The following is a 55,502-nucleotide window of genomic DNA, read 5'->3' on the forward strand; positions in this document are numbered from 1 at the left end:
AACCGCGGGTCATCGTGCGCTTCTGGATCATCACCGTGATCCTGGTGCTGTTCGGTCTCGCCACCCTGAAACTGAGGTAATCGCAGTGCTCATCGCTTCCGACCAGTTCCGTATCGTCGTCGGCCTCGGCAAGAGTGGCATGTCGCTGGTGCGCTTTCTCGCGCGCCGGGGTGTGCCCTTTGCCGTGGCCGACACGCGGGAACAGCCGCCGGAACTGGAAACGCTGCGCACCCAATATCCCGGGATCGAGGTGCGTTGCGGTGAGCTGGATGCCGACTTCCTCTGCCGCGCGGCCGAACTCTATGTGAGCCCCGGTCTGGCCCTGGAAACGCCGGCGCTGCGAGAGGCCGCTGCCCGTGGCGTGCGGCTGTCCGGCGACATCGATCTGTTCGTGCGTCACGCCAAGGCACCCCTCGTCGCCATCACCGGCTCCAACGCCAAGAGCACCGTCACCACACTGGTCGGCGACATGGCCCGGCGCGCCGGCAAGCGCGTCGCCGTGGGCGGCAACCTGGGCACTCCGGCGCTGGATCTGCTGGCCGACGACGTCGAACTCTATGTGCTGGAGCTTTCGAGCTTCCAACTGGAGACCTGCGAGCGGCTCGACGCCGAGGTGGCCACGGTGCTCAACCTCAGCGAAGACCATATGGATCGCTACAGCGGCATGCCGGCCTATCACCAGGCCAAGCACCGCATCTTCCGCGGCGCCCGCCAGGTGGTGGTCAATCGCGACGATGCGCTGTCGCGGCCGCTGATCGGCGAGGGCGTGCCCTGCCTGACCTTTGGCCTGGGACGTCCGGATTTCCGTGCCTTCGGCATTCGCGAGGAGGAGGGCCATCGCTATCTGGCGCTGGCCTTCGACAACCTGCTGGATGTCGAGGAACTCAAGATCCGGGGCACCCACAACCACAGCAATGCCCTGGCCGCACTGGCGCTGGGTCAGGCTGCCGGCTTGCCGCTGGCGCCCATGCTGGAGGCGCTACGCGCCTTCCCGGGGCTGGAGCATCGCTGCCAGTGGGTGGGCGAGGTCGCGGGGGTCAACTACTACAACGATTCCAAGGCCACCAACGTCGGCGCTGCCCTGGCGGCGGTCGAAGGCCTGGGTGACGACATCGCCGGGCAACTGGTGCTGATCGCCGGTGGCGACGGCAAGGGGGCCGATTTCAGCGCCCTGCGCGAGCCCATCGCGCGCCACTGCCGCGCCGTGGTGCTGCTGGGCCGCGATGCGGCGCGGATCGCCGAGATCCTGCCGGCCACCGTGCAACAGGTGCGCGTCGCTACCCTGGACGAGGCGGTGAATGAAAGCCGCCAGCTGGCCCAGCCGGGCGATGCCGTGCTGCTGTCGCCGGCCTGCGCCAGCCTCGACATGTTCCGCAATTTCGAAGAGCGCGGACGGTTGTTCGCCCAGGCCGTAGGAGCATTGTCATGATCCTCAGCCTGCTGCGTCCCTATCCCTCGCCGCTGGCCAGCCGCCATGGCATCGACCTGGATTTCCCGCTGCTGGCCGGCTGCCTGTTGCTGCTCGGCCTCGGCCTGGTGATGGTGACCTCGGCCTCCTCGGAAGTGGCCGCGGCCCAGTCCGGCAATCCGCTGTACTTCATGTATCGCCACCTGGTCTACCTGGCCATCGGCTTCGTCGCCTGCGGCGTGGTGATGCTGATTCCCATGGCCACCTGGCAGCGCTTCGGCTTTCCGCTGCTGATCATCGCTTTCCTCTTGCTGATAGCGGTGCTGGTGCCTGGCATCGGTCGCGAGGTGAACGGTTCCCTGCGCTGGATCGGCTTCGGCATCTTCAACGTGCAGCCCTCGGAGATCGCCAAGGTCTTCGTGGTGCTCTATTTGGCTGGTTACCTGGTCCGTCGTCAGCATGAGGTGCGCCACACCTGGGCCGGCTTCTTCAAGCCCTTCATCGTTCTGCTGCCGATGGCCATGCTGCTGCTGCGCGAGCCCGACTTCGGCGCCACCGTGGTGATGATGGGCGCCGCCGGTGCCATGCTGTTCCTCGGCGGTGTCGGCCTGTTCCGCTTCATGCTGATGGTCGCCCTGGCCGTGTTCGCGGTGTTCGTCCTGGTCCAGACCCAGTCCTACCGGATGCAGCGACTGATCACCTTCACCGATCCCTGGGCCGACCAGTTCGGTTCCGGCTACCAGCTGACCCAGGCGCTGATCGCCTTCGGCCGTGGCGGCTGGACCGGTCTCGGTCTGGGCAACAGCATCCAGAAGCAGTTCTACCTGCCCGAGGCCCATACCGACTTCCTCTTCGCCGTGCTGGCCGAGGAATTGGGGCTGATCGGTGCCATGGCCACGGTCGGCCTGTTCCTCTTCGTCTGCGTGCGCGGTCTGTTCATCGGTCACTGGGCCGAGCAGTCCAAGCAGTTCTTTTCGGCCTATGTGGCCTATGGCCTGTCCATGCTGTGGATCGGCCAGTTCCTGATCAACATCGGCGTGAACGTCGGCCTACTGCCGACCAAGGGGCTGACGCTGCCCTTCCTCAGCTACGGCGGCAGCTCCCTGGTGATCTGCTGCGTGAGCATGGGTCTGCTGCTGCGCATCGAGTGGGAGAGACGAACGCTGGTCGATACCGAGGATGTGGAATTCACCGAAGAGGATTTCGCCGATGTCCGCTAACGTCCTCATCATGGCCGGCGGCACCGGCGGGCACGTCTTCCCGGCCCTGGCCTGCGCCCGTGAATTCGAAGCCCGCGGCTATACCGTGCATTGGCTGGGTACGCCGCGCGGCATCGAGAACGACGTGGTGCCCAAGGCCGGCATCAGCCTGCACCACATTCCGGTCACCGGACTGCGCGGCAAGGGCTTGCGTTCTCTGGTGAAGGCACCGCTGCAACTCAGTGGCGCCCTCATGCAGGCCATGGGTCTCATGCGCCGGCTCAAGCCGGTCTGCGTGCTGGGCCTGGGTGGCTTCGTCACCGGTCCCGGTGGCCTGGCCGCCAAGCTGTGCAACATCCCACTGGTGATTCACGAACAGAACGCCCATGCCGGCACCGCCAACCGCCTGCTGGTGCCCATGGCCGCCCGCGTCTGCGAAGGCTTTGCCGACACCTTCCCGGCGTCCGCCAAACGCCTGTCCACCGGTAATCCGGTGCGCGCTGAACTCTTCGCTCCGGTGACCCGTGCGCCGCTGGAAGAGCGCGCCGCCAACCTGCTGGTATTGGGCGGCAGCCTGGGCGCCGAGCCGCTCAACAAGCTGTTGCCCGACGCCCTGGCGCAAATGCCCGCTGGCCTGCGACCCAATGTGCGCCACCAGGCCGGCCGCCAGCATGCTGAGGTGACCGCCGAGCGCTACGCCAACGTCGCCGTGGAGGCCGATGTCCAGCCCTTCATCGCCGACATGGCCGCCGCCTATGCCTGGGCCGATCTGGTGATCTGCCGGGCCGGCGCCCTGACCGTTGCCGAGCTGACCGCCACCGGTCTGCCGGCGCTGCTGATCCCCCTGCCGCACGCCATCGACGACCACCAGACCAGCAATGCGCGCTTCCTGGAGCGCGCCGGTGCCGGTGTGGTGCTGCCGCAACATTCCACCCGCCCGGCGGATCTCGCCGCGCAGCTTACCGAGGTCCTGATGCATCCCGAACGTCTTGCCGGCATGGCCGCTCGCAGCCGTGCCCTGGCCAAACCCGATGCCACCCGTGCAGTCGTCGACGCCTGTCTGGAGGTTGCCCGTGGTTAAGTCGCAAAGTGCCATTCAGGCCGAGGTTCGGCGCATGCGCAGCATCCGCCGCATCCACTTCGTCGGTATCGGCGGCGTCGGCATGTGCGGCATCGCCGAGGTGCTGCTGAACCTGGGCTATGAAGTCTCGGGTTCGGACCTCAAGGAATCCGCGGTGACCGCGCGCCTGCAGCAATTCGGCGCGCGCATCTACATTGGCCACCGCGCCGAGAACCTGGATCAGGTCGACGTGCTGGTGGTGTCCAGCGCCATCAACAGATCCAATCCCGAGGTCTCCGCCGCCCTCGAGCAGCGCATTCCCGTTGTGCCCCGCGCCGAGATGCTCTCCGAGCTGATGCGCTATCGCCACGGCATCGCCGTCGCCGGTACCCATGGCAAGACCACCACCACCAGTCTGATCGCCTCGGTGTTCGCAGCCGAGGGCCTGGACCCGACCTTCGTCATCGGCGGCCGCCTCAATGCCGCCGGTACCAATGCCCAGCTCGGCACCAGCCGCTACCTGATCGCCGAGGCCGACGAGAGCGACGCCAGCTTCCTGCACCTGCAGCCCATGGTTGCCGTGGTCACCAATATCGACGCCGACCACATGAGCACCTACGAGGGTGACTTCAATCGGCTCAAGCGCACCTTCGTCGATTTCCTGCACAACCTGCCGTTCTATGGCCTGGCGGTGCTCTGCGTCGATGATCCGGTGGTGCGCGAGATCATTCCCCAGGTCGCCCGGCCCACCGTCACCTACGGCACCGCCGAGGACGCCGACGTGCGCGCCGTGGACATCCGCCAGGACGGCATGCGCACCTATTTCACCGTGCTGCGCGAGGGCCGTGCGCCCCTGGCGGTCTCGGTCAACATGCCGGGCGTGCACAACGTGCTCAACGCCCTGGCCACCATCGCCATCGCCACCGACGAAGGCGTCAGTGACGAGGCCATCCTCAATGGCCTGTCCGGCTTCCAGGGGGTAGGGCGGCGCTTCCAGGTCTACGGCGAACTGCCGGTCGCCGGTGGCAGCGTCATGCTGGTGGACGACTACGGTCACCACCCGCGCGAAGTCGCCGCGGTGATCAAGGCCGTGCGCGGTGGCTGGCCCGAGCGCCGGCTGGTGATGGTCTATCAGCCGCACCGCTTCAGTCGCACTCGCGATCTCTACGAAGACTTCGTCCAGGTGCTAGCCGATGCCAACGTCCTCCTGCTGATGGAAGTCTATCCGGCCGGCGAAGAACCCATTCCTGGAGCCGACAGCCGCCAGCTCTGCCACAGCATCCGCCAGCGCGGTCAGCTCGATCCCATCTATGTGGAGCGCGGCAGCAACATCGCCCCGCTGGTCAAGCCGCTGCTGCGCCCGGGCGACATCCTGCTCTGCCAGGGCGCGGGCGACATCGGCGCACTGGCACCGCAACTGCTCAACCACCCGCTGTTCGCCACCGCCGCGACCGCCGGGAGTTCGGCATGAGCCGTCATCCGTACAACCCCTTGCCGGCAGCCGCTGTTGCCGGCGCGCACGTGGAGGGCTGAACCTTGGTCGCCACCCTACGTCACAACCAGCCCGGCTTCGGTCGGTCGCGCAACGTCGAGCAACGCGGAGCCAGTCGTCTGGTCGCCGAAGAGCCGCTGTCGACGCGCCTGCCGCGTCCCAGCCTGGGTCTGCTCAAGCGCATCCTCTGGCCGTTCCTGCTGCTGGGGCTGGGCTTCGGCACCTATGAAGGCGCCCAGCGGCTGCTGCCCTATGCCGACCGGCCGATCGCCAAGGTCAGCGTCAAGGGCGATCTCTCCTACATCAGCCAGGCGGCGGTGCAGCAACGGATCGCGCCCTTCGTCGGCACCACCTTCTTCCAGGTCGACCTGGCCGACATGCGCCATGAACTGGAAACCATGCCGTGGATCGCCCATGCCGAGGTGCGCCGCGTCTGGCCGGACGAGATCAGCATCCGCCTGGAAGAGCAGATGCCCATCGCCCGGTGGGGCGACGAGGCGCTGCTGAACAACCAGGGTGAGGCTTTTGCCCCGCAGGATCTGGCCAACTATGACAATCTACCGCGGCTGTACGGCCCCAAGCGGGCCCAGCAGCAAGTGATGCAGCAGTACCAGATGTTCAGCCAGATGCTCCGGCCGCTCGGTTACACCGTGGCGCGTCTGGAAATGCACGAGCGTGGCAGCTGGTACCTCACCACCGGTCAGGGCCTGGAACTGGTGTTCGGCCGCGACCAGCTGGTGGAAAAGATGCGGCGCTTCATGCGCCTGTACGATCAGGTGCTCAAGGCACAGATGGACAATATCGCGCGGATCGATCTGCGTTATCCGAACGGTCTGGCCGTGGCCTGGCGTGATCCCGCTGTCGCCGCCACCCCCGTGACCGAACCGGCCAAGCATTGAGGAGAAGTTTTTTACTATGGCAAGCGTGCAAAGCGGCAAGATGATCGTCGGCCTCGACATCGGCACTTCCAAGGTCGTGGCTCTGGTCGGCGAGGTGTCTTCCGATGGTCAGATCGAGATCGTCGGGATCGGCACCCATCCGTCGCGCGGGCTCAAGAAGGGCGTGGTGGTCAACATCGAGTCCACCGTCGCCTCGATCCAGCGGGCCATCGAAGAAGCCCAGCTGATGGCCGGTTGCCGGATCCACTCGGCCTTCGTCGGTATTGCCGGCAATCACATCCGCAGCCTGAATTCCCACGGCATCGTGGCGATCCGCGACCGTGAAGTGAGTCCTGCGGACATCGAGCGGGTGCTCGATGCCGCCCAGGCGGTGGCCATTCCCGCCGACCAGCGCGTACTGCACACCCTGGCCCAAGACTATGTGATCGACAACCAGGAAGGGGTACGCGAGCCCCTGGGCATGTCCGGCGTGCGCCTGGAAGCCAAGGTCCATGTGGTGACCTGCGCCGTCAACGCCGCGCAGAACATCGAGAAATGTGTTCGCCGTTGCGGCCTGGAAGTCGACGACATCATTCTGGAACAGTTGGCCTCGGCCTATTCGGTACTGACCGACGACGAAAAGGAACTGGGCGTCTGCCTGGTGGATGTCGGTGGCGGCACTACCGACATAGCCATCTTTACCGAAGGCGCCATCCGCCATACGGCGGTAATACCCATTGCTGGCGACCAAGTCACAAATGACATTGCCATGGCCTTGAGAACCCCGACGCAATATGCCGAAGAAATCAAGATTCGGTATGCTTGTGCCTTGGCGAAACTGGCTGGACCGGGCGAAACCATCAAGGTGCCCAGTGTAGGTGATCGTCCGCCGCGAGAATTGTCGCGTCAGGCCCTCGCGGAAGTGGTCGAGCCCCGTTACGATGAGCTATTCACACTGGTGCAAGCGGAACTGCGCCGCAGTGGTTACGAGGATCTGATCCCCGCTGGGATCGTACTCACCGGTGGTACTGCGAAGATGGAAGGCGCGGTCGAACTGGCGGAAGAGATTTTCCATATGCCGGTACGCCTGGGGGTGCCCCAGACGGTCAAGGGTCTGACTGACGTAATCAGCAACCCGATCTATTCCACAGGCGTCGGCCTGTTGCTCTATGGTCTGCAAAAGCAGACCGATCCTTTGCCGGTTGTTTCTGGCGGATATAGCAGCGAAACCAAATCCACAGTCCTGGAACGCATGAAGCGTTGGGTCCAGGGCAACTTGTAATTCACAATTAAACCGCGGCAGTAGGCGAAGATCCGAAAGGAAGAGAGGGGACCATGTTCGAACTCGTAGACAACATTCCACAAAGCGCCGTGATCAAAGTCATCGGCGTGGGCGGTGGCGGTGGCAACGCCGTCAACCACATGGTCAAAAGCGGTGTTGAAGGCGTCGAATTCATCTGTGCAAATACCGACGCCCAGGCCCTGAAGAACGTCACATCCCGTACCGTGCTGCAACTCGGCCCAGGCGTCACCAAGGGTCTGGGTGCCGGCACCAACCCGGAAATCGGCCGCCAGGCGGCCATGGAAGATCGTGAGCGCATCGCCGAAGTCCTCGAAGGTGCCGACATGGTCTTCATCACCACCGGCATGGGCGGTGGCACCGGTACCGGTGCCGCGCCGATCATCGCTGAAGTGGCCAAGGAAATGGGTATCCTGACCGTTGCCGTGGTCACCCGTCCGTTCCCCTTCGAAGGCCGCAAGCGCATGCAGGTCGCCGACGAAGGCATTCGCTCCCTGTCCGAATGTGTCGACTCGCTGATCACCATCCCCAACGAGAAGCTGCTGACCATTCTGGGCAAGGACGCCAGCCTGCTGGCCGCCTTCGCCAAGGCTGACGACGTCCTCGCCGGCGCCGTTCGCGGTATCTCCGACATCATGCAGCGTCCCGGCCTGATGAACGTCGACTTCGCCGACGTCAAGACCGTGATGGGCGAGATGGGCATGGCCATGATGGGTACCGGCCACGCCAGCGGTCCGAACCGTGCGCGCGAAGCCACCGAAGCCGCCATCCGCAACCCGCTGCTGGAAGACGTCAACCTGCACGGCGCCCGCGGCATCCTGGTCAACATCACCGCTGGCCTGGATCTGTCCCTGGGTGAATACGCCGCCGTCGGCGAGATCATCGAGGACTTCGCCTCCGAACATGCCACCGTCAAGGTTGGCGCGGTGATCGATCCGGAAATGCGCGACGAGCTGCACGTCACCGTGGTCGCCACCGGCCTGGGCGCGCGCATCGAGAAGCCGGTCAAGGTGGTGGACAACACCGCTCAGACCCTGGCCGCTGCCCGTCAGGAAACCGCTCCCGTCAACTACGACGACCTCAAGTACCCGACCTCGATGCGCTCCGGTCGTGGCAGCCAGCAGCATGGCGGCTCGGCAGCGGCGACCAAGGTCAATCCCAACGACGACCTGGACTACCTGGACATCCCGGCCTTCCTGCGTCGTCAGGCTGATTGATCGGGTATATCACAAGCCAGGGTGTGATTAGTGGGCATCGATTTTCGCTTCTGCTATCATCGCGACTTCGTTGAACACCATTCGCACCCTGCGACCGAGCGGCCCTGGCATGATTAGACAACGCACCCTCAAGAACACCATTCGCGCCACCGGCGTCGGCCTGCATTCCGGGGAGAAGGTGTACCTGACCCTGAAGCCGGCTCCCGTCGATACGGGGATCGTGTTCCGTCGCACCGATCTCGATCCGGTCGTGGAAATCCCGGCCTGGGCCGAGAACGTGGGTGAAACCACCATGTCGACCAATCTGTTCAGTGACAGTGGCGTCAAGGTCGGTACCGTTGAACACCTGCTGTCGGCCATGGCCGGTCTGGGTATCGACAACGCCTACGTCGAGCTGTCCGCGGTCGAAGTCCCGATCATGGACGGCAGCGCCGGTCCCTTCGTGTTCCTGATCCAGTCCGCGGGGCTGCAGGAGCAGGAAGCGGCCAAGCAGTTCATCCGCATCAAGCGTGAAGTGAGCGTCGTCGACGGTGACAAGCGCGCCACCTTCGTGCCCTTCGACGGCTTCAAGGTGACCTTCGAGATCGACTTCGATCACCCGGTGGTCAACAACCGTACCCAGAAGGCCTCGGTGGATTTCTCGAGCACCTCCTTCCTCAAGGAAGTCAGCCGTGCCCGTACCTTCGGTTTCATGCGTGACCTGGAATTCCTGCGTTCGCACAACCTGGCCCTGGGTGGCAGCGTCGACAACGCCATCGTGGTGGACGAGAAGGGTGTGATCAACGAAGACGGCCTTCGTTACGAAGACGAATTCGTCAAGCACAAGATCCTCGACGCCATCGGCGACCTCTACCTGCTCGGCAAGAGCCTCATCGGCGAATTCCGCGGCTACAAGTCCGGCCATGCCATGAACAATCGCCTGCTGCGTGCGCTGCTGGCCGATCGTGATGCCTGGGAAGTGGTGACCTTCGAAGACTCCGGTCTGGCACCCATTTCCTATATGAGACCTGCGGCTGCCGTCTGAGCCCGGTCCCAAGCAAAAGCCCTGCATTCGCAGGGCTTTTTTTATGATCGCCGAAAGGTCTAGCGACGCGTCAGGGGCTCGCCCTGAAAGCTCACGCCGGCCAGGCCCTGGGCGACGAGGGCGCGGATGTTGGCGTGATCGCTGCCCTCCGGCGTCTGCAGCACGCTGCGGTAGTGCTCGCCAAAGGCCAGCAGGGCTTCCTCATCGCTCAGGCCTTCGAGCCTGGCCAGACCCAGGGTCTTGCAGGAGCCTTCGTTCTGGCCGGCGGCATTGTCCACCCCGCCGTTGCGAAAGGCGGTGGGCTGGTAGTGATAGTGCTCGGCGACGAAGGCCAGGGTGTCGGCGAAGGCGTGATCGCCCTGGGCCAGGCTGGCGCGAAAGCGGGAGAGGTCGCTCATTTGCGCTGCTGCTCCTGGAAGGCCGCGGCCTGGGTCGGGGAGGCCTCGGTCTGATGCTGGGCTTTCCAGTCCGCATAGGGCATGCCGTAGACGACCTCGCGGGCGTCATCGAGACTCAGCTCCAGACCCTTGTCGTCGGCGGCGGCCTTGTACCACTTGGACAGGCAGTTGCGGCAGAAGCCGGACAGATTCATCAGGTCGATGTTCTGCAGATCGGTACGCTTGCGCAGGTGCTCGACCAGGGTGCGGAAGGCGGCGGCCTCCAGTTCCAGGCGGTCTTGTTCGGTCATGACTGATTCCTCTTGCTAGCGACGGCCATGGCGCAGGTGGCGCCCGCCGTTGAGGGTGAAGGTGCTGCCGGTCGCGTACTGGGTCGACAGCAGATAGAGCACGGTATCCACGATGGGGTCGGCGCCGGGTTCGAAATCCAGCAGCGCCTTGTCCAGGGTCGCCTGGCGATAGGCCTCGTCGGCGCCTTCCTTGAAGATCAGCAGCCCTGGCGCGATGGTGTTGACCCGCACCGTGGGGGCAAGGGCCTCGGCAAAGGACAGGGTCAGATTGTGCAGGGCGGCCTTGGTGGCGGCGTAGCCGATGTGATTGCGGCTGCCACGGGTCGCGCTGTCGTCGCCGATATGGATGATGTCGGCCCGGGGTGCGGCCAAGAGCAGATCTTGCAGGCCCAGGTTGAGGTGATAGGGCGCTTCCAGATGCAGGCGATAGAGCAGCCGCAGATTGTCCAGGCCATCTTCAGCCCAGACCGAGGCGTTGTGCACGATACCGCGCAGTGCGGGGTGACGTTCATGGAGCTGCTGCAGCAGGGTGTCACGCTGCGCCTCTTCGGTCAGATCGACCTGATAGGCTTCGAGCTCGAGGTCACGCAAGGGGCCGGGATCGTCGCGATAGACGGCAATGACGGGTTGGCCCTCGGCCAGCAGCCGGCGGGTCAAGGCGAGACCGACGCGGCGATTGGCACCGGTGACCAGAAGGGGAAGGGTTGCGGACATGAAGGGTACCCGATCCTGATGAGCGAAGCGGTCATGAGGCTGGCCGCTATTGTACGCATTCGACTCGTCAGGATGCAGGCTGATCCGCTATCGACCTAGCGAGCGCTGCCTCGCCAGCCATTGGCCCGCGATGAGGCGTTGTGCAGCCAGCCCTTCAACGCCCGGGTGATGAGGGGAATGAAGACGCAGACCATCACTGGGGTAAGGATCAGGGTGCTCAGCAGGATGCGTGGCAGCAACGGCAGATGCGCCAGATAATCGCCAAAGGCGGCATTGAACAGCAGGGAGATGGGAAAGAACGCCAGCCAGACGGCGATGCTCTGCTTCCAGCGCGGCGGCGGCTGGAGGCCGGCACCGAACCAGTCGTCCATGCCCTGAGCCCGTCGTGCCTGGGGCGCTTCGAACAGGCCCTGGCCACGCTCCAGCCAGAGGCGCCGGGTGTCCGAGTGTTCCCACTCGTCGAGGGTCTGGGGGCAGGCGAAGCGAAAGATGATCTGCACCAGGTTGTCGCCCGGTGGCGGGGTAAGGACACCCGAGCCGAGATAGCCGGGATACCCGGTGGCCAGGGCTTCGCCTTCGCGCAGCCAGACCAGAAAGGCGTCGTATTGGCCGGCCGCGACGCGCCGCGCGACCATGAGGGTAACAGGCTGATTCATGCTCCAACTCCGGGCGATCGGGCCGGATAGGCCGGATGCCGTCATGCCGCCGGGTAGGCGGACAGGTGGCGAAAACGCCTGGGGTAGCAGGCGGCGCTAGCATAACAAGCCTTGAGACCCTTGGCTGCAGCGGGGGTTGCCAGCGGAGGCGTCTTGCTGACGGAGCGCCAAGCCCTGCCGGGCCAGGCATACTGGGCGGGATTCCACGCAAGAGGTCTGTATGAAAGTCGCACTGTTGAATGGCTCGGTCTATGGCGCCGCGGAAGATATCGCCCGTCAGGTGAAGGCGCGGCTGAGCGCGGCAGGCCATGAGGTCTGGCACCAGCCCAATGCCGATCTCGCCAGCCTAGAGGCCTTCGCACCCGAAGCCTTGCTGGCCATTACCTCCACCACCGGCATGGGCGAACTGCCCGCCAATCTCGAGTCGTTGTATTTCCAGCTGCGCGATCGGCTGCCGCCCTGGGCCGGACGGCCCGGCGCCGTGCTGGCCCTGGGTGATTCCAGCTATGGCGACACCTATTGCGGTGGCGGCGAGCTGATGCAGGAGTTGTTCGCCGAGCTGGGGCTGCGCGAACTGCTGCCCATGCTGCGCATTGACGCCAGCGAAACGGTGACGCCGGACGAAGATGCCGAGCGCTGGGTCGCCGAGGTCATCGCCGCACTGGGCTGATCTTGCCCAGGCGGCAAAGCTGCTTTACCCGTCCTGATCCCGCCGCCTGGCCCGGTTGGCTGTCCTCGTCCCCTCAGCCTCGGTATCCTTGAGCGCCTGATGACTGTTTGAGATGGAGCCCTGGGTGAATAGATATCTACGCCTGGCTCTGGAGCTGTGCGGATTGGGCGCGCTGTGGGGCGTGGGTACCTGGCTGGCGACCTCCTTCGTCTTGCCGGTACCGGGCGGTGTGGTAGGGCTGGCCATGCTGCTGTTGCTGCTGGCCGCGCGCATCGTCGAGCCCGAGTGGTTACAGGGCGGCGTGCGCCTGCTGTTGGGCGAAATGCTGCTGTTCTTCATTCCCGCGCTGTTGAGTCTGCTCGACTATGGCCCGCTGCTGCGGCAGGAGGGCGTGCGCATCCTGCTGGCGATCCTGCTCAGCACCGTGCTGACAATGGTCGCCACCGCCTATACCGTGGACTGGATGTTCCGCCGCCGGGGGCGTCGCGATGCTTGATCTGCCTGGACTCTTCTGGCTGCTGCTGACGGTGGCGGGTTATGTGGTGAGTCGACTGCTCTATGCCCGGTTGCGCTGGTATGTGGTCAGTCCGATCATCTTCGTCACGGTGCTGCTCTATGCCGCCACCCTCTGGCAGCAGGTGAGCTATGCCGAATACGCCCACTACAGCCACTGGCTGATCACCCTGCTGGGACCGGCGACGGTGGCCTTTGCCGTGCCGATCTGGCAGCAACGCCGCTTGCTGGCGCGCTACTGGCAGGCGCTGCTGGCCGGACTCTGCGTCGGCAGCGGTGTGGCCATCGGCAGTTCCTGGCTGCTGGCCCGGCTGCTGCTGCTCGACGACCGGGTGCTGCTGTCCATGTTGCCGCGCTCCATCAGCACCCCCTTCGCCATGCCGATGTCCGCGACCGTCGGCGGCGTCCCCGAATTGACCGCGGCCTTCGTGATGATCACCGGACTGGGTGGGGCCATCCTCGGCAGCCTGCTGATCAAGCTGCTGCCGCTCAAGTCGGCGCTGGCCCGTGGCGCCCTGTTCGGCATGGGCGCCCATGGCGTGGGCACCAGCAAGGCCTACGAGGTCGGCCTGGAAGAGGGCACTGTGGCCGGCCTGGTCATGGTACTGGCCGGCCTGAGCAATCTGCTCGGTGCGCAGCTGGTGCTCTGGCTGCTGCGCGGCTAGTGCAGGGTGGCGGAAGGGGCGCTCAATTGCTCCAGTCGCCGCCGTACCTGCTCGCGTTCGGCATCGTCTTCGCTGATCAGCAGGGCGTGCTGCAGGTCGTAGCGCTCGGCCTGGGGGCAGTCGAGTTGGCGGTACAGATCGGCGCGCGCCAGATGATCGATGACCCCGACCGTTCCCAGTTCGATGACGCGCTGGGCATCCTTGAGCGCGGCCAGCGGCTGGTCGCTCTGGCGATGCAATTCACGCAGATTGCGCGAGAGGCGCTGCATCATCTGCCGCGGCCCCAGGGGCGCCAGGTAGCTGGCCTGCAACTGCGCGGTGGGGCCGAATTGATCCACCAGGAGTTGGCGGCAGTCGTTCATGTACAGGCGTCGCCCGCCGAAGGGTTCGAGCAGGTGATCCGCGCCCGGCACGCGCAGCAGGAAATGGCCGGGAAAACCGATGCCCTGCAGGTCGATCTCCAGGCGTCGGGCCAGTTCCAGGGCCACCAGGGCGATCGACAGGGGTTGGCCGCGCCGTCGCGCCAGAACCTCATCGAGTAGGGCGGCGGTGGGATTCAGGGGCCACTCGGCAGCGCGAAAGCCGGCATCGCACAGTTGCCGTAACAAGGCCTGGGCACGCTCGGCGTGACTGGCATCGCCATCCAGGGTGGCGACCAGACGCAGGGCCAGCTCATCCAGCGAGTGCAGCAGGGCGGAGGGATCGATCTGTTCATAGTGCTCGGCCGCGATCCACAGGGCGGCTTCCAGCAGCCGGGGATCGGGCCGGTCCAGGCAGGCGAGGCAGAATAGACGCGCGTCCACAGCAGACTCCAGGGCCCTTGGGGCCTTTTCCTCAGGTTTTAGCCTGCCAGCGCGTGGTCGTCCAGTCTGCGACAGTTGTGCACTGGTCGGCGGTCCGGCTTCCCGCTATAAGAACGGCTGGTGCCAGAGCAATCTTGAGAGTGGGAATTCCAGCATGGACGAATCTTCGAATGGACGTCTTCACCCTTGTGCAGGGAGCATCTGGCCATGAAGTGGGCAGACAGCGGTCGCAAACGCATGCACGACGGGGCGAACTCCCTTGGCAACCTGATGGTGGAAGGATTCCACTACTTCGGCCTGTTCGCCATCGGCGCGGCCACGGCCTGGGCCTCGGTGATGGCCTTCATGGGCATGGTCGACAAAGGCCAGGCGAGCATCGATGACATTCTCCTGCTCTTCATCTACCTGGAGTTGGGTGCCATGGTCGGCATCTACTTCAAGACAAACCACCTGCCCATCCGCTTTCTGCTCTACATCGCCATCACTGCCCTGACCCGCTATCTGATCGGCGATGTCTCGCACCATCGGCCACCGGATGCCGGGCTGCTGTATCTCTGCGGCGGGATCTTTCTGCTGTCGCTCTCGGTACTGGCGGTCCGCGTCGCCTCGAACAAGTTTCCTTCCAGCAAGGTGCTCGATGCGACGGGGGATGTGGTGGGCGAGGGCGACAAGTAGCTTGCGCAGTCCCTATCCGCTTCGCTCCTGGCGACGCGGCTGGCCGAGCCAGGTGCCGCGCCGTCAGGATGACCAGCCGATCGGGGCCTAGCGATCCAGTGGCGCCAGCAGCTGGGCCAGGTCACTTTCGGTCAGACGCCAGTCGCCGCTGTTCTCGCTGAGGATGCCCGCGCTCAGGCGCGCCTTTTCCTGTTGCAGCTGCTGGATGCGTTCTTCCAGGGTGCCGCGGGCGATCAGCTTGTAGACGAACACCGGCCGGTCCTGGCCGATACGGTAGGCGCGGTCGCTGGCCTGCTGTTCGGCGGCCGGATTCCACCAGGGATCGAAGTGGATCACGGTATCCGCCGCGGTCAGGTTGAGACCGCTGCCGCCGGCCTTGAGGCTGAGCAGGAACACCGGTACCTCGCCATTCTGGAAGCGTTGCACCGGGGTGCGCCGATCCCGCGTCTCGCCGGTCAGGGTGACGTACTCGATGCCGCGCTGATCGAGGTCGGCGGCGATGAGATCGAGCATGCTGGTGAACTGGGAGAACACCAGGACCCGGCTGCCGCCGGGCAGCAGGGCGTCGAGTCGTTCGTTCAGCGCCGCCAGTTTCGCCGAGGGCTTGGCCACGCTGTCGTCTTCGTTTGGCACCAGGCGCAGATCGCAGCAGACCTGGCGCAGCCGTAGCAGGGCATCGAGGATCAGCAGTTGGCTGCGGCCGATGCCCTGGCGGGCGATCTCGGCGCGGACGCGTTCGTCCAGCAGCAGCCGCAGGTCCTCGTAGCGCTCGCGTTGCGCCGTGCTGAGTTCCACCAGCTGGATGATCTCGGTCTTGGGCGGCAACTCGCTGGCGACCCGCTGTTTGGTACGGCGCAGCATGAAGGGCCGCACCCGTGCCTTGAGCGCCGCCAGGCGTTGCACATCGCCTTCGCGCTCTACCGGGATGCGATAGGCCTGCTTGAAGCCCTTCTCGTCGCCCAGCCAGCCAGGCATCAGGAAGTGGAATTGCGACCAGAGTTCGCCCAGGTGGTTTTCCAGCGGCGTGCCGGTCAGGCAGAGGCGATGGCGGGCGCGCAGGTGGCGTGCGGCCTGGGCGGCCTTGGTGGCAGCGTTCTTGATCGACTGGGCTTCGTCCAGTACCTGCAGGTGAAAGTCGTAGCTGGCCAGGCGCTCGGCATCACGGGGCAGCAGCGCATAGGTGGTGAGCACCACGTCGTGCTCGGGAATGCGCTCGAAGCGACTGCTGCGAGCGCTGCCCTGCAGGGTCAGCACGCGCAGACCAGGGGCGAAACGGGCGATCTCGTCCTGCCAGTTGGGGATCAGACTGGTCGGCATGACGATCAGCGCCGGCGCGGTCAGGCGGCCGGCGGCCTGTTCGACGAGAATGTGCGCTAGGGTCTGCAGCGTCTTGCCCAGGCCCATGTCGTCGGCGAGGATGCCGCCGACGTCCAGTTCGCGCAGGGCCTGCAGCCAGGCCACGCCTTCGCGTTGATAGGGACGCAATTCGGCATGCAGGGTGTCCGGCAGGACCACCGGCTCGGCGGCATAGCTGCGCAGGCGCTCGGCGAAGCTTCTCAGGCGTTCGCCGCCTTCCCATTCCAGCGGCAGGCGCTCGTCCAGTTCGGCCAGGCGCGCGGCGTCCAGGCGCGGCAGGCGCAGGGCACGGTCCTGGCTGAGACGGTCGGTGGCATAGAGTTCACCAAGGATCTGCAGGATCGGCTTGAGTCGCCCCAGGGGCACGGCGACCCGTTGCACCCGGCCCTGCTGGCCGGTAACCCGCGGAGGATCGATGCGCAGCAGCACGGGTTCGTCGTCGGCGCGTTTGGCCAGCATCGCCGGTTCGTACTGCGAGGGTTCGCGGCGGATGGCGTCGATCAGCAGCGGAATCAGACTGACGCGGCGCTGGCCCAGGCGGATGCCCAGCTCGACATCGAACTGAGCATCGGCGGCGGTGTGGCCCTGCACCTCTTCGAGGTGGCCGTACCAGCCTGCCACCGGCGTCAGATCGAAGGTGAATTCGGGCTGGGCTTCGATCTGCCAGCCGGCTTCGCGCAGGCCGGGGATGACCTGCTGCACGAATCTGAGCCAAGCGGGGTCGTCCGGCAGTTCGAACATCTCGCCACTGTCCTCGGGCAGCGCAGCGCTGCGGCGGGTCGCCAGGCGCAGCCCGTGATCGAGCAGCGTCTGCCGCCAGCGTTGTTCGGCCTGCAGCTGGCGAGTGGGATAGCTGGCATCGGGGGTGCGGGGCAGGGCGCCGAACAGCCGCCGTGGGCCATAGGCGAAGGCCAGGGCGGCGCGATGGCGCACCGTGGGCCTCATCTTGCCGATATGGCGGTCGTAATCGATCTGGGTATGGCTGCCGAGGGTCAGCACCGGTTGCGGCAGCTCCGGATTGACGACCGGCGTGGCCGGCAATTCGGCCTCACTGCGTTGCAGCCGTTCGAGCTCGATGAGGGCGGCGGCGGCATGCTTGCAGTTGCGGCCGACCGGACAGGTGCAGCGGGCGTCGACCCGCCAGGCGGTCTCGCCCGCGCGCAGGCTGATCGCCTGCCGATAGGCCGGCCCGGCCGGGCTGTGGCACTCGGCATAGAGCTGGCCTTTGGCGGCCGAGCGCAGTTGCACCAGGCCGTCGAGCGCCAGTCGCCGACCACGCTCGTAGTTGCGCTCCGTGAAGGCGCCTTTCCAGTCCTGCCACTTGAGCCGTTCGAAACGTAACGCCATCGTTCACCCAGGCTGTTCGCACCAAACCGGCTATTCTGCCACAGTCGGCCGGACGCTCGTCGGACTCCCTTGATCTATGTGAGAATGAGAATATAGTGCATTTAACGGGGTGAGGAGCGAGATGATGCGTGAACAACCGTTAGCCAGCGTAGCCCTGATCAAGGCCAGCCGCCTGGAGGCCCGACGGGAAGGGCGCCTGCGCTCGTTGCAGCGTGGCATCCTGATCGCTTGCAGCCTGGGCGTGCTCGGCGCGGCCGCCTTGCACCTGGCGTACCTCGCCCTGGGCGGTTTCTAGGCCAGCCAGGTCTTGTCTGGTCCAAGAAAAAGCCCCGAGCAGTCGCCTGTTCGGGGCTTTTTCGTCAGCGCCGGTCAAGGACCGGCGGCAGGGATCAGACCAGCAGGTCGCCCACGCGGTACATCTTCATGGTGTTGGTGCCGTCACGCTTGGTGTAACTGTCGCCCTTGGTCAGGATGACCCAGTCACCGTGCTCGACGATGCCGCGCTTGAGCAGCTCGTCCACCGCCGCCTGGCTCACCTTGTTCGCCGGCATGGTGGTCGGGTCGAAGGGGATGGTGTGCACGTTGCGGAACAGCGCGGTGCGGGCCTGGGTGGCGCGGCTCGAGGCGAAGGAGAAGATCGGCACCGAGGAGCGCAGGCGCGACATGATCAGCGGGGTGTAGCCGGTGTCGGTCAGGCTGATAATGGCCTTCACGCCCGGGAAGTGGTTGGCCACGTAGATGGAGGCCAGGGCGATACTCTCGTCCCACCGGGTGAAGGTATGGCCCAGGCGGTGGCTGGACAGCTTGCTGGTGGGCTGCTTCTCGGCACCGACGCAGACGCGCGCCATGGCTTTGACCGCTTCCACCGGGTACTGGCCGGCGGCGCTCTCGGCGGAGAGCATCACGGCATCGGTGTTGTCCAGCACGGCGTTGGCCACGTCGGAGACTTCCGCGCGGGTCGGCATGGGGCTGCTGATCATCGACTCCATCATCTGGGTCGCGGTGATCACCGCCTTGTTGAGGCGACGGGCGTGGGAAATGATGCGCTTCTGGATGCCCACCAGCTCGGCATCACCGATTTCCACGCCCAGGTCGCCCCGGGCCACCATCACGGCATCGCTGGCGTGGATCAGGCCGTCCAGGGCTTCGTCGTCGGCCACGGCTTCGGCGCGTTCGATCTTGGCCACCAGCCAGGACTTGCCGCCGGCGGCTTCCATCAGGCGTCGGGCTTCGTGCATGTCTTCGGCGTCACGCGGGAAGGACACGGCCAGGTAGTCGACCTCCATGGAGGCGGCCAGCTTGATGTCTTCGCGGTCCTTGTCGGTCAGCGCCGGGGCGGTGAGGCCGCCGCCACGCCGGTTGATGCCCTTGTGATCGGACAGCGGGCCGCCGATCAGGGTGGTGCAATGCAGTTCGGTGGCGGTCATGCCTTCCACGCGCAGGACCACGCGGCCATCGTCCAGCAGCAGTTCGTCACCCACGCGACAGTCGGTGACCAGGCCCGGGTAGTCGATGCCGACCACTTCTTCGGTGCCTTCGGTGCGGGGATGGGCGATGGACAGGCGGAAGGGATCGCCGACCTTGAGTTCGATGCGCTTGTTGACGAACTTGGCGATGCGGATCTTCGGACCCTGGAGGTCGCCGAGCAGGGCGACATGGCGACCGTGCTTGGCGGCGAGATCCCGTACCAGCTGACCACGAGCCCGGTGCTCGTCGGGCGTGCCATGCGAGAAGTTCAGGCGGGCGACGTCGATGCCGGCGATGATGAGCTGCTCGAGGACTTCCGGAGAATTGCTGGCCGGGCCCAGGGTGGCGACGATCTTGGTACGGCGATAAATCATGCAGTCTTTCCTTTAGCGGATTGCAATCATGAGTCGACGCCTCGGAACTTGTTCAGGATCTGCTGCGCGTCGGCCAAACGGCGTTGAAATGCCTTGTTTGTCTCTAGCTCGCGAGAGCGTGAACAGGTGCTCGGCGCCGAGTCGACGTAGAACACGGAGCGCACCTCATTGTAGCGCTGTCGCGTGGCCAGCACATGACGGCTTTTCGCAGCTCTGTCACACCAATGGTCGTTTGCCCTCAAGAAGCGGGCCCCGGCGCCGATCTAGCGAACAGGAGGACTTTTCATGCGCCCTTATCTCTGCCTGTTCCTGCTGTTCGGCCTCAGCGGCTGCACCAGCGTTTCGATGAATTCCTATCTGGATGCCGCCTATAAATCCTACAGCGAAGGCGACTGCACCAATGCTCTGCTGCAGATCTCCCAGGCTGAGCGCAAAGGCCGGGCACGGCCCTGGCTGCAACCGGAGTTTTCCATGCTGCGCGGCCAGTGCCTGGAGCAGCAGCAACTGTACGCCGACGCGGCCCAGACCTATCGTTTCATCCAGGTCCGTTTTCCGGCCAGCGAATACGCCTATCGGGCCCAGGCCCGACTGGACACCCTGCGCCAATTGGGGCTAGATGGCGGAACGGCCGTTGCGACGCCCCAGCCGGTGCGAAAACTACCGCAGCGCTGAGCTTTCCAGGACGTTGTCGGTAACGTGGCTTTACCGTGTGCAGGATGAATCGCACCATGACTCAGAATCGTCGTATCGAGCGCCACCAGCTGCCCTACTATCTGAAGGTGTTCAACCGCTTCACCGACAAGCCCATGGGCTACATCGGCAACATTTCCCGCGAGGGACTGCTGATGATCAGCCAGTTGCCCATGCTGGTGAATGCGCACTTCGAGCTCCGCCTGAAGATTCCAGGCCAGGACGGCCAGCTGCACTTCGTCGACTTCGACGCCCGTTGCCAATGGAGTCATGAAGACGTGACGCCGGGCAACTATGACTCGGGTTTCAGCGTCGCCGAACCGCCAGCCGAATTCGCCGAGTTGATCGGCGTACTGCAGCACTATTTCACCTTCGGCCGCCTTTCTCAGTCGGCGATCTGATTCCGCTCGCCAGCGTTCCACAGCTGCAGCAGGCGAACGGGTAGATCCGCTGTTTCGCTTAGGGGCAGCCAGCGAATTCCTCGTCGCTCCAGACGCGCGGCCATTCGCTCGCCCTCAATGCTGGTCTGCCAGGCTGCGGCATAGCGTCGGGCATCGCGCCAGGTTCGGATGTCGCCAGGCTCTGCCATCTGCCGTAGCGCGGTGTCGACCAGCCAGAGCTGCAGGCCGCGCCGGGCCAGCTCCAGCCGCGCGAGCCAAGCCACCAGGCTGTCATCGAGCGGTGCCATGATCACCAGGACACTGCCGGGCTGCGCCTGGCGACAGAGCCGTGTCAGCGCCGCCTTGAGGTCGGCCGTCGCATCTGCAGTCAGCTCCGGTAGGGCAGCTGGCGTAAAGGGGCGATCAGGCGTGGCGGCCGCCAGCAGGCGCAGTTCGGGATCGAGGCGATAGAGCCGCACCTCATTGCCACTGGCTGCCAGGGCCCGCCAGAAGCTCAGCGCCTGGTGGTGGTCTTCGGGCCGGCCGGCTTTTCCTTGTCCTGGCGTAGCCATGTCGGCGATCAGCAGGTGCAGGGTGGTGTCCGCCCGCAGGCGTGCCCGAGATGCCGGCGCGAGAGGCGACGGATGCCCCCTGGTCCCCAGCCGGCGGGCGTTCAGCCATTCGAGGACGGCCAGCCCCAGGAGCAGCAGGGCGCCGGTCGCGGGCAGCCCTTGCCAGCGCAGGGGCGCCAATCCCACCAGGATCAGGCTCAGCAGCGCCAGGGCGACCAGCGCCAGCGGCAGGCGGCGCCGGATCATGGGCGCGGTGCCGGACACTGTCCCAGCAGCTTGAGGATCTGGCCGTCCAGGCTGTCGCCTTCGAATTCGCGCTCCGGCGTCAGCCGCAGGCGCAGACGCAACACGGCGGGCAGCAGGGAGCGCACATCCTCGGGCGTCACACTGTCGCCACCGCGGAGGAAGGCCTGGGCCTGGGCGAGCCGTAGCAAGGCCTGGGCGGCGCGCGGCCCGGCGCCCTGCTCGAAGGCCGGCCACTCCCGGGTGAGACGGATCAAGCGCACGGCATGATCGAGGATCGGCTCCGCCGCCGGGATCCCTGCCACCAGCCGCTGCAGGGCTGGCAGATCGCGCGCCTGCAGCAGCGGGCGCAGGGCTGCCGCTTCCAGGGGATCGGTGTGACCCTGTTGCACGGCCTGGCGCAGGGCGGCGAGTTCCTGGCCTTCCGCCGGCCACTCGAGCCGCAGTTGCACCAGGAAGCGATCCCGCAGCGCCAGGGGCAGGTCGCTGCCGGGGCTGCGGGTGGCGATCACCATGAAGGGCGCGGGCAACGGTACCTGGCGGCCTTCCAGGCTTAGCTGGCGACCTTGCAGGGCGTCGTCCAGCAGATTGAGGACCGGTGGCGGAGCCCGGTGCAGGTCTTCGAGCAACACCAGGGAATTGAACAACGGACCTCGGCGCAGGCGGGCGCTGTCGCTGCCAGCGTCCATGACGATTTCGCCCACCACCTCGCCAGGCGTCAGCGCCGGATGGCAGCGCAGTCGGGCGAACCCTGCATCCAGGCTGGCGGCCAGGGCGCGGGCCAACAGCGTCTTGCCCGCGCCGGTCGGCCCTTCCAGCAGCAGATGACCGCCGGCCAGCAGGGTGGCGAGCAGGCCTTCCACGGCGGCGTCCTGCTGCGGCAGCACCTTGAGCAGCGCCTGCCGCAGGGCCTGCAGCCGGGTCAGGGCGCGGGCCTTGACGCCGGTTTCGCCAGGGTCCGCTTGAGCGGCGTCAGGAGGGGAGCTGTCGGTCATCGGAAGTCCTCGGGAACGGGGGGCGCAGGGCCAGGCGCAACAGGCGCAGCTGGGCGATGCGACGGGTGAAGTCACGAGCGGAAAGGCGCGTCGGGCTGGGGCGCATCGCCTCGCCCACTGCGCGGGTACTCAGGCCGCTCAGCCGCGCAAGATGCTGCCAGCGCTCGGCCACGCCCTGGTCGGCGAGTTCGGGACGGCGGCGCTGCAGCTCGCGCTGGATGTCGCGCTGCAGAATGGCGATCAATTCGGGCCAGCGCTCGGGGTCGCGACGAGGTGCCGGATCCCGCTGCCGGCGTCTCAGCCAGAGTCCCGTCGCCAGCGTCACCAGCAGAAGCGCCAGGCCATAGCGTTGCAAGGCCGCTAGCCACAGCGGGATCGGCGGCGCGGGAGCGATCAGGGTCACCGGCGCGCCTTGGGTCAGATACCACAGCAGCCAGGCATTGTCGTACTGGCCGAGGTGGGCGTTGCTCCAGAGGTCGGTGTCCGACAGCAGGGTCACGCTGCCATCGCCCCAAGGCAGCATCAGCATATGGGTGGCGCTGGTGCTGCTGGCCCAGGCCAGCGCCTGGTCGCCGACATCGAACAGGTGGCGACTGTCGTCGAAGCCGAGATAGGCGGGGGCATCGTCCTCGGCGAGATAGAGCTGGGTCAGATTGGGCCAGAGTGGCAGCGCCATGATCGGCGGGGCGCCGCCGCCCAGCTCGCGGGTCGGCATGGGACGCACGCCCAGGGTCGCGCTGAGCGCCAGGGTGCTGTCATCGGCGACGGCCACCAGATGGCCGCCCGCTTCGACCCAGTCCAGCAACGCCTGGGCCTGGGAATCCACCAGCGGTGGGTTGCCGGCCAGCCAGAATCTGACGCCTGCGGCGGGTAGTTCGTCGAGTTGCTCGGATTGGCCGCGTTGCACCCGGCTGCCGAAGTGCTGCAGGTAGGCGACCGCCAGGGCCTGGGGATCGGCGTTGCTGCTGCTGGCGAGCTGGGTGGCGAGCTGGCGGGCGGTGTGGCTATCGAGTCCCTGATGGGTCAGGCGCAGGCTGCCCGGGCCGCTGTCGGCCTGCGGCGGCAGGGGGCAGGACAGCGGCTCCTGTTGGGCCAGGCAGGCCAGCGACAGGGTCAGCGCCCAGATGGCGGCACCCAGGCGTGCGGCGATACCTCGGCACCTGGAGCGAGCGGAGAGCCGATCGACTGAACGCATGGGAAGAGAGGATACGCGGGTAGACAGACGCCAGAGCCTAGCGGGTGGGGGCGCTCGGGAGCAAGGCGCACGACGATGCTAGACTGCGCCGATTCTAGGAGAGGGCGGTGTGACGCAAAGTATCTTCTGGTACGACTTCGAGACCACGGGGATCGATCCACGGCGGGATCGACCGCTGCAGGTGGCCGGGGTGCGTACCGATCTGGATCTCAACGAAATCGAGGCACCGCTCAATCTGCATTGCCGGTTGAGCGAGGATGTCCTGCCCCATCCGGCGGCCTGCTTGGTCACTGGGATCCTGCCGGCCACCCTGCAGCGCCTGGGGCTGCGCGAGCGCGACTTCGTCCAGCGCCTGCACGAGGAGCTGCGGCGTCCCAACACCTGCACGGTCGGCTACAACAACCTGAGATTCGACGACGAAATGGTGCGGCACAGCCTGTACCGCAACTTTCATGATCCCTATGCCCGCGAATGGCAGCAGGGCAACAGTCGCTGGGATGTACTCGGTCTGATCCGGGCGCTCTATGCCTTTCGCCCGGAGAGCCTGAGCTGGCCGCAGGAGGAGCAGCGCGTTTCCCTGCGCCTGGACCGCCTGACCGTCGCCAATGGCATCGACCATGCCCAGGCCCATGACGCCCTGGCGGACGTCCGCGCGACCCTGGCCCTGGCGCGCCTGGTCAAGCAGCGGCAGCCCAAGCTCTACGACTATCTCTGGACGCAGCGTCAGAAAAAGGCAGCGCTGACGCGTATTCGTCTGCTCGAACCCCTGTTGCATGTCTCTGGGCGCTTCAGCGCCGAGCGGCACTTTCTCGCCCCCGTCCTGCCGTTGGCCTGGCATCCGGTCAATCGCAATGCGCTGATCGTCTGTGATCTTGGTCTGCCGCCGGAGCCGTTGCTGGAACTGGACGTCGAGGCCCTGCGCGAACGCCTCTATACCCGGCGGGAGGCGCTGGCCGAGGGTGAACTACCGGTACCGCTCAAGCTGGTACAGATCAACAAGTGTCCGATTCTGGCGCCCTTCAGCGTGCTGCGCCCGGTGGATACGGAGCGCCTGCAGTTCGATCTGGCAGCCGTCTGGCGGCGCGTCCGGCAATTGCTCGACCAGCGTGCGCACTGGCAACCCAAGGTGCAGGCACTCTATGCTGAGGCGTCCGGCTTTACAGCGCAAGAACAGGATGCCGAATTGAGACTGTACGACGGCTTCATCTCTGCCCAGGAACGGCAACTCTGCGAGCAAGTTCAGCAGTGTCCGGCGGAGCAACTTGGCAGTCGAACGTGGGCGTTCCAGGATGAGCGGCATCCCGAGCTGTTCTTTCGTTATCGAGCGCGCAACTTTTCCGAGTTGCTGACGGCGGAAGAGGGTGTCCGTTGGCGGCAATTCTGTCGGCAGCGACTGCTGGGTGAAGACGGCCAAGGCCATATGACCTGCAAGCAGTTCCTCACCTTGACCGAACAACTGCGGTTTGAGGTCGCTGCTGATCTGGTGCCGATTCTCGAGGCCTGGTCAGCCCATGTCAGGGGCGTGATGCAACAGTTGGATAACCCCGTTATCGATGTGACATAAAGTCGCGATAACAGGCGTCGATCAGAGACCTTTGTTAACAGAAAAAGAGTCTGGACCACCACGTCGAGGACAGAATCCAGCCGGCTCTCTATTGCGGCAGCGCAGGCCAGGAGAGGGCCGTGCTCAGGATCAAGGTGATTCGAGGGGCTGCCAACGCGAAGGGACGGTGAAGACTGCAGAGACGGCGCCAGGGTTTAAAGCGGCGGAGCCCAAGCTAACCGCGCATCACACAGGCGAAAAAAACGCCGGCTAGCCGGCGTTTCTTCTGATCAATCCAGCAGGGTTGCCCAGGATTCGACGTCGTCCGAACCCCACTTGGCTTTCCACTCTTTCAGAGTCTTGTGATTGCCACCCTTGGTTTCGATCACTTCGCCATTATGCGGATTCTTGTATTGCTTCACTTTACGAGCACGCTTGGGAGTATTGCCGCTGCTGGACTTAGCAGCGCGCGCCTGGCGTGCGGGCTTGGCTTCGGTATCAAGAATGCCGATGATGTCACGCAGGGATTTCTGATATTCACCCATCAGCGCGCGCAGTTTCTTTTCGAATTCCAGTTCGCGCTGCAGTTTGTCGTCCTCTTGCAGCGACTTCAGGCGCTCCTGCAGTTCCTTGATAGCTTCTTCGGTCTGACGATATTCGTTGATGAGCGACATAAACGGCCTTTGTTCTGAGTGATGCAGAGATGAAAGTCTGGATCGATCATAGATTGACTATCGGAATAAGTAAACGGTCCGAGTGGCAAGTCGATAATTAAGGCGGCGGTCGTCACAACAAGGGAGTTACCAGGAGACGTGCAACTTTCGACCAGATGACAGTGGAACTTGTCCGCCATTACTTGTCCTTTGCAAAGTCTTTACCGTCGCCGTACAGCCATGTGCGGCAGTCCCTTGCGCCGCTCGACGCTGCCCGCGAGTGCGCCTAGAATGCAGCCCCCTTTTCGTTCGAGGTTGTGCTATGCAAACGTTTCGTCTGGTGATCGCCTGTCCGGACGGGGTAGGTATCGTGGCCAAGGTCAGCAACTTCCTGGCGACCTATAACGGCTGGATTACCGAAGCGAGTCACCATTCGGATACGGAGAGTGGCTGGTTCTTCATGCGCCATGAGATCCGCGCCGATTCACTGCCCTTCGATCTGGCTGGCTTCAGTCAGGCCTTCGCGCCCATTGCGCGGGAATTCTCCATGCAATGGCGAATCACCGATTCGGCCCAGCGCAAGCGCGTGGTGCTCATGGCCAGTCGCGAATCCCACTGCCTGGCCGACCTGCTGCACCGCTGGCACAGCGGTGAGCTGGATTGCGAGATTCCCTGCGTCATCTCCAACCACGACACCCTGCGCAGCATGGTCGAATGGCACGGCATTCCCTTCTTCCACGTGCCGGTCGATCCCGCCGACAAGCAGCCGGCCTTCGACGAGGTGTCGCGGCTGATCGAGCTGCACCAGGCCGACACCGTGGTCCTGGCGCGCTACATGCAGATCCTGCCGCCGGATCTCTGCGCACGCTATGCCCACCAGGTGATCAACATCCATCACAGCTTCCTGCCGTCCTTCGTCGGTGCCAAGCCCTATCACCAGGCGGCGCAGCGCGGCGTCAAGCTGATCGGCGCCACCTGTCACTACGTGACCGAAGAGTTGGATGCCGGGCCGATCATCGAGCAGGACGTGGAACGCGTCAGCCACCGGGACAACGTCGAGGACATGGTGCGCCTGGGCAAGGACGTCGAGAAGATGGTGCTGTCCCGCGGCCTGAGATACCACCTGCAAGAGCGGGTCATGGTCCATGGCAACAAGACCGTCATCTTCGACTGACAGCGAGCGTCCTGCGGAGCCGGGTACCGCAGCGGCGCCGCCACGACTGGGCGAGGGCTGCCTCGCCCGCTATGACCTGCAGGCCATGGCGGAGGAGGGCGGCGCCGATTTCAGTGCCGCCGCGGCGCTGTGGCGGCAACTGCAGGCACCACAAGACACCGAGGACAGCGCGATAAACGCCCCGGACAGTGGGGATACGGGCGCGACTCAGCTGTCCTGAGCGGCGGCTTCGGCGCTGGTCTTGGCCTTGAGATCGGCGATCTTGCGCACTTCCGAGGCGAACACCTCGTCCTGCACGGTCGGCCGTTTCTTCCAGGGTTTGCGATCGGGCTTGGGTTGCGCGGCGTAGGTGACGATTTCGCCACCGTAGACATCCTGATAGCGCTGGGCCTGGCGTTCCAGTTCAGCGCGAAGTTGATCTTTGGTCACGGGTTCGATCTTGTTCGAGTGTCGCGAGAGGCGAGCGGTCGTCAGGACCGCTCGAAGCCGGTGCGCAGGAAGCGCGGCTGCGGAGTCTAGCCGCCGCGACGCCCTTTGCCTATCCCACTCGATCCAGGATGCGCATGGACAGATCGATGGCCTTGACGTCCTTGGTCAGGGTGCCGATGGAGATGTAGTCGACGCCGGTCTGGGCGATGCCGAGCAGGGTGTCCTGGTTGACGCCGCCCGAGGCTTCCAGCTTGGCTTGGCCAGCGGTCAGGGCGACCGCCGTGCGCATGTCGGCCAGGCTCAGCTCGTCCAGCATGACGATGTCCGCGCCCGCGGTCAGGGCCTGTTCCAGCTCCTGCAGACTTTCCACCTCGACCTCCACCGGGCGTCCTGGCGCCAGGTGCCGGGCGGTGGCCACGGCCTGGGCGATGCCGCCACAGGCGGCGATGTGGTTTTCCTTGATCAGGAAGGCGTCGAACAGGCCGATGCGGTGGTTGTAGCAACCGCCGCAGGTGACCGCGTATTTCTGGGCGCGGCGCAGGCCGGGCAGGGTCTTGCGGGTGTCCAGCAGCCGTACGGCGGTGTCCTGCACCAGGTCGGCATAGTGGCGGCAGCGGGTGGCGGTGCCGGACAGCAGCTGCAGGAAATTGAGCGCGCTGCGCTCGCCGGTGAGCAAGGCACGGGCTGGGCCCTGGAGTTCGAACAGCACCTGGTCGGGCGCGACCCGTTCGCCGTCCGCCACCTGCCAGCGGACCTCGACCGCGGGATCCAGCACCCGGAACACCTCGTCGACCCAGGCCGTACCCGCCACCACTGCGGCTTCACGGGTGATGATCCGCGCGCGCGCCTGTTGGTGAGCGGGAATCAAGCCCGCCGTAAGGTCGCCACTGCCGACGTCTTCGCGCAGCGCGGCGGCGACGTTATCGGTGATGACCTGGGCGAGATCGGCAAGGGTAGCGCTGGACATGAAAAGACTCCGAAAAGGGGCTGCAGGAGGCGAGCGGGCAACTTTAGGTGAGGTTGACGATCTGAGATAGACAACGTTGAATTATTTGATGGGCAGGCGCTGACCGACAGGTGCCTTGTGAACCCTGTCATGTACTGTGCAGATGCCGATTGGTCGATGCCTTAGCAGAGCAAATAATGGCACATCGACAACGTTTCACCTCGCGGCCAGGGCGGCCAACGTTGTTCAATGCTCCTGTAGTGGAACGCGATTCAGCCGAACGCAAGAACGGTTGTGGGAGGCGGTGGTGCAGAACGACGTAAATGTGGTTCATTTCAAGGCGCTCGGGGAATCTTCTTCCCGATTGCCTGCTGTGCTTTTGCCGGTCAGGGATCGCGCCGCTCAGCGACTCAATGCCTCCTTGCAGCAGCTGTTCGACAACGCCGACGATGCGCTGTTTGAAATGGCCGATCGGGCCGGCAGCAACCAGGAACAAAGTCTCTACTTCGAAGCGATGCGCGACCTGCGCCTCAGACGCAAGAGCATCGAGCGCAGTTTTCTCCAACAGTATTTCGAGCGCTTCGCCGCCCTGAACAATCTGGTCGGCAGCAAGCCGGAAATGCGTCTGGACAGCGTCTCCTATGAAGACCTGAGCCTGGTGCAGAACGATGCCCTGGAAGAGAGCGTCGCCGTGGACACCATGGTAGCCAAGGCGCTCAGCAACAACGCCATGGCCATCAGCCACCTGACCATCAGATTCAACACCCAGCTGGCCAGCAAGCTGGATGATTCGACCCATCCCCTGGGGCCACGCCGGCTGTGCGAGGCCTTTGTCGAAGCTTGCCGCGATCTCGACACCGACATCAAGGTCAAGCTGATCATCTACAAGCTGTTCGAGCGCTTCGTGCTCAACGGCCTCGGTCAGCTGTACGCGGAATCCAATCGGCAATTGGTCGATGCAGGGGTATTGCCCCAGCTCAAGGCCATTCCCCAGCAGGTACCGAATCGCTCGGCCAAGGGCTATAGCGGGCGCACCCCGGCCCACGTCAACGGCGAAGACGATGGCCAGGAGCTCTTCGGCACCCTGCAGGGCCTGCTGGCCCAGCTGCGTACCCCGGGCAGCGCCACCCTGGGTGGCGGCATGGCGGCCGATGAGGGGGCTGCGACCGGCGATGGCCAGGTCATCACCAGCTACGACCTCATGCGCCTGCTCTCTCACCTGCAGCAGCAGATTTCCAGCCAGTCCCTGGATGGCTATGACCTCAAGGCGCAACTGGGCGTGGCCCTGGGCCGCATCAGCGAGCGCTCGGGTCGAAAGCGCGTGGTGGGGCAGGTCGACGAAGACGTCATCAATCTGGTGGCGATGCTGTTCGAATTCATTCTCGACGACCTCACCCTGCCGGATTCGCTCAAGGCGCTGATCGCCCGGTTGCAGATTCCCATGCTCAAGGTGGCGGTCCTCGACAAGACCTTTTTCAGTCGCGGCAGCCATCCGGCGCGGCGACTGCTCAACGAGATCGCCGCCGCTTCCCTGGGCTGGGGCGAGCAGAGCGATCTACAGCGCGACGGTCTCTATCAGAAGATCGAGCAGATCGTGCAGCGCCTGCTGTCCGACTTCGTCGACGATCCGGAGATCTTCGCTGAGCTGTTGGCCGACTTCATGGCCTATGTCAGTGACGAGCAGCGTCGCAGCGAATTGCTCGAACAGCGTACCCGCGATGCCGAGGAGGGGCGGGCACGGGCCGAGATCGCACGCCTGCAGGTCGAGCACGTCCTGAGCCAGCGCCTGCAGGAACATCAGCTGCCGGCCGCCGTGCAACGCGTCCTACGCGAAGCCTGGAGTCAGGTGCTGTTGCTGACCTGCCTGAAGCAGGGTTACGACTCCAGCGAATGGCGGGCGGCGCTCAAGACCATGGACGATCTGATCTGGAGCATCCAGCCCCACCACGATGTAGCGTCGCGCCAGCGTTTGCTGGAGATGGTGCCCGGGCTGCTCAAGGCACTGCGGGAAGGCCTGGCCAGCGCGGCCTTCGATCCGTTCTCCACCTCCGAATTCTTCACTGAACTCGAATCCCTGCACGTCCAGACCTTCCAGCAGACCCGTCCCGAGTTGGCAGAAGTGGCGGCGGTGGAGGCCGCGGTCGCGGTGCCCGTGCCGGCGCCTGCCGCTGAGCCCTTCGAGCTGCCTCGCGCGGAGCGGATCACCGGACTGACCAGTGACTCCCTGGATTGGGTGGATAGCCTGTCGGTGGGCGCCTGGCTCGAAATCCTCGATGTCGAGCAGAAGCTGCGCTGCAAGCTGGCCGCGGTCATTCGCCCCATGGGCCGCCTGGTGTTCGTCAATCGCACCGGCATGAAGGTGCTGGACCGCACCCGTGAGGAACTGGCGCTGGATTACCAGGAAGGCCGGGTACGGCTGCTGGACGATGCCCTGTTGTTCGACCGGGCCATGACCTCGGTGATCGGCAGCCTGCGGGGTCAGTCGCCTTCCTGAGGTCGCTGCGACAGTAAAAAGCCGTCCCAAGGGACGGCTTTTTTGTGCGTGAGCCAAGGGGCCTAGTGCAGCTTCAGGCGCGGCTCGGTCTTGCGTCTCAGGTGGTCGCCGGCAAACAGCGCCAGGGCACGCAGCGGGCCATAGAGGGCGACCTGGTGCATGCGGTAGAGCGAGACGTAGAAGGTCCGCGCCAGCCAGCCTTCCAGGGTCAGGCTACCCAGGGCGCCGCCCATGAGATTGCCGACCGCGCTGAAGCGCGACAGCGAGATCAGCGAGCCATAGTCCTTGTAGACGTAGTCGGGCAGCGGCTTGCCTTCCAGGCGGGCCTTGAAGGTCTTGACCAGCAACGAGGCCTGCTGGTGAGCGGACTGCGCCCGGGGCGGTACGGTACGGGTGTCGCCGGGGGTCAGCGGGCAGGCCGCGCAGTCGCCAAGCGCGAAAACATTCGGGTCGCATGTAGTCTGCAGCGTCGAGTTGACCACCAGCTGGTTGATGCGGTTGGTTTCCAGCCCCGCCAAGTCCTTGAGAAAGGCCGGAGCGCGGATACCGGCAGCCCAGACCTTGAGACTGGCCGGGACGAATTCGCCCGCGGTCTGCAGGCCGTCGGCGCGGACTTCCTTCACCGCCGAGCCGGTCAGCACCCGCACGCCGAGTTTTTCCAAGGTGCGGTGCGCCTGGCCGGCGATGCGTTCGGGCAGCGCCGGCAGGATGCGCGGACCAGCCTCGACTAGGGTGATGCGCAGGTCTTCGGGGCGGATGCGATCCATGCCATAGGCCTGTAGCTCTTCGGCGGCGTTGCGCAGCTCGGCCGCCAGTTCCACGCCGGTAGCGCCGGCACCGACGATGGCCACCTCGATGTACTCACCCGGCTGCTCGCTGACGTGAGCACGCAGATAGTGGGTCAGCAGCTTGCGGTGGAAGCGTTCGGCCTGGGCACGGGTATCGAGGAAGATGCAGTTTTCCGCGGCGCCCGGGGTGCCGAAATCGTTGGTGGTGCTGCCGATGGCCAGCACCAGGGAGTCATAGCCGATCTCCCGCTCCGGAACCAGGATGGCGCCATCGTCCTCGATCGCGGCCAGCTGCACCTTGCGGCGCTCGCGATCCAGGCCGGTCATGCGTCCGAGCTGGAAGTCGAAATGGTTCCACTTGGCCTGGGCGACATAGCTCAGCTCGTCCTCGGTGGAGTTGAGGGAGCCGGCAGCCACCTCGTGCAGCAGGGGTTTCCACAGGTGGGTGGCATTGGCGTCGATCAGCACGATCTGCGCCTGGCCGCGCTTGCCCAGGCTACGGCCCAGGCGGGTAGCCAGTTCCAGGCCGCCGGCGCCGCCGCCGACGATAACGATGCGATGGGTCATGGAGAGCACTCTTAGAGAAGGAAAGCCTTGGCCGGACCGGGCGCGTCGCCGCAAGCGGGCGCAGTCCCGGGCCGGTGGAATCTGGGGTCGTCGGAGCGCGCGAGAATCGAGTCATCTAGCAGAGAAGATGGGCGAAAAGTCGTCACTTTCAAGGGAGGCGGCCTGCATCTGCTCTGGCAAGGACGTGCGCGGCGACGAGAGGTCGCGCTAGTTTAACCGGGCTGGCCTGGCCATTCGACCCTAGGGAAACTGTGGTCAATCCAGGACCTCCACCCGATCGCCCAGGCGGATGATGCCGCTTTCCAGGACCCGGGCCGTGAGACCGCCATGGCCACGCATGGCCTGGAAGGTGCCCACGCCCAGACGTTCTTCCAGGCGTGCGCAGGGTTGGCACCAGCCGGTAGTCTCCAGCACCGCCTGGCCGATGCGAAAGCGCCGGTTCTTCAGGCTGAAGAGATTGATTCCGGCGATGGCCAGGTTGCGGCGGAGGTCGGCGGGTGCCACGGCCTTGCCGATCAATGCGGCCACCACCGGCAGATGCTCCCATTGAATGAGGGTGACCTGGCGCTGGTTGCGTGGGGTAGGGCGGGCATGATCGCCGGTGAGGCCCGCATCCCGGCGCGCTTCCACCGCCTCGACCTCGACCATGGGCGCGCGCGAGGCGGGTCGCACGCCGATCCAGCGCACCTCGCCGGACTGGGGAACTTGGGCGAGCAGTTCTTTGAGCGGAATCATGGGGCTCCTCGACGCGATGGTGGTGCCAATCCGAGCGGTAGGGCAGGATAGCGGCCTTTATGGACCGTTCAAGAGAAGATGCCATGCGCGCAAGAGTTTTGGCGTTGTTACTGTCGTGCCTGCTGTTGCCCCTGACCGCCCTGGCGCTCGAACCGGGTGAGCGGGTGGCGCCCTTCACCCTGCTAGATCAGCGTGATCGGCCCTATACCTTCGACGACCAGCTGCAGGTCCTGCTGGTGGCGCGCAGCATGAGTGGCTCGGGGCTGGTCAAGGAAGCCATGCGCGAGCAGCCGGCGAACTATATTGACGGCACCCGGGTGGCCTATGTCGCCGACATCAGCAGCATGCCGGCGGCCATTACCCGGATGTTCGCCGTGCCGGCCATGCGCAAGTACGGCTATCGGGTACTGCTCGATCGCGAATCGCGCATCGTGCCGCGCTTTCCTGGCGATGCCAGCAAAGTGCTCTGGGTGACCCTCGACCATGGCCGCTTTGTCAGCCAGCGCGAATTCAGCGACGCCAATGCCCTGCGCGACGCGCTCAAGGCCAAGGCCCGTTGATGGACGGGGTGTTCGTCGATGGCTGGTATCGCGAGGCGCGGCTTTGTCCTTCGCCCAACCATAACGAACGACCGCCCGGGACGGAGGTGTCCCTGCTGGTGATCCACAACATCAGCCTGCCGCCCGGGCAGTTCGGCACCGGCTGCGTCCAGACCTTCTTCCAGAACTGCCTGGATCACTCGGCCCATCCCTTCTTCGCGGAAATCGCCGAACTGAAGGTGGCGGCGCACTTTCTCATCGAACGCGATGGGGTGGTGACCCAGTTCGTGTCCTGCGAGCAACGCGCCTGGCATGCCGGCGTCTCCTCCTTCGAGGGGCGCGAGAACTGCAACGACTTCTCCCTGGGCATCGAGCTGGAAGGTACGGACGACCTGGCCTACACCGATGCCCAGTACCGCGCCCTGGGACGGCTGACGCGGGCGTTGCAACGCGCCTATCCGGCGATCACCGCGGACCGTATCCAGGGTCACAGTGACATCGCCCCCGGACGCAAGACCGATCCGGGCCCGGCGTTCGACTGGCCGCGTCTGCATGCCGAGCTGCAGGGCCACGAGGCCTAGCGCAGGCGATCCGCTTCCCAGCCGAACACCGCGCAGGCATTGCGCGTGGTGGTCGCTGCCAGCGTCTCAGGCGAGACCTGCCACAGCGACGCCAGAGCCGCGCAGATGGCCGGCAGATGGGTGGGGCTGTTACGCACGTCCGGGTGCATAGCGGGTGGCATGTCCGGGGCGTCGGTCTCCAGCACGATGCCATCCAGTGGCAGCTGCGGCAGCACGCGCTGCAGGCGCCTGGCCTGGGGCCAGGTGGGCGCGCCGCCCAGACCTATCTTGAAGCCCAGACGCAGATACTCGCGGGCTTCCTCGAAGCTGCCGGAAAAGGCGTGGGCGATGCCGGCCCGGGGTGGCTTGAGGCGTTTCAGGATCCTGACCACATCGGCATGGGCGCGGCGCACGTGCAGCAGTACCGGCAACTCCAGCTCCATGGCCAGGCGCACCTGCTGTTCGAAGAACCAGGCCTGGCGCACCTTGTCGGGCGCCTCGATGAAATAGTCCAGCCCGATCTCGCCCAGGGCGCAGAGCCGGGGATCGGTTCGACGTTCCAGGCAGAAGGCCCTGAGCGCCTCGATATCGGCCTCCTGGTGGCGCTGCAGGTATAGCGGATGCAGGCCCGGAGCCGCATAGAGGCCGTCATGGGCTGTTGCAACCCTCCAGAGTTGCGGCCACTGGCTGCGCTCGACACCGATCAGTACCTGGCGTACCACGCCGAGTCGCGCGCAGTCGGCCAGCAGCGCCGCCCGTTCGGCGTCGAAGCCCGGATAGTCCAGGTGATTGTGGGTGTCGATCAGCAGACTCATGACAGGCGGCGTTTGAGGACCCTCGGGATGGCTTGGACACCGGGCAGGTAGTGGTCGTTTTCCAGGGCGTCCAGCATCAGTTCCAGGGCGCGCTCGGTGATGACCTCGTGCTGCTGGGAAATGGCGTTGACCTTGAACGGCAGGTAGTCGAGCAACTGGGTGTCGCCAAAGGTGGCCAGGCGCAAGGTGTCACCCGCGGCCAGCGGATGATCGCGCAGCACGTCCAGCACACCCTGCAGCAGGACGTAGGAGGTGGTCAGCAGGGCCTCGGGCCAGTGGCCGAGTTCTTCGATCATGGCCAGCGCCTGGGTGCGGCCGCCGTCGCGGCTGTAGTGAGGAGCATGACGCTCCCAGTGGCGTGCCGGATGATCGGCGAGGGCGGCAGCGAAGCCGGCGGCGCGCTCGCGGCTGATGACCAGGTCCGGACGCGCCCCGATCAGGGCGATGCTATGGGTATCCGGGGTCAGCAGGGTGGCGGCCAGCTGCCGCCCGGCGGTGTGGTCGTCGCTGACCACCGAGCAGAACTGCGCGGGATCGAGCTGGCGGTCGATGGCGATGATCGGGATGTTGTGTTCCTGCAGTTGCCGGTAGGGAGCGTCGTCCTCGGCCAGGCTGCTGGCGGTGAACAGGCCGTCGCAGCGGCGGGCACGAAACAGCGCGATGAGCTGGCGCTCGCTGTCGGGATTGTCGTCGGTGCAGGCGATCAGCAACTGGTAGCCGCGGGCCCGCGCCCGTCGCTCCAGCTGTTTGGCCAGACGAGCGTAGCTGGGGTTTTCCAGGTCGGGCAGCAGAAAGCCCAGAGTGTGGGTCGCCCCGCGGCGCAGGCCGGCGGCGCGCTGATCAGGCTGATAGCCGTGGGCCTCTACCACGGCCATGACCCGCGCCACGGTCGCGGCGCTGATGCGCCTTTGCGCCGCCTTGCCATTGATGACATAGCTGGCGGTGGTAAGGGATACGCCGGCCAATTGGGCGATGTCGCTGAGTTTCACGCCTGTTCCTCATCGGACCTGAATCGCCTGTGCTGTACGCCATGAACGAGACGGTCTTTATTGTGTGTTGTGCTTCAAGGATCGGCGATTATCGAGTAACGTTCCAGTCCCATTGGGTGAAACGTTTCAGCTTTCTGTTGTCCGAGGGCTGGCACGAATCTGCCAAGGGCCCTGCCACGCCTCTCCGGGCGCGATTGCAGGGCTGAGCGAGCCGGCAAGCATCTATTACAAGAAAGGCACGGCGCCAGGATCAGGCGTGCGGCGCCGGAGGTATCCTTCCATGTTCGAACTCAATGCCCAGCATATCCGCATGGCCCAGCAGGCGCCGGACAAGGCGACCGCCCTGGCCATGCTCGCCGAGTCCCTGGTGACCGATGGCCTGGTCGCCCCGGGTTATCTCGAAGGGCTCAAGGCCCGCGAGGCCCAGGGCTCCACCTACCTCGGCCAGGGTATCGCCATTCCCCATGGTACGCCGCAGACCCGCGACCAGGTGCATGTCACCGGCGTGCGGATGATGCAATTCCCGCACGGGGTGGACTGGGGTGATGGTCAACTGACCTACCTGGCCATCGCCATCGCCGCCAAATCCGACGAACACCTGCGCATCCTGCAGCTGCTCACCCGTGCCCTCGGTGAAAGCGATCTGCAGCAGGCCCTGCGCGAGGCCCGTGAACCCCAGCAGATCCTCGACCTGCTGCAGGGCGCGCCCCAGGCGCTGGCGCTGGACGAAGAACTGGTGCAACTGGCCATCGACGCCGAGGACCTGGAAGACCTGGCTTGGCAGGGTGCGCGCATGCTCAAGCACATGGAATGCGTGGGTGCCGGCTTCGCCGGTGCCCTGCAGGCCAGCCAGCCGCTGCCCCTGGGCGACGGCCTCTGGTGGCTGAACAGCGAGACCGCGGTGAAGCGCCCCGGCCTGGCCTTCGTTACCCCGCTGCAGACCTTGCAGCTGCAGGAGCAGCCGGTGCGTGGCCTGTTCTGCCTGGCCAGCCTGGGCGAGGGCCATCGCGCCCTGCTCGAACGCCTCTGCGATCTGCTCGTCGCCGGTCGTGGCCAGGAGTTGGCCCAGGCCACCTCGCGTCGTGCCGTGCTCCAGGCCCTGGGCGGTGAAGTCGCCCCCGACTGGCCCAGCGCCCAGGTGGTGCTGGCCAATGCCCATGGCCTGCACGCCCGTCCGGCCAAGGAGCTGGCGCGGCTGGCCAAGGCCTATGACGGCGAGATCCGCGTGCGCGTCGATGGCGGCGCCCCGGTCTCGGCCAAGAGCCTGTCGCGGCTGCTGGCGCTGGGTGCCCGGCGTGGCCAGACCCTGGAATTCCTCGTCGAACCCGGTACCCCGGCCGCGGCCGCGCTGAACGATCTGATCGGCGCCGTGCAGGCCGGTCTCGGTGAAGAGGTGGAACCGGTCACCGCCAGTGCCCCGGCCCCCGCCGGTGCCGCCCGGGTCACCGCCATCAGCCTGGTGGACCCGTCCGAACAACTGCCGCTGGCCCCGGGCGATCGCGCTCAGGCCGTGGCCGCCGCCCCCGGCCTGGCCGTGGGCCCGGCCCATGTGGTGGCGCCCCAGCACTTCGACTATCCGGCCACCGGCGCAGGCGCTGCCGCCGAACGCCAGCGGCTGGATGCGGCCCTGGCTGCGGTACGCGCCGACATCGAGGCGCTCATCGCGCGCAGCGAGGCCAGTGCCCTGCGCGAGATCTTCCTGACCCACCTGGAGATGCTGGAAGATCCGGATCTGCAGCAGGGCATCGCCGCCCGGCTCAAGGCCAACGCCAGCGCCGCCGCGGCCTGGGACGCCCAGATCGAGGAGGCGGCCAGCCAGCAGGAAGCCCTGCACGACAAGCTGCTCGCCGAACGCGCCGCCGATTTGCGCGACGTTGGTCGCCGGGTACTGGCCCAGCTGTGCGGCGTCGAATCCGCCCGCGAGCCTGAAGAACCCTATGTGCTGGTGATGGACGAGGTCGGTCCGGGCGATGTGGCCCGACTGGATCGCGAGCGCGTCTGTGGCATCCTCACCGCCCGTGGCGGTGCCAGCTCCCACAGCGCCATCGTCGCCCGCGCCCTGGGCATTCCGGCCATCGTCGGTGCCGGTCGCCGCGTGCTGGATCTGGCGCCACGCAGCGTATTGCTGCTGGATGGCGACAAGGGCACCCTGGAAATCGCTCCGGATGCCAGCCGTATCGACGCCGTGCAGCGTGAGCGGGAGGTCCAGGCCGAACGCCGCCGCGCCGCCGAAGCGCGCCGTTTCGAAAGCGCCACCACCCGTGACGGCCACCACGTCGAGATCGCCGTGAACCTGGGCGACACCGCCCAGGCCGCCGCCGCGGTGGAGCAGGGCGCCGAAGCCGTCGGCCTGCTGCGGACCGAACTGGTGTTCATGAGCCACGACAGCGCGCCCGACGAGGCCGTCCAGGAAGCGGAATACCGCCGCGCCCTCGATGGCCTGGCCGGCAAGCCGCTGGTGGTGCGCACCCTGGACGTCGGTGGCGACAAGCCGCTGCCCTATCTGCCGCTGCCGCCGGAAGAGAATCCCTTCCTCGGCATCCGTGGCATCCGCCTGACCCTGCGCCGTCCCGAACTGCTGGAGACCCAGCTGCGTGCCCTGCTCAAGGCCGCGGACGGCCGGCCGCTGCGGATCATGTTCCCCATGATCGGCCGGGTCGAGGAGTGGCGTCAGGCGCGTGACATCCTCGACCGCCTGCGCCTGGAGATCCCCACCACCGACCTGCAGGTCGGCATCATGATCGAGGTGCCCTCGGCCGCGCTGCTGGCGCCGGTGCTGGCCCCGGAAGTGGACTTCTTCAGCGTCGGCACCAACGACCTGACGCAATACACCCTGGCCATCGACCGCGGCCATCCGCTGCTGTCCGGTGAGGCCGACGGCCTGCACCCCAGCGTGCTGCGCCTGATCGACATGACGGTGCGCGCCGCCCATGCCCACGGCAAGTGGGTCGGCGTCTGCGGCGAGCTGGCCGCCGATCCCCTGGCGGTGCCGGTGCTGGTCGGCCTGGGTGTGGACGAGCTGTCGGTCTCGGCCCGCAGCGTGCCCCTGGTCAAGGCCCGGGTCCGCGAACTGGAGCTGCGTCGGGTGCAGTCCTGCGCCGCGCGCGCCCTGGAGCTGGGTACCGCTGCCGAAGTGCGGCAGAGCGTGGAGGCCCTGCGATGAGCCGTATCCTCACCCTGACCCTCAACCCGGCGCTGGACCTCACCGTCCAGTTGCCGGAGCTCAAGCCCGGCGCGGTGAATCGCAGCGAGGCGGTGATCGTCCATGCCGCCGGCAAGGGCATCAACGTCGCCCAGGTGCTGGCCGATCTCGGCCACGACCTGACGGTGAGCGGCTTTCTCGGTGCTGACAACGCCACCGCCTTCGAGGCCCTGTTCGCCCGCCGCGGCTTCACCGATGCCTTCGTCCGGGTCGCCGGCGAAACCCGCAGCAATCTCAAGCTGGCCGAGGCCGCTGGGCGCATCACCGACATCAACGGACCCGGCCCGGAGGTGTCCGCCGCCGCCCAGCAGGAATTGCTCGAAACCCTCGATCGCCTGGCCCCTGGCCACGACGCCGTGGTGGTGGCCGGCAGCCTGCCGCGCGGGGTGACCCCCGAGTGGCTGGCCGCGCTGGTCGGTCGGCTCAAGTCGCTGGGCCTGCCGGTGGCCCTGGACACCAGTGGCGCCGCCCTGCGCGCCGCCCTGGCCGCCGGTCCCTGGCTGATCAAGCCCAATACCGAAGAATTGGCCGAAGCCTGTGGTGCACCCGCCGAGACCGCCACCGAGCAGGCGCTGCTGGTCGAACAGCTGCGTGCGCTGGGCATCGAGCACCTGGTGATCTCCCAGGGCGCCGATGGCGTGCGCTGGTATGGCGCCCTGACCCTGGAGGCGCAGCCGCCCAAGGTCACGGTGGCCAGCACCGTTGGCGCAGGGGATTCCCTGCTGGCCGGCATGCTGCACGGCCTGCTCACCGGCCAGTCGCCGGAGCGCACCCTGACCACGGCCACTGCCATCGCGGCCCTGGCGGTCACCCAGATCGGCTTCGGCATCAATGATCCCGCGCAACTCGCCACCTTCGAAGACCAGGTGCGGGTACGCGTCCTTCCCGACTTTCCGCTAGAACAAGAATCAGGGGTAACCCCATGAACATCGCCATCGTCACGACCTGCCCGACCGGCATGGTCACCAGCGTGCTCAGCGCGCGCCTGCTGGACGCCGCCGCCCAGCGCCGCGGCTGGACCACCAGCGTCGAGATCCACGACGGCCCCGAGGCCACCCTGCTGACTGACGATCAGGTGGCGCGCGCCGAACTGGTGGTGGTGGTCCATACCGGGGCGGTCGATCTGTCCCGCTTCGTCGGCAAGCGTGTCTATCGCGCCGCGCCGGCCGAAGCCCTGCGCGACGTCGATGCCTTCCTGCAACGCGCCGCCAGCGAAGCCAAGGTGCTGGAACAGGCCCCGGCGGCCAGTGGCGCTGCGCCGAGCGTACCGGCCAGTGCCAGCGAGACGCCACGGCTGGTGGCCATCACCGCCTGCCCGACCGGTGTCGCTCACACCTTCATGGCGGCCGAGGCGCTGCAGAACGCGGCCAAGAAGCTCGGCTATCGCCTGCACCTGGAAACCCAGGGCTCGGTAGGGGCGCGCAATCCGCTGCCGGCCGAGGCCATTCGCGATGCCGACGTGGTGCTGCTGGCCACCGACATCGAGGTCAATGTCGAGCGCTTCGCCGGCAAGCGCGTCTATCGCTGCGGTACCGGGGTCGCCCTCAAGCAACCCGAGGCGACCATCAAGAAGGCGCTGGCCGAGGGCGAGACCCTGGCCGGCAGTGCTGCGCCAGCGGCGGGCGAGGGCGCCAAACCCGCAAAGAAGGAAAGCGCGGGCGTCTACAAGCACCTGCTCACCGGGGTGTCCTACATGTTGCCGATGGTGGTGGCGGGCGGTCTGCTGATCGCCCTGTCCTTCGTCTTCGGCATCGAGGCCTTCAAGGAACAGGGCACCCTGGCCGCGGCGCTGATGCAGATCGGCGGCGAATCGGCGTTCAAGCTGATGGTCCCGGTGCTGGCCGGCTACATCGCCTATTCCATTGCCGACCGGCCGGGTCTCGCGCCTGGCATGATCGGTGGCTGGCTGGCCGCCAGCCTGGGCAGCGGCTTCATCGGCGGCATCATCGCCGGCTTCCTGGCGGGCTACGTGGCCAAGGCCATCGCCCAGCACGTCAAGCTGCCGGCCAGCGTCGAGGCGCTCAAGCCGATCCTGATCATCCCGCTGTTCGCCAGCCTCATCGTCGGCCTGGTGATGATCTATCTGGTCGGCACCCCGGTGGCCGGCGCCCTCAGTCGACTCACTGACTTCCTCAACAACCTGGGTACCAGCAATGCCGTGCTGCTCGGCCTGATCCTCGGCGCCATGATGTGCATCGACTTTGGCGGCCCGATCAACAAGGCCGCCTACGCCTTCACCGTCGGCCTGCTGGCGTCCAAGACCTACGGGCCTATGGCCGCCACCATGGCGGCCGGCATGGTGCCGCCCATCGGCATGGGCATCGCCACCCTGCTGGCGCGGCACAAGTTCGCCCAGAGCGAGCGCGAGGCGGGCAAGGCGGCGTCGGTGCTGGGGCTGTGCTTCATCTCCGAGGGCGCGATTCCCTTCGCCGCCAAGGACCCGCTGCGGGTGATCCCGGCCAGCGTCATTGGCGGCGCCCTCACCGGCGCCCTGGTGATGCTGTTCAACTGCAAGCTGATGGCGCCCCACGGTGGCCTCTTCGTGCTGTTGATCCCCAACGCCATCAGCCATGCCTGGCTGTACCTGGCGGCCATCGCGGCCGGCAGTCTGGTGACCGGCGTGATCTACGCGGTGCTCAAGCGCAACGAAGCCGCCACCGAGCTGGTGCCCGCGGCCTGATCCAGAGCCTAGCAACAGCGCTGTAACAAGAGGTTACACTGGGAGGCTCCTGCCTCTTGGTGGCCCCTTGTCCATGTCCGATCCCGTCTTTCCCGATACCGATCCCGAAGTCGCCGCCCGCCGTCGGCTGCATCTGCTGCGCCATCGCCGGCGCCGTCGGCTGCGCGAGTGGCGCCAGCGCATCGCCTTCTGGGTCGGCGCGGTGCTGGTGGGTCTGGCCGGTCTGGCCTTCGCCTGGCTGGCCGATGCCTCCTTCGGCCTCTTTCAGAAGATGCTGCAGCACAGTGCGATCTGGCCTTGGCTGGTGACGCCCCTGGGTTTTGCGTTGCTGGTCTGGCTGACGCAAGGTGCGCTGCGCGATGCCCGCGGCAGCGGCATTCCCCAGGTCATCGCTACCCTCGAACGACCCGAAGCGGACCTACGCGCGCGCCTGCTCGCGCCGCCCATCGCCCTCGCCAAGCTGCTGCTCACTGCCGGTGCCCTGCTGGTAGGTGGCTCGGTGGGGCGTGAAGGGCCCACCGTGCATGTCGGCGCGGCCCTGCTCTATGGCTTCGGCAAGCGCCTCGGGTTGCACGGGCGCCGAACCCTGTCCGGACTCATCCTCGCTGGTGGTGCCGCCGGAATTGCCGCGGCCTTCAACACGCCCCTAGGCGGGGTGGTCTTCGCCATCGAGGAGTTGACTCACACCTTCGAGCAGCGCTTCAGCGGCCTGGTGCTCACCGCCGTACTGCTCGGCGGCATCGTCACCCTGGGCATCGTCGGACCCTACAGCTATCTTGGTGCCCTGGACCTGCACCTGACCTGGGGGCTGGGCTGGATCGGCGTGGCGGTGATCGGCGTCGTCGGCGGCTTGCTGGGGGGCTGTTACGGCCGGCTGGTGCTGCCCACCGACCGGGGCTGGCTGGGGCGCCTGAACGCCCTGCGCGGGCGGCGTCCGGTGGCTTTCGCCGCCGCTTGTGGACTGGTGCTGGCGGCCCTGGGGTTGATCTCCGGTCAGCATGTGTTCGGCACCGGCTACGCCGAAACCCACGCCATCCTGGCCGGCGAACCCGTGACCGGGGGCGACTTCCTGCTGTGGAAATTCCTCGCCAACGTCGTTTCCTACCTCGCCGGGGTGCCGGGCGGTCTGTTCTCGCCCTCCCTGGCGGTCGGTGCGGCCCTGGGGCCCTGGCTGGTCGATTGGCTGCCGGGCATGAGTCTGCCCCAGTGCGCCCTGCTGGGGCTGGCCGCCTACCTGGCCGGGGTCACCCGCACCCCGCTGACCGCCACGGTCATCACCCTGGAGCTGGCCCACAGCCCGGACATGGCGTTGCCGGTGCTGGCGGCCTGCCTGCTGGCCGCTGCCGTCTCCGGCTGGCTGATGCCGGTGCCGCTCTACCATGCGCTGTCGCAGCAGGTGCTCAATGCCCTTACCCCCCGGCGGAACTAGGCCCTAGCGCCCACCACCGATGTCCAGCAGCGCGCCGGTGGTGTAGGAGGCCTCGTCCGACAGCAGCCAGAGGATACCGGCAGCGATCTCCTCGGCCTCGCCCGCACGTCCCAGCGGAGTGGTCACGCCCAGGCGCTCGGCGCGCCCCGGTTGGCCACCGCTGGCGTGGATGTCGGTGAGGGTCACACCTGGCCGCACCGCATTGACCCGCACCCCGTGCGGGCCGAGTTCCTTGGCCAGGCCCAGGGTCAGGGTGTCCAATGCCGCCTTGCTGGCGGCGTAGTCGACATATTCGTTGGGCGAGCCCAGCCGTGCGGCGATGGACGAGACGTTGACGATGGCACCGCCGCGGCCGCCCCGTTCGCGGGACAGGTGACGGGCCGCTTCGCGGGCGCAGAGAAAGGCGCCGTAGACGTTGACCTCGAACATCCGTCGCAAGCGCTCGGCGCTCATCTCCACCAGCGGCTGCGAGCGGTCGACGATGCCGGCGTTGTTGACGAAGCCGTCCAGCCCGCCGAAGCGCGCCACCGTGCGCTCGAACAGTGCCACCACCTCGGCTTCATCGGCGACGTCGGCGCGCACGGCCAACCCTTCCGCGCCCAGGGCTTCGATCTCGGCCAGGGTGGCCTGGGCCGCGGCTTCGTCCTGGCGATAGTTGAAGGCGACATTCCAGCCGCGGGCGGCGGCGCTGAGGGCCGTGGCACGGCCGATACCGCGACTCGCGCCGGTGATGAGCAGGGTCTTGCGCATGATGGAAACCTCGGTCCAGAGAGAAGGGAGGGGTAACGTCTAACCGTCTGATGGGTCGAAAAAATGCTTGGACGTCCCCTTCGTTTCGCCTAAAAGTAAGGCGAACGGCACGCGCCGCATTATCCGCGGCCACTTCGCGATCTGATTCCTAAGCGCTTGCAGAGGTCAATCCTGATGACGAGACCCCGCTTCATCTCGCCCAACGAAGTTTCCGCGCTCCGTACCAACATCCTCTCCAAGCTCACCTACGCCGTCGGCAAGGATCCCGACAACGCCCTCGATCACGACTGGTTCCAGGCCACTGCCCTGGCCGCCCGGGACTACATCGTCGACCGCTGGATGAGTCGCACCCGCGATGCCTATCGCACCGGCCAAAAGCGGGTTTACTACCTGTCCCTGGAATTCCTCATCGGTCGGCTGCTGATCGACAGCCTGTCCAACCTCGGCATCCTCGAAGAGACTCGCCGCGCCCTGGCCGACCTGGGCGTCGATCTGGAACGCATTCGCGGGCTGGAGCCGGACGCCGCCCTGGGCAACGGCGGCCTGGGTCGCCTGGCCGCCTGCTTCATGGAGAGCATGGCTACCCTGGGCATCGCCAGCCATGGCTACGGCATCCGCTATGAACACGGGCTGTTCCGCCAGGTGATCGCCGATGGCTTCCAGCTGGAGCAGCCGGAAAACTGGCTGGATTTCGGCAACCCCTGGGAATTCGAACGCGCCGAAGTGGTGTACGAGATCGGCTTTGGCGGCCATGTCGCCCCCTATGGCGAAGGTGATCCGCGGCGCCAGGTGTGGACGCCCGGCGAGCGCATCCGCGCGGTGGCCTACGACACCCCGGTGATCGGTTGGGGCGGGGAGGGCGCCAATACCCTGAGACTCTGGCGCGCCCGACCGCTGGAGATCCTCCACCTGGAAACCTTCAACGCCGGCGACCATGTCGGCGCCGTGGCCAACGAGGCCCGCGCCGAGAGCATCTCGCGGGTGCTCTATCCGGCCGACAGCAGCGAAGCCGGCCAGGAACTGCGCCTGCGCCAGGAGTATTTCTTCGTCGCCGCCTCCCTGGCCGACCTGACCCGCCGCCACCTCAAGCAGCACAACGACCTGCTCAGCCTGCCCGAGCACGTGTCCATCCAGCTCAACGACACCCACCCGGCCATCGCCGTGGCCGAGCTGATGCGACTCCTGGTGGACATCCACGGCATTCCCTGGGACGCCGCCTGGAGCACCACCGTCGGCACCCTCAGCTACACCAATCACACCCTCCTGCCCGAGGCCCTGGAGACCTGGCCGGTGCAGCTGATGGAGCGCCTGCTGCCGCGCCACATGCAGATCATCTACCTGATCAACGCGCAGTTCCTCGACTCCCTGCGCGCCCGCGGCGAAACCGATGGCGCCATGATCTCCTATGTCTCCCTGATCGACGAAAGCCAGGGTCGCCGGGTGCGCATGGGCAACCTCGCCTTCCTCGGTTCCCACAGCATCAATGGCGTCTCGGGGTTGCACACCGACCTGATGCGCAAGACGGTTTTCCGCTCGCTGCACCGCCTCTATCCGGATCGCATCAACAACAAGACCAATGGCATCACCTTCCGCCGCTGGTTGCACCAGGCCAATCCGGCGCTCACCGACCTGCTGGTGGATACCCTCGGCCAGGGTGTGCTGCACGACCCCGAGAAGACCCTGCCGCAGCTCAAGCCCTATGCCAATGACGCCAACTTCCGCGAGCGCTTCGCCCTGCAGCGCCAGCGCAACAAGGACACCTTCACCAGTCTGGTGAAGCAGCGGCTGGAGATAGATCTCGATCCCGGCGCGCTGTTCGATGTCCAGATCAAGCGCATCCACGAGTACAAGCGGCAGCTCATGAATCTGCTGCAGACCATCGCCCTCTACCAGGCCATCCGCGACAACCCCAACGGCGACTGGACGCCCCGGGTCAAGATCTTCGCCGGCAAGGCCGCGGCCAGCTATCACCAGGCCAAGCTGATCATCAAGCTGGCCAATGACGTGGCCAAGGTGGTCAACAACGATCCCCTGACCCGCGATCTGCTCAAGGTGGTCTTCCTACCCAACTACAATGTCAGTCTCGCCGAGGTCATCATCCCGGCGGCGGACCTGTCCGAGCAGATCTCCACCGCCGGCATGGAGGCCTCGGGCACCAGCAACATGAAGTTCGGCCTCAATGGCGCTCTCACCATCGGCACCCTGGACGGCGCCAACGTGGAGATGTGCGAGCTGATCGGGGAAGAACACATGTTCATTTTCGGTCTCAAGGCGGCCGAGGTGGAGGAGCGCCAGCGCAGCGGTGGCATCTCCTCTGACATCATCGAGAATTCGCCGCGCCTGGCGCAGGTGCTGTCTGGTTTGCGCGCCGGCCAGTTCTCGCCCGACGAGCCGGCGCGCTACAACAGCCTGCTCGACGTCCTGACCTGGCACGATCGCTTCCTGGTGTGCGCCGACTTCGACGCCTACTGGGACGCCCAGCGCCAGGTCGAGACCCGCTGGCAGCAGCCGGACAAGTGGTGGCAATCGGCGGTGATCAACACCTCCAGCATGGGCTGGTTCTCCTCCGACCGCACCATCCGCGAATACGCCACGGAGATCTGGAGGGCGCTGTAGTCGTTATAGGGTCTATCGCGGCCATGGGCCGCTCCTACAGGGCATCCGTAGGAGCGGCCCATGGCCGCGATCATAGAGCGGAGCGGCCGTCTCGGCAGACCGCCATGGCTGCGATCACCTACCCCCCCATGGAGAACCCCCGCCTTACACGACGTCTACATCCTTGCAGCATCCGCCCCACACGCCTGTCACCGGAGTCCCCATGCCCCGCACCTCCACCCGACTCGAAGCGGGCAATCCCGCCCATTACGGCGCCACCGTCGTCGACGGCGGGATCAACTTCGCCGTCTGGTCCCCGGCCGCCGAAGCCGTCGACCTCTGCCTCTACGATGCCAAGGGAGAGGCCGAGACCCAGCGCCTGGCCTTTCGCGAACACGAGGGCGGCGTCTGGCATGGTTTCCTACCCGGCGCCAAGCCGGGGCTGAAGTATGGCCTGCGCGCCCATGGCGCCTACCGTCCCCAGGACGGGCTCAGATTCAATGCGCACAAGCTGCTGGTGGACCCCTGGGCCCTGGCGGCGGACCAGCCCTTCCAGCTGCACCCCAGCACCTATGGCTTCCACCCCGAAGACCCCAACCGCCCGGACGAGCGCGACAGCGGCGCCCATGTTCCCAAGGCCATCGTCCTGCCGCCCGTTGACACCCTGACGCCCGCGCCCAAGCGACGCGATGCCGGGTTGATCTACGAATTGCACGTCCGCGGCCAGACCAAATTGCATCCGAAGGTCCCGGCCCGCCAGCGCGGCACGCTGGCGGCGCTGCGGCATCCCGCGCTGATCGAACACTGGCAGCGCCTCGGCGTCACCACCCTGGAGCTGCTGCCCATCGCTGCCTGGGCCGACGATCGCCATCTGCCCGCCCTGGGGCTGGCCAACTACTGGGGCTACAACCCGGTGGTCATGGCCGCCGTCGATCCACGCCTGGCCGGGCCTGATGCCCTGGGCGAATTGCGTGAGACGGTGGCCACCCTGCAGGCGGCCGGCTTCGAGGTGCTGCTCGACGTGGTCTTCAACCATACCGGCGAAGGTGACGAACTGGGCCCCACCTTCAATCTGCGCGGCCTGGACAACGCCGGCTACTACCGCCTGCAGCCGGACGATCCGGCGCGCTATATCAACGACATGGGCTGCGGCAACTGCCTGGCGCTCTACAGCCCGCCAGCGCTGCGCCTGACCCTGGACAGCCTGCGCCATTGGGTCACGGCTGCCGGCGTCGATGGCTTCCGCTTCGACCTGGCGCCCGCGCTCGGTCGTCTGGAAAGCGGCTTCGATCGCGATGCACCACTGCTCCAGGCCCTGGCCCAGGATCCGGTGTTGCGCCAGGTGCGGCTGGTGGCCGAACCCTGGGACATCGGTCCCGGTGGGCATCAGGTCGGCGCCTTCCGCGCGCCCTGGCAGGAATGGAACGACGCCTTCCGCGACGACGTCCGCCGCTTCTGGCGCGGTGACGAGGGGCTGCGTGGCGCCCTGGCCACCCGCCTGGCCGGTAGCGCCGATCTCTTCGGCGCCGGCGATCGCCTGCTGCGCACCAGCGTCAACTTCATCACCGCCCACGACGGCTTCACCCTCGCCGACCTGGTCAGCTACGCCGAGAAGCACAACGAAGCCAACGGCGAAGGGAATCGCGACGGCACCACCGACAACAAGAGCTGGAACAACGGCGTCGAAGGCCCGAGCGAGGATCCGGCCATCCAGGAGGCCCGCGCCGCCGACCAGCGTGCCCTGCTGGCGACCCTGATCCTCGCCGGTGGCGAACCCATGCTGACCGCCGGCGACGAATTCGGCCGCACCCAGCAGGGCAACAACAATGCCTATGTACAGGACAACGAACTGTCCTGGCTGGACTGGCAGCAGGCCGCCAGCCCCGCCGGACAGCGGCAGAGCGCCTTCGTCGGTCGCCTCATGGCGCTGCGCCAGCAGTTGCCGGCCTTGCAAGCCCAGCGACTGCTGGGCCGCCCTGATCCCCGTGGCTGGGTGAGGATCGAATGGCTCGATGGCGACGGCGCGCCGATGGAAGACGGGCGCTGGCAGGCCGGCGGCAGCCTGCCGCTGAGCCTCACCCTGGAAGCCCTCGATGGCGAAGACCAGGCCCAGGCCGCGCGGATCTGGTTGGCCTTCCAGCCACGTCGGGAGGAAATCGACCTGCGCCTGCCCCCGTTACGTGACGGACATCACTGGGTGGTACAGCTGGACAGCCGTCAGCCTGAACTGGAACCCGACTCGGCAGTCTACCCCAGCGCCGAAAATCTCCGTGCGGGTCGAGGCGTACTGCTGGCCGTGGAGACCCCGGACGCGCCCTAGGTGTGCGTTCCCTGTCGGCCGCCGGTGTCCAGCGTCTCATCACCCCATTGATGAAACCCGGAATCGGCACTGGCTGGCAGACCTGGCCTGACGGTCCGCTCTGCTTGAGACGGAGCTTGAGCTTTGGCGCTACACTCGCGCCCATCATTACAAGGAGCACCGCGATGTCCCGGATATCCCTCAGTCGTTACCTCATCGAGCAGACCCGCAGCCACAAGACCCCGGCCGACCTGCGCTTCCTCATCGAAGTCGTGGCCCGGGCGTGCAAGCGCATCAGCTACGAGGTGTCCAAGGGGGCGCTGGGTGGCGTGCTCGGCAGCATGGGCACCGAGAACGTCCAGGGCGAGGTGCAGAAGAAGCTGGACGTGCTGTCCAACGAGATCCTGCTGGAAGCCAACGAGTGGGGCGGCACCCTGGCCGGCATGGCCTCCGAGGAGATGGACCAGGTTCACCAGATCCCCGGTCACTATCCCAAGGGCGCCTACCTGCTGATGTTCGACCCGCTGGACGGCTCGTCCAACATCGACGTCAACGTCTCCGTCGGTACCATCTTCTCGATCCTGCGCAAGGACTTCGTCAGCAGCACCACCGGTGACGTGACCGAAGAAGCCTTCATGCAGAAGGGCACCGAGCAGGTCGCCGCCGGCTACGCCATCTACGGTCCCCAGACCATGCTGGTGCTGACCCTGGGTGACGGCGTCAAGGGCTTCACCCTGGATCGCGAACTGGGCAGCTTCGTGCTGACCCACGAAGACATCACCATCCCCGAGACCACCGCCGAATTCGCCATCAACATGTCCAACCAGCGCCACTGGGAAGCCCCGGTCAAGCGTTATGTGGACGAGCTGCTGGCCGGCAAGGAAGGTCCCCTGGGCAAGAACTACAACATGCGCTGGATCGCCTCCATGGTGGCCGACGTCCATCGCATCCTTACCCGCGGTGGCATCTTCATGTACCCCCGTGATGCCCGTGAGCCCGAGAAGCCCGGCAAGCTGCGCCTGATGTACGAGGCCAACCCCATGTCCATGCTGGTCGAGCAGGCCGGTGGTGCCGCCACCAACGGTCACCAGCGCATCCTCGACGTCCAGCCCGATGGCCTGCACCAGCGGGTGGCGGTGTTCCTGGGCTCCAAGGAAGAAGTGCAGCGCGTGACCGAGTACCACCGTCAGCGTTGATTCCAGAAACCGGGCCGCCTGCAACGGGCGGTCCGGTTCACGCTTGCGTCCTGCCTCAGCGTTCAGCTCTGATTCAGCCTCCTTAATCCTGCGCTAATCCGCCTTCGCCAAAGATGGCCGCGCAGCCGGTCGGGCTGTATTCGAATCGCGTGAGGAGCTTTTCACCATGAACGCCCTGAAATCCCGTGTCGTCCTCTTCGGCCTGCTGGCCCTGGCCAGTCATCAGGTGTTTGCCGCCGATGCCCAGAACTTCGCCGGCCTCACCTATGGCAAGAGCTATGACAACTTCAGCAACAGCCACGCCCTCGACCGCAACTTGAACAGCCCCGATACCGACGGTGCCCTCGACGGCAGCAATACCTGGGGGCTGCGTCTTGGCCAGCAGAACACTACCGGTCGCTACTACGCCACCCTCGACCAGGCCAGTGGCAGCAGCGATGGCCTGAGGCTCAAGCAGCAGGACCTGACCGGCAGCTACGATGCCTTCTATCCCCTGGGCCGCAATACCAAGCTGTTCGGCGGTGGCACCCTGGGCGTCGCCCGGGTCACCCAGGACGGTTCCAGCTTCGGCCACGACAGCGACCTCGCCTATGTGGCCGGGGTCCAGGCGGGCATCCTGCAACAGGTCAACGACCGCACCTCCCTGGAAGCCGGCTATCGCTACCTGCGCAGCAACGCCAAGCCGGACATCGACCAGGACGGCGCCAAGCTCGGTTCGAGCCAGCTCGACAGCAGCAAGGAAATCTACCTGGGCATGAACGTCTACTTCTAAGGCAGGGCCGGGGCGACAGCGGTCGCCCCGGTATTCAGCTATAGGGATCCAGGCCGGAGAAGGCCGCTACCAACACCACGGCAGCCACCCCCAGGGCAATCTCCACGGCGGTGGCCTGGCGCAGCAGCTGCCCTGCCCGCGGCCCTCGTCCCAATCGCGGCACCAGCAGGTAACGATTGGCCAGGGCCAGGGCGACCATCGTCACCACCACCAGTACCTTGGCCAACAGTAGAGCGGAGTAGGGCGTCAAACGCAGCAGGCCGTCCGGTCCGAGGATCAGCAGGCTGTTGAAGGCACCGCTGAGCAGCGCCAGCGCCACGCTGATCTGCCCGGGCAGGGAGTAGCTGCGCAGCAGCTGCTGGGCGTCATCCCTCAGATTGGCCGGTGGCCGTCCCAGGCACAGCAGCACCCCGGGCAGGCTGCCCAGCCAGAGCCCCGTGGTCAGTAGATGCAGCGCCTGATTCAGCTGATGCACCCCGCCAAGCCAGCCGGCTGTCGCGGCGGCATGGCCACCCAGGGCCAGACTGGCCAGCAGCAGGCCACTGAATCCCCACAGCCAGTGGTTGCTGCGGACCCCGGGCCCCACCAACAGCCACAGGGCCAGCAACAGGCCCAGCGGCAGTTGCCAGCGCCAGCCGTGGCCGGCCGCCGTGCCCAGATAGAGTTGCCACAGGGGCAGGTTGAAGGCATCCGCCCAGCCATCCCCCACCAGCGCTGCCTGCAGCGGCAACAGGCTCAGCACCCCGAGCAGCAGTAGTGCACCCAGCAGGCGGGCGGTGGACCGTGCCCGTTCCAGCAGCCAGAGACGCAATGCGGGTCGACCCAGCCAGAGTGCCAGCGCCAGATAGCCCCAGGTCAGCAGCAGCGGCAGCAGGAAGAGGATACGGGCGAGGGGACGCCAGGCATCGGGCGTCGCCAGTGTGCCGTCCATCCTTACTGGACGGTGAAGCGGTAGTCGCCCTGGGTCTTGTGCCCGTCCTTGGCCAGCACCCGCCATTTCACCTGGTAGCGACCCGGTTCCAGCGGCGCCTCCAGAGGGACGTCCAGGGTGCGTTCGTCGCGGCCGGAAATGACCTTGCCGGTGGTGATCGCCGTGCCGGCCTGACCATCCAGCCGTTGCAGCTGCACCTGACTCATGGAAGCTTCGATCCCCTCGGAAAAGCTCAGACTCAGTTGCTTCGGTGCCGGGCTGGTGCTGTCGGGCGCGGGCTCGGCGCTCTTGAGATGGCCGTGGGCCAGGGCCAGCCCCGGCAACAGCAGAGTGGTCAGGGCGAGGCGGCGAGCGAGACGCAGGACAGCGGTCATGGAGATCTCCAGCAGCAGAAGGAAACCGCCAGCTTAGCAGTCCGTTCGGGCAGCGTCCGCGCCTGGCGCCTGCTCCGCCGCGCGCGCCGCGCACTCGACGAAGGTCCGCGCGGTGCAGCTGCGGCAGACTTCCGGATCCAGCCGCGGATAGATGCTGCGCAAGGCCTGATCCTTGGACGAGAAGATATGGCCTTCGCCCAGCTCCTTGAGAAACTCGGTCTTGGCGAACAGCTGCAGCACCGGCGTGCGCGGGCGATGGAAATAGAGATCGCCGCCCTGGGCCCGGCGCTCGCGCCATTCGCGCCGCCACAGGTCGTTACCGGCCAAATCGATGAAATTCATGCTCTTGGTCATAAACAGCGCATGCTTCTGGCCGGGTTGGGCGCTGCGAAAGCCGTCCAACTGATCGCCCACATGGGGCACGGCGCCAAAGAACACCGAGCCTTCCACCCGCACCAGCTTGAGTTGCGGACACTCCTGCGCCGGCTGGCCCAGTTCGTCCAACGGGGTGAAACGACGCTCGGGGGTGCGGGGGTCCGGTACCAGCGGGCGGATCGCCGGGTGCGAGGTGCGATAGAGGTAGGCCACCAGGGACACCAGGGTGCCCAGCAGCACGGCGCGGTCCAGCGGAATGGTCAGGGTCGCCAGAAAGGTCACCCCGGCCACCAGCGCCTCGGTACGGCTGACCTTCAGCACCTCGCGCCAGCGACCCAGGTCCAGCAGGCCGCGCGCCACCAGCAGCAGGGTGGCGGCGATGGCCGCCAGCGGAATGGCAGCGATCAGGGCACCTCCGAAGGTCACCAGGGCCACCACCAGCAGGGCGGCGAACACCGCCGCCATCGGCGTACGGGCCCCAGCTTCGAAATTGGGCATGGAGCGATTCAGCGAGCCGCAGGACACATAGGCCGAAAAGCAGCCGCCCACCAGGTTGGCCAGGCCCTGGCCACGGAATTCGCGATTGACGTCCAGCCGCTGCCCGGAGCGCTGGGCCACCGCCTTGGCGATCGACAGCGACTGCCCGAGGGCTACCAGGGTCAGGGCTACAGCGATCCCGGAGAGATTGCCCAGATCCTGCAGGGTGACGTCGGGCAGATGGAAGGGCGGCAGCGCCGAGGGGATCCGTCCGACCGTAGCGATCCCCTGGGCCGCACCCGCCACGCTACGCTCCAGGATCCAGGCGCTCAGGCAACCAGCCAGCAGGCCCAGCAGCATGGTCGGCCAGCGCGGGCGCAGCCGGCGCAGCAGCAGGGTGGCGACCAGGGTCACCATGCCGATGACCAGCGAGGGCCAGTGGATCGCCAGGGGATGGGCGAGCACATAGCCGAGGACGCCAAAGGCCGAGGTACCCAGCGGCGGCGACAGCCCGAACAGGTCCTTGAGCGAATAGAGCCCAATGAGCACGGCGGCGCCACTCATGAAGCCGAGCAGCACCGAGGGCGAGATGAAGTTGGCCACCGCGCCGAGGCGTAGGGCACCCACCGTCAATTGCAGCAGGCCGACCAGCAGGGTCACCGCCAGGGCCAGATCGATATAGGGACCAGAGCCGGCTAGCGCCAGCGGTGACAGCGCTGCCAGCAGGGCTAGGGAGTTGGCGTTGGTCGGACCGGTCACCACATGGCGACTGGAGCCCGCCAGGGCAGCGACGATGCAGGGCACCACGGCACCATAGACGCCATATTGCGGTGGCAGTCCGGCCAGGGTGGCGAAGGCCACGCCCTGGGGCAGCGCCAGCACCGCGCCCAGGAGACCCGCACCCAGATCCGCCTTCAGGGTGGTGCGGTCCACCTCGCGCAGCCAGGGCAGCAGGGTCGAAAGGGCGGGCATGGAGCGCTCCTGGGGAAAGGGTCGCCTACTCTACCGACTCCGCTCGCCAGTGGGCTACCTGAGTCCCGCCGTCTCCGGTCTCTGCCACGACACTGGCTGTGTGTTCATTTCTTCACCAGTCGCCGCCAGACCGGTCCCTGTGGCGTTCTCATGACTTCATGCACGGGTTATCCACATCACTGTGCACGGTCCCTGTGGGTAACCTGGGCGGCTAGCCGTCGTGACTGTTGGCGGCGATGCGATGGATCGACAGGTCGGCGCCCTGGTATTCCTCTTCCTGACTCAGACGCAGACCCAGCACCGCCTTGAGCAGCCCGTACACCGCCAGGCCACCGAGCAGGGCGACGACAATGCCCAACCCGGTGCCGGCCAGCTGCGCCAGCAGACTCACCCCACCCAGACCGCCGAGCGCGGTCTGGCCGAACAGGCCGCAGGCGATGCCGCCCCAGGCGCCGCAGAGGCCGTGCAGCGGCCAGACCCCCAGGACATCGTCCAGCTTCCAGCGTGTCTGCACCGCGGTGAAGGCCCAGACGAACAGGGCTCCCGCCACCAGGCCGGTCCCCAGCGCCGCGATGGGATGCATGAGATCGGAGCCCGCGCAGATGGCGACCAGGCCCGCCAGGGGGCCATTGTGCAGGAAGCCGGGATCGTTGCGTCCCAGGAGCAGGGCAGCAGCCGTCCCGCCGACCATGGCCATCAGCGAATTCAGGGCCACCAGGCCACTGACGCCGGCCAGGCTCTGGGCGCTCATCACGTTGAAGCCGAACCAGCCGACGATCAGGATCCAGGAGCCCAGCGCCAGGAAGGGAATGTTCGACGGCGGAAAGGCCACCAGCCGACCTTCGCGATAGCGACCCTGACGGGGGCCCAGCAGCATCACCGCTGCCAGCGCCAGCCAGCCGCCCATGGCGTGCACCACCACGGAGCCGGCGAAATCATGGAAGCGCGCACCGAACAGCGCTTCGAACCTATCCTGCAGGCCGAGATTGTTGTTCCACATCAGGCCTTCGAAAAACGGATAGACGAAGGCCACGATCAGCGCGGTGGCGCAGAGCTGTGGCACGAAGCGCGCCCGTTCGGCGATGCCGCCCGAGATGATCGCCGGAATGGCCGCGGCGAAGGTCGCCAGGAAAAAGAACTTCACCAGTCCGTAGCCGCTGTCGGCGGTCAGCACCTGGGCGGGGGCGAAAAAAGTCACGCCATAGGCGATCCAGTAGCCAACGAAGAAGTACACCAGGGTGGAAATGGCGAAGTCGGCGAGGATCTTGGACAGGGCGTTCACCTGGTTCTTGTGCCGCACGGTGCCGGCTTCGAGAAAGGCGAAACCGGCGTGCATGGCCAGCACCATCACGGCGCCCAGCAGCAGGAACAGGGTATTGGCACTGTGGACCAGGGTCGCCACGGCAGAAGGCAATTCGTTCATCAGGGCAGTCGTCGCAAAGGGTTGCACCAAAAACATGCCTGGCGGCTGTCTGATGCGCGTTTTTGGGGCGCCTGGCAGCTCTCGGCAGGTTCAGTCTTGCCGCCAGACAGAGCGCAACAGCGGATTGGCGCAGGGATGCGCCAGGGCGGTGCGAATCGGAAGGGCGTGCACCACCAGACAGCAAAGGTCGTGCCGCTAAAGCGCGCGCAGGACG

Annotated in this window: 53 protein-coding genes (2 of these 53 only partly in view); 30 read left to right on the plus strand and 23 right to left on the minus strand. The window is 66.2% G+C overall.

Features of this window, described 5'->3' with window-relative positions; translation table 11 throughout:
* The 9 genes from mraY to lpxC all read left to right on the plus strand — a co-directional run.
* A protein-coding gene (gene mraY, locus BMZ43_RS20840; RefSeq protein WP_017640710.1) for a phospho-N-acetylmuramoyl-pentapeptide-transferase crosses the window boundary here: on the plus strand, positions 1-80 show its end. It extends 1,003 nt beyond the left edge of the window; the window shows 80 of its 1,083 coding nt (coding positions 1,004-1,083); its start codon lies off the left edge, out of view; it ends in the stop codon at positions 78-80.
* Between the two features lie 5 nt (positions 81-85).
* Positions 86-1,429 (plus strand): UDP-N-acetylmuramoyl-L-alanine--D-glutamate ligase, encoded by a 1,344-nt coding sequence (murD, locus tag BMZ43_RS20845; RefSeq protein WP_017640709.1) that lies wholly within the window; start codon positions 86-88, stop codon positions 1,427-1,429.
* Positions 1,429-2,628, plus strand: a complete 1,200-nt coding sequence (ftsW, locus tag BMZ43_RS20850) for a putative lipid II flippase FtsW (RefSeq protein WP_026083805.1) — start codon at positions 1,429-1,431, stop codon at positions 2,626-2,628. Before murD ends, ftsW begins: the two co-directional genes overlap by 1 nt.
* Positions 2,618-3,688 (plus strand): undecaprenyldiphospho-muramoylpentapeptide beta-N-acetylglucosaminyltransferase, encoded by a 1,071-nt coding sequence (gene murG, locus BMZ43_RS20855; RefSeq protein WP_093256253.1) that lies wholly within the window; start codon positions 2,618-2,620, stop codon positions 3,686-3,688. Before ftsW ends, murG begins: the two co-directional genes overlap by 11 nt.
* Positions 3,689-3,722: 34 nt before the next feature.
* Entirely contained in the window at positions 3,723-5,138 is a 1,416-nt protein-coding gene (gene murC / locus BMZ43_RS20860; protein ID WP_017640706.1) for a UDP-N-acetylmuramate--L-alanine ligase, read from the plus strand.
* Between the two features lie 65 nt (positions 5,139-5,203).
* Entirely contained in the window at positions 5,204-6,058 is an 855-nt protein-coding gene (locus BMZ43_RS20865) for a cell division protein FtsQ/DivIB (protein ID WP_017640705.1), read from the plus strand.
* A 16-nt stretch (positions 6,059-6,074) separates the two neighbouring features.
* Positions 6,075-7,319 (plus strand): cell division protein FtsA, encoded by a 1,245-nt coding sequence (gene ftsA, locus BMZ43_RS20870; protein WP_017640704.1) that lies wholly within the window; start codon positions 6,075-6,077, stop codon positions 7,317-7,319.
* A gap of 53 nt (positions 7,320-7,372) precedes the next feature.
* Positions 7,373-8,554 (plus strand): cell division protein FtsZ, encoded by a 1,182-nt coding sequence (ftsZ, locus tag BMZ43_RS20875; RefSeq protein ID WP_017640703.1) that lies wholly within the window; start codon positions 7,373-7,375, stop codon positions 8,552-8,554.
* A gap of 109 nt (positions 8,555-8,663) precedes the next feature.
* On the plus strand, positions 8,664-9,578 hold the full coding sequence (lpxC, locus tag BMZ43_RS20880; RefSeq protein ID WP_017640702.1) for a UDP-3-O-acyl-N-acetylglucosamine deacetylase: 915 nt from the start codon (positions 8,664-8,666) through the stop codon (positions 9,576-9,578).
* Between the two features lie 59 nt (positions 9,579-9,637).
* Here the strand turns inward: lpxC and BMZ43_RS20885 are convergent, their stop codons facing one another.
* From BMZ43_RS20885 to BMZ43_RS20900, 4 genes are all read right to left on the minus strand, one after another.
* On the minus strand, positions 9,638-9,976 hold the full coding sequence (locus tag BMZ43_RS20885) for a HopJ type III effector protein (RefSeq protein ID WP_093256255.1): 339 nt from the start codon (positions 9,974-9,976) through the stop codon (positions 9,638-9,640).
* A complete protein-coding gene (locus tag BMZ43_RS20890) occupies positions 9,973-10,266 on the minus strand; it encodes a DUF1244 domain-containing protein (RefSeq protein WP_093256258.1) in 294 nt (97 codons plus the stop codon). Before BMZ43_RS20890 ends, BMZ43_RS20885 begins: the two co-directional genes overlap by 4 nt.
* 15 nt (positions 10,267-10,281) lie before the next feature.
* The gene (folM, locus tag BMZ43_RS20895) at positions 10,282-10,980 is read right to left on the minus strand and encodes a dihydromonapterin reductase (protein ID WP_093256261.1); all 699 of its coding nucleotides are present in this window, start codon (positions 10,978-10,980) and stop codon (positions 10,282-10,284) included.
* Positions 10,981-11,075: 95 nt separating this feature from the next.
* A complete protein-coding gene (locus BMZ43_RS20900) occupies positions 11,076-11,636 on the minus strand; it encodes a putative antibiotic biosynthesis monooxygenase (protein ID WP_026083804.1) in 561 nt (186 codons plus the stop codon).
* A gap of 220 nt (positions 11,637-11,856) precedes the next feature.
* Between BMZ43_RS20900 and BMZ43_RS20905 the strand changes: the two genes are divergently transcribed.
* The 3 genes from BMZ43_RS20905 to BMZ43_RS20915 all read left to right on the plus strand — a co-directional run bounded on the left by BMZ43_RS20905 (position 11,857) and on the right by BMZ43_RS20915 (position 13,484).
* On the plus strand, positions 11,857-12,306 hold the full coding sequence (locus BMZ43_RS20905; protein WP_093256263.1) for a flavodoxin: 450 nt from the start codon (positions 11,857-11,859) through the stop codon (positions 12,304-12,306).
* Positions 12,307-12,418: 112 nt separating this feature from the next.
* Complete coding sequence (locus BMZ43_RS20910; protein ID WP_026083803.1) at positions 12,419-12,802, plus strand: CidA/LrgA family protein; 384 nt, start codon at positions 12,419-12,421, stop codon at positions 12,800-12,802.
* On the plus strand, positions 12,795-13,484 hold the full coding sequence (locus tag BMZ43_RS20915) for an LrgB family protein (RefSeq protein ID WP_017640695.1): 690 nt from the start codon (positions 12,795-12,797) through the stop codon (positions 13,482-13,484). Before BMZ43_RS20910 ends, BMZ43_RS20915 begins: the two co-directional genes overlap by 8 nt.
* Here BMZ43_RS20915 and BMZ43_RS20920 read toward each other — a convergent pair.
* Positions 13,481-14,287, minus strand: a complete 807-nt coding sequence (locus BMZ43_RS20920; protein ID WP_093256266.1) for a SirB1 family protein — start codon at positions 14,285-14,287, stop codon at positions 13,481-13,483. The genes BMZ43_RS20915 and BMZ43_RS20920 overlap by 4 nt on opposite strands.
* A gap of 201 nt (positions 14,288-14,488) precedes the next feature.
* Here BMZ43_RS20920 and BMZ43_RS20925 point away from each other — a divergent pair, with 201 nt between their 5' ends.
* Complete coding sequence (locus BMZ43_RS20925; protein WP_026083802.1) at positions 14,489-14,962, plus strand: phosphate-starvation-inducible protein PsiE; 474 nt, start codon at positions 14,489-14,491, stop codon at positions 14,960-14,962.
* A gap of 87 nt (positions 14,963-15,049) precedes the next feature.
* Here BMZ43_RS20925 and BMZ43_RS20930 read toward each other — a convergent pair whose 3' ends face one another.
* Complete coding sequence (locus tag BMZ43_RS20930) at positions 15,050-17,665, minus strand: DEAD/DEAH box helicase (RefSeq protein WP_093256268.1); 2,616 nt, start codon at positions 17,663-17,665, stop codon at positions 15,050-15,052.
* A 121-nt stretch (positions 17,666-17,786) separates the two neighbouring features.
* On the opposite strand from BMZ43_RS20930, the gene BMZ43_RS26590 reads away from it, so the two are divergent.
* Positions 17,787-17,960: a hypothetical protein gene (locus BMZ43_RS26590; protein ID WP_173148919.1), complete on the plus strand. Its 174-nt coding sequence runs from the start codon at positions 17,787-17,789 to the stop codon at positions 17,958-17,960.
* A gap of 94 nt (positions 17,961-18,054) precedes the next feature.
* Here the strand turns inward: BMZ43_RS26590 and pyk are convergent, their stop codons facing one another.
* The gene (pyk, locus tag BMZ43_RS20935) at positions 18,055-19,506 is read right to left on the minus strand and encodes a pyruvate kinase (RefSeq protein ID WP_007162037.1); all 1,452 of its coding nucleotides are present in this window, start codon (positions 19,504-19,506) and stop codon (positions 18,055-18,057) included.
* Between the two features lie 285 nt (positions 19,507-19,791).
* On the opposite strand from pyk, the gene BMZ43_RS20940 reads away from it, so the two are divergent.
* Together BMZ43_RS20940 and BMZ43_RS20945 are read left to right on the plus strand one after the other, a co-directional pair.
* Entirely contained in the window at positions 19,792-20,178 is a 387-nt protein-coding gene (locus tag BMZ43_RS20940; protein WP_017640690.1) for a tetratricopeptide repeat protein, read from the plus strand.
* A 56-nt stretch (positions 20,179-20,234) separates the two neighbouring features.
* A complete protein-coding gene (locus BMZ43_RS20945) occupies positions 20,235-20,597 on the plus strand; it encodes a PilZ domain-containing protein (RefSeq protein WP_093256327.1) in 363 nt (120 codons plus the stop codon).
* Here BMZ43_RS20945 and BMZ43_RS20950 read toward each other — a convergent pair.
* The 3 genes from BMZ43_RS20950 to BMZ43_RS20960 are packed head-to-tail and all read right to left on the minus strand — an operon-like array spanning position 20,582 to position 23,581.
* Positions 20,582-21,394 (minus strand): hypothetical protein, encoded by an 813-nt coding sequence (locus BMZ43_RS20950; RefSeq protein ID WP_256563082.1) that lies wholly within the window; start codon positions 21,392-21,394, stop codon positions 20,582-20,584. The two genes, BMZ43_RS20945 and BMZ43_RS20950, sit on opposite strands and share 16 nt — an antisense overlap.
* Positions 21,391-22,386, minus strand: a complete 996-nt coding sequence (locus BMZ43_RS20955) for an AAA family ATPase (protein WP_093256273.1) — start codon at positions 22,384-22,386, stop codon at positions 21,391-21,393. Before BMZ43_RS20955 ends, BMZ43_RS20950 begins: the two co-directional genes overlap by 4 nt.
* Positions 22,364-23,581 (minus strand): DUF4350 domain-containing protein, encoded by a 1,218-nt coding sequence (locus tag BMZ43_RS20960; protein ID WP_093256276.1) that lies wholly within the window; start codon positions 23,579-23,581, stop codon positions 22,364-22,366. The genes BMZ43_RS20955 and BMZ43_RS20960 overlap by 23 nt, the downstream gene beginning before the upstream one ends.
* A 109-nt stretch (positions 23,582-23,690) precedes the next feature.
* On the opposite strand from BMZ43_RS20960, the gene sbcB reads away from it, so the two are divergent.
* A complete protein-coding gene (gene sbcB, locus BMZ43_RS20965) occupies positions 23,691-25,145 on the plus strand; it encodes an exodeoxyribonuclease I (RefSeq protein WP_093256278.1) in 1,455 nt (484 codons plus the stop codon).
* A 269-nt stretch (positions 25,146-25,414) separates the two neighbouring features.
* Here the strand turns inward: sbcB and mvaT are convergent, their stop codons facing one another.
* Positions 25,415-25,798 carry a histone-like nucleoid-structuring protein MvaT gene (gene mvaT, locus BMZ43_RS20970; RefSeq protein WP_064307916.1) on the minus strand — a complete coding sequence of 128 codons (384 nt, stop codon included), beginning with the start codon at positions 25,796-25,798 and terminating at the stop codon, positions 25,415-25,417.
* Between the two features lie 301 nt (positions 25,799-26,099).
* Here mvaT and purU point away from each other — a divergent pair, with 301 nt between their 5' ends.
* Together purU and BMZ43_RS20980 are read left to right on the plus strand one after the other, a co-directional pair.
* Positions 26,100-26,951: a formyltetrahydrofolate deformylase gene (purU, locus tag BMZ43_RS20975; RefSeq protein WP_017640683.1), complete on the plus strand. Its 852-nt coding sequence runs from the start codon at positions 26,100-26,102 to the stop codon at positions 26,949-26,951.
* Positions 26,923-27,171 (plus strand): hypothetical protein, encoded by a 249-nt coding sequence (locus BMZ43_RS20980; RefSeq protein ID WP_093256281.1) that lies wholly within the window; start codon positions 26,923-26,925, stop codon positions 27,169-27,171. The genes purU and BMZ43_RS20980 overlap by 29 nt, the downstream gene beginning before the upstream one ends.
* Here the strand turns inward: BMZ43_RS20980 and BMZ43_RS20985 are convergent.
* Together BMZ43_RS20985 and nadC are read right to left on the minus strand one after the other, a co-directional pair.
* Positions 27,159-27,380 (minus strand): hypothetical protein, encoded by a 222-nt coding sequence (locus BMZ43_RS20985; protein ID WP_017640681.1) that lies wholly within the window; start codon positions 27,378-27,380, stop codon positions 27,159-27,161. The two genes, BMZ43_RS20980 and BMZ43_RS20985, sit on opposite strands and share 13 nt — an antisense overlap.
* Before the next feature lie 109 nt (positions 27,381-27,489).
* Positions 27,490-28,347 (minus strand): carboxylating nicotinate-nucleotide diphosphorylase, encoded by an 858-nt coding sequence (gene nadC / locus BMZ43_RS20990; protein WP_093256284.1) that lies wholly within the window; start codon positions 28,345-28,347, stop codon positions 27,490-27,492.
* A gap of 286 nt (positions 28,348-28,633) precedes the next feature.
* On the opposite strand from nadC, the gene BMZ43_RS20995 reads away from it, so the two are divergent.
* On the plus strand, positions 28,634-30,820 hold the full coding sequence (locus tag BMZ43_RS20995) for a DUF1631 domain-containing protein (RefSeq protein ID WP_093256329.1): 2,187 nt from the start codon (positions 28,634-28,636) through the stop codon (positions 30,818-30,820).
* A gap of 62 nt (positions 30,821-30,882) precedes the next feature.
* Here the strand turns inward: BMZ43_RS20995 and BMZ43_RS21000 are convergent, their stop codons facing one another.
* Both BMZ43_RS21000 and BMZ43_RS21005 read right to left on the minus strand, forming a co-directional pair.
* Positions 30,883-32,175: an NAD(P)/FAD-dependent oxidoreductase gene (locus BMZ43_RS21000; RefSeq protein WP_064307918.1), complete on the minus strand. Its 1,293-nt coding sequence runs from the start codon at positions 32,173-32,175 to the stop codon at positions 30,883-30,885.
* Positions 32,176-32,430: 255 nt separating this feature from the next.
* A complete protein-coding gene (locus BMZ43_RS21005) occupies positions 32,431-32,910 on the minus strand; it encodes an MOSC domain-containing protein (protein WP_093256286.1) in 480 nt (159 codons plus the stop codon).
* A gap of 83 nt (positions 32,911-32,993) precedes the next feature.
* Between BMZ43_RS21005 and BMZ43_RS21010 the strand changes: the two genes are divergently transcribed.
* Both BMZ43_RS21010 and ampD read left to right on the plus strand, forming a co-directional pair.
* On the plus strand, positions 32,994-33,470 hold the full coding sequence (locus BMZ43_RS21010) for a hypothetical protein (RefSeq protein WP_026083798.1): 477 nt from the start codon (positions 32,994-32,996) through the stop codon (positions 33,468-33,470).
* Positions 33,470-34,030, plus strand: a complete 561-nt coding sequence (ampD, locus tag BMZ43_RS21015; RefSeq protein ID WP_093256288.1) for a 1,6-anhydro-N-acetylmuramyl-L-alanine amidase AmpD — start codon at positions 33,470-33,472, stop codon at positions 34,028-34,030. Before BMZ43_RS21010 ends, ampD begins: the two co-directional genes overlap by 1 nt.
* Here ampD and BMZ43_RS21020 read toward each other — a convergent pair.
* A complete protein-coding gene (locus tag BMZ43_RS21020) occupies positions 34,027-34,824 on the minus strand; it encodes a TatD family hydrolase (RefSeq protein WP_093256290.1) in 798 nt (265 codons plus the stop codon). The genes ampD and BMZ43_RS21020 overlap by 4 nt on opposite strands.
* Positions 34,821-35,813, minus strand: coding sequence for a catabolite repressor/activator (cra, locus tag BMZ43_RS21025; RefSeq protein WP_064307921.1), 993 nt, complete (start codon positions 35,811-35,813; stop codon positions 34,821-34,823). The genes BMZ43_RS21020 and cra overlap by 4 nt, the downstream gene beginning before the upstream one ends.
* Positions 35,814-36,093: 280 nt before the next feature.
* On the opposite strand from cra, the gene ptsP reads away from it, so the two are divergent.
* The 4 genes from ptsP (at position 36,094) to BMZ43_RS21045 (ending at position 43,124) form a co-directional block, all read left to right on the plus strand.
* Positions 36,094-38,976, plus strand: a complete 2,883-nt coding sequence (gene ptsP, locus BMZ43_RS21030) for a phosphoenolpyruvate--protein phosphotransferase (RefSeq protein ID WP_093256292.1) — start codon at positions 36,094-36,096, stop codon at positions 38,974-38,976.
* Positions 38,973-39,941 (plus strand): 1-phosphofructokinase, encoded by a 969-nt coding sequence (pfkB, locus tag BMZ43_RS21035; RefSeq protein ID WP_093256294.1) that lies wholly within the window; start codon positions 38,973-38,975, stop codon positions 39,939-39,941. The genes ptsP and pfkB overlap by 4 nt, the downstream gene beginning before the upstream one ends.
* On the plus strand, positions 39,938-41,695 hold the full coding sequence (locus tag BMZ43_RS21040) for a PTS fructose-like transporter subunit IIB (RefSeq protein ID WP_093256296.1): 1,758 nt from the start codon (positions 39,938-39,940) through the stop codon (positions 41,693-41,695). The genes pfkB and BMZ43_RS21040 overlap by 4 nt, the downstream gene beginning before the upstream one ends.
* 73 nt (positions 41,696-41,768) lie before the next feature.
* Positions 41,769-43,124, plus strand: coding sequence for a chloride channel protein (locus BMZ43_RS21045; RefSeq protein ID WP_093256298.1), 1,356 nt, complete (start codon positions 41,769-41,771; stop codon positions 43,122-43,124).
* 3 nt (positions 43,125-43,127) lie between these two features.
* Here BMZ43_RS21045 and BMZ43_RS21050 read toward each other — a convergent pair whose 3' ends face one another.
* Positions 43,128-43,874 carry an SDR family oxidoreductase gene (locus BMZ43_RS21050; RefSeq protein ID WP_017640668.1) on the minus strand — a complete coding sequence of 249 codons (747 nt, stop codon included), beginning with the start codon at positions 43,872-43,874 and terminating at the stop codon, positions 43,128-43,130.
* Positions 43,875-44,048: 174 nt separating this feature from the next.
* On the opposite strand from BMZ43_RS21050, the gene BMZ43_RS21055 reads away from it, so the two are divergent.
* The 4 genes from BMZ43_RS21055 to BMZ43_RS21070 all read left to right on the plus strand — a co-directional run bounded on the left by BMZ43_RS21055 (position 44,049) and on the right by BMZ43_RS21070 (position 50,736).
* The gene (locus BMZ43_RS21055; protein WP_017640667.1) at positions 44,049-46,490 is read left to right on the plus strand and encodes a glycogen/starch/alpha-glucan phosphorylase; all 2,442 of its coding nucleotides are present in this window, start codon (positions 44,049-44,051) and stop codon (positions 46,488-46,490) included.
* 202 nt (positions 46,491-46,692) lie between these two features.
* Positions 46,693-48,789: a glycogen debranching protein GlgX gene (gene glgX / locus BMZ43_RS21060; protein WP_093256301.1), complete on the plus strand. Its 2,097-nt coding sequence runs from the start codon at positions 46,693-46,695 to the stop codon at positions 48,787-48,789.
* A 164-nt stretch (positions 48,790-48,953) separates the two neighbouring features.
* On the plus strand, positions 48,954-49,964 hold the full coding sequence (locus tag BMZ43_RS21065) for a class 1 fructose-bisphosphatase (protein ID WP_007162011.1): 1,011 nt from the start codon (positions 48,954-48,956) through the stop codon (positions 49,962-49,964).
* Between the two features lie 166 nt (positions 49,965-50,130).
* Positions 50,131-50,736, plus strand: a complete 606-nt coding sequence (locus tag BMZ43_RS21070; RefSeq protein ID WP_093256303.1) for an outer membrane protein — start codon at positions 50,131-50,133, stop codon at positions 50,734-50,736.
* A gap of 34 nt (positions 50,737-50,770) precedes the next feature.
* Here BMZ43_RS21070 and copD read toward each other — a convergent pair whose 3' ends face one another.
* From copD to BMZ43_RS21095, 5 genes are all read right to left on the minus strand, one after another.
* Entirely contained in the window at positions 50,771-51,667 is an 897-nt protein-coding gene (copD, locus tag BMZ43_RS21075) for a copper homeostasis membrane protein CopD (RefSeq protein WP_093256310.1), read from the minus strand.
* A 2-nt stretch (positions 51,668-51,669) separates the two neighbouring features.
* Positions 51,670-52,041: a copper homeostasis periplasmic binding protein CopC gene (gene copC / locus BMZ43_RS21080; RefSeq protein WP_093256313.1), complete on the minus strand. Its 372-nt coding sequence runs from the start codon at positions 52,039-52,041 to the stop codon at positions 51,670-51,672.
* A gap of 33 nt (positions 52,042-52,074) precedes the next feature.
* Positions 52,075-53,865: a SulP family inorganic anion transporter gene (locus BMZ43_RS21085; RefSeq protein WP_093256315.1), complete on the minus strand. Its 1,791-nt coding sequence runs from the start codon at positions 53,863-53,865 to the stop codon at positions 52,075-52,077.
* 211 nt (positions 53,866-54,076) lie between these two features.
* Complete coding sequence (locus BMZ43_RS21090; RefSeq protein WP_017640661.1) at positions 54,077-55,288, minus strand: ammonium transporter; 1,212 nt, start codon at positions 55,286-55,288, stop codon at positions 54,077-54,079.
* Positions 55,289-55,483: 195 nt separating this feature from the next.
* A protein-coding gene (locus BMZ43_RS21095) for an IMPACT family protein (RefSeq protein WP_093256317.1) crosses the window boundary here: on the minus strand, positions 55,484-55,502 show its final stretch. 566 nt of this gene lie beyond the right edge of the window; 19 of the gene's 585 nt are visible here — the last part of the coding sequence; its start codon lies beyond the right edge, outside the window; its stop codon occupies positions 55,484-55,486.

It is taken from the genome of Pseudomonas sp. Snoq117.2, assembly GCF_900110545.1.
GTDB classification, from domain to species: domain Bacteria; phylum Pseudomonadota; class Gammaproteobacteria; order Pseudomonadales; family Pseudomonadaceae; genus Chryseomonas; species Chryseomonas benzopyrenica.

Excerpts from the sequence above, each read along its gene's own strand:
- murG (WP_093256253.1), top strand. The coding sequence starts at position 2,618 with ATGTCCGCTAACGTCCTCATCATGGCCGGCGGCACCGGCGGGCACGTC.
- murC (WP_017640706.1), top strand. The coding sequence starts at position 3,723 with ATGCGCAGCATCCGCCGCATCCACTTCGTCGGTATCGGCGGCGTCGGC.
- ftsA (WP_017640704.1), top strand. The coding sequence starts at position 6,075 with ATGGCAAGCGTGCAAAGCGGCAAGATGATCGTCGGCCTCGACATCGGC.
- ftsZ (WP_017640703.1), top strand. The coding sequence starts at position 7,373 with ATGTTCGAACTCGTAGACAACATTCCACAAAGCGCCGTGATCAAAGTC.
- lpxC (WP_017640702.1), top strand. The coding sequence starts at position 8,664 with ATGATTAGACAACGCACCCTCAAGAACACCATTCGCGCCACCGGCGTC.
- BMZ43_RS20885 (WP_093256255.1), bottom strand. The coding sequence starts at position 9,976 with ATGAGCGACCTCTCCCGCTTTCGCGCCAGCCTGGCCCAGGGCGATCAC.
- BMZ43_RS20890 (WP_093256258.1), bottom strand. The coding sequence starts at position 10,266 with ATGACCGAACAAGACCGCCTGGAACTGGAGGCCGCCGCCTTCCGCACC.
- folM (WP_093256261.1), bottom strand. The coding sequence starts at position 10,980 with ATGTCCGCAACCCTTCCCCTTCTGGTCACCGGTGCCAATCGCCGCGTC.
- BMZ43_RS20900 (WP_026083804.1), bottom strand. The coding sequence starts at position 11,636 with ATGAATCAGCCTGTTACCCTCATGGTCGCGCGGCGCGTCGCGGCCGGC.
- BMZ43_RS20905 (WP_093256263.1), top strand. The coding sequence starts at position 11,857 with ATGAAAGTCGCACTGTTGAATGGCTCGGTCTATGGCGCCGCGGAAGAT.
- BMZ43_RS20910 (WP_026083803.1), top strand. The coding sequence starts at position 12,419 with ATGGAGCCCTGGGTGAATAGATATCTACGCCTGGCTCTGGAGCTGTGC.
- BMZ43_RS20915 (WP_017640695.1), top strand. The coding sequence starts at position 12,795 with ATGCTTGATCTGCCTGGACTCTTCTGGCTGCTGCTGACGGTGGCGGGT.
- BMZ43_RS20930 (WP_093256268.1), bottom strand. The coding sequence starts at position 17,665 with ATGGCGTTACGTTTCGAACGGCTCAAGTGGCAGGACTGGAAAGGCGCC.
- BMZ43_RS26590 (WP_173148919.1), top strand. The coding sequence starts at position 17,787 with ATGATGCGTGAACAACCGTTAGCCAGCGTAGCCCTGATCAAGGCCAGC.
- pyk (WP_007162037.1), bottom strand. The coding sequence starts at position 19,506 with ATGATTTATCGCCGTACCAAGATCGTCGCCACCCTGGGCCCGGCCAGC.
- BMZ43_RS20940 (WP_017640690.1), top strand. The coding sequence starts at position 19,792 with ATGCGCCCTTATCTCTGCCTGTTCCTGCTGTTCGGCCTCAGCGGCTGC.
- BMZ43_RS20945 (WP_093256327.1), top strand. The coding sequence starts at position 20,235 with ATGACTCAGAATCGTCGTATCGAGCGCCACCAGCTGCCCTACTATCTG.
- BMZ43_RS20950 (WP_256563082.1), bottom strand. The coding sequence starts at position 21,394 with ATGATCCGGCGCCGCCTGCCGCTGGCGCTGGTCGCCCTGGCGCTGCTG.
- BMZ43_RS20955 (WP_093256273.1), bottom strand. The coding sequence starts at position 22,386 with ATGACCGACAGCTCCCCTCCTGACGCCGCTCAAGCGGACCCTGGCGAA.
- BMZ43_RS20960 (WP_093256276.1), bottom strand. The coding sequence starts at position 23,581 with ATGCGTTCAGTCGATCGGCTCTCCGCTCGCTCCAGGTGCCGAGGTATC.
- mvaT (WP_064307916.1), bottom strand. The coding sequence starts at position 25,798 with ATGTCGCTCATCAACGAATATCGTCAGACCGAAGAAGCTATCAAGGAA.
- purU (WP_017640683.1), top strand. The coding sequence starts at position 26,100 with ATGCAAACGTTTCGTCTGGTGATCGCCTGTCCGGACGGGGTAGGTATC.
- BMZ43_RS20980 (WP_093256281.1), top strand. The coding sequence starts at position 26,923 with ATGGCAACAAGACCGTCATCTTCGACTGACAGCGAGCGTCCTGCGGAG.
- nadC (WP_093256284.1), bottom strand. The coding sequence starts at position 28,347 with ATGTCCAGCGCTACCCTTGCCGATCTCGCCCAGGTCATCACCGATAAC.
- BMZ43_RS21000 (WP_064307918.1), bottom strand. The coding sequence starts at position 32,175 with ATGACCCATCGCATCGTTATCGTCGGCGGCGGCGCCGGCGGCCTGGAA.
- BMZ43_RS21005 (WP_093256286.1), bottom strand. The coding sequence starts at position 32,910 with ATGATTCCGCTCAAAGAACTGCTCGCCCAAGTTCCCCAGTCCGGCGAG.
- BMZ43_RS21010 (WP_026083798.1), top strand. The coding sequence starts at position 32,994 with ATGCGCGCAAGAGTTTTGGCGTTGTTACTGTCGTGCCTGCTGTTGCCC.
- ampD (WP_093256288.1), top strand. The coding sequence starts at position 33,470 with ATGGACGGGGTGTTCGTCGATGGCTGGTATCGCGAGGCGCGGCTTTGT.
- BMZ43_RS21020 (WP_093256290.1), bottom strand. The coding sequence starts at position 34,824 with ATGAGTCTGCTGATCGACACCCACAATCACCTGGACTATCCGGGCTTC.
- ptsP (WP_093256292.1), top strand. The coding sequence starts at position 36,094 with ATGTTCGAACTCAATGCCCAGCATATCCGCATGGCCCAGCAGGCGCCG.
- pfkB (WP_093256294.1), top strand. The coding sequence starts at position 38,973 with ATGAGCCGTATCCTCACCCTGACCCTCAACCCGGCGCTGGACCTCACC.
- BMZ43_RS21040 (WP_093256296.1), top strand. The coding sequence starts at position 39,938 with ATGAACATCGCCATCGTCACGACCTGCCCGACCGGCATGGTCACCAGC.
- BMZ43_RS21045 (WP_093256298.1), top strand. The coding sequence starts at position 41,769 with ATGTCCGATCCCGTCTTTCCCGATACCGATCCCGAAGTCGCCGCCCGC.
- BMZ43_RS21050 (WP_017640668.1), bottom strand. The coding sequence starts at position 43,874 with ATGCGCAAGACCCTGCTCATCACCGGCGCGAGTCGCGGTATCGGCCGT.
- BMZ43_RS21055 (WP_017640667.1), top strand. The coding sequence starts at position 44,049 with ATGACGAGACCCCGCTTCATCTCGCCCAACGAAGTTTCCGCGCTCCGT.
- glgX (WP_093256301.1), top strand. The coding sequence starts at position 46,693 with ATGCCCCGCACCTCCACCCGACTCGAAGCGGGCAATCCCGCCCATTAC.
- BMZ43_RS21065 (WP_007162011.1), top strand. The coding sequence starts at position 48,954 with ATGTCCCGGATATCCCTCAGTCGTTACCTCATCGAGCAGACCCGCAGC.
- BMZ43_RS21070 (WP_093256303.1), top strand. The coding sequence starts at position 50,131 with ATGAACGCCCTGAAATCCCGTGTCGTCCTCTTCGGCCTGCTGGCCCTG.
- copD (WP_093256310.1), bottom strand. The coding sequence starts at position 51,667 with ATGGACGGCACACTGGCGACGCCCGATGCCTGGCGTCCCCTCGCCCGT.
- copC (WP_093256313.1), bottom strand. The coding sequence starts at position 52,041 with ATGACCGCTGTCCTGCGTCTCGCTCGCCGCCTCGCCCTGACCACTCTG.
- BMZ43_RS21085 (WP_093256315.1), bottom strand. The coding sequence starts at position 53,865 with ATGCCCGCCCTTTCGACCCTGCTGCCCTGGCTGCGCGAGGTGGACCGC.
- BMZ43_RS21090 (WP_017640661.1), bottom strand. The coding sequence starts at position 55,288 with ATGAACGAATTGCCTTCTGCCGTGGCGACCCTGGTCCACAGTGCCAAT.